The following is a 57,030-nucleotide window of genomic DNA, read 5'->3' on the forward strand; positions in this document are numbered from 1 at the left end:
GAGTTTTTCTGGCAAGGCGACAAGCTAATTGCCGAACACCATGCAGAACGCCATCGCAGCTACCTCTACGAACCCGGCAGCTTCCGCCCACTGGCACTGTTGGACGGTTTCGGCCCAAAAGAAACCAGGCCCTACCACTACCAACTCGACCACCTCGGCACCCCGCAGGAACTGACCAGCCCCGAGGGCGAAATCGTCTGGTCCGCCCACTACCGCGCCTACGGCCAGATCGCCCGGCTCGACGTGGGCAAAATCGACAACCCACTGCGGTTTCAAGGGCAGTATTTCGATGCGGAAAGCGGGCTGCATTACAACCGCCATCGCTACTACTATCCAGATATTGGTCGCTACCTGACGCCAGATCCGGTGAAGTTGGCGGGAGGGATCAATGGGTACCGGTATGTGCCCAATCCGACGGGATGGGTAGATCCCTTAGGGCTGAGCTGTAAGGTTGGAATTTGTCCTGGCTCAAAAATCGACGCTCCAGCAAAAAAAATACCCAGCGGCGTACTAGACGGGCATGAAAAAGCAGGCGGACATCTGATTAAGAAGCACGTAGAGCGGACTGACTATCAATTGGTAGAAAGGCTTGAGGTGGAGCCACATATACCTGCAGCGTCTACGTTCAAAACTTTAGAAGACGCAGAAGCACTTGTATCCAAAAGCTTGGCTTCGCACAGTCAGGAAATATCCAAATTCCTACAAGGAACGAAGGACAAGCATATTATCAGAGAGCATTCGAGCCAACCCGTAGGGTTGAGCGTTATAAGAGGCACCACAGAATCCATACCTGTTTATAAGTTTATGCTAGTTTTAATTCGAAAACCAAAAATGCCAGACGGCTACCTTTTACTGACAGGATACCCAATAGAAAAATGAACAACCAACTAACTGAACTTCAGCAATTCTTTGGAGCTTACTTCCATCAAGACTGGGTAGATGAGCACGCCACAGCTGACGAGGTCATTGATGCTTTTCTACTAGTCTCATCTACGGATGTAATCATCACCGTAAAAGAAGAAATTCTAGAACTGCTCAAATACTATACAAACGAATCAAATCTTTTGGAGAACCTGCTACACAAACAGTATTGCTATTATTATTATCCGCACGAGTGGGCATCAGGGCCGCTTTGGCTGAGCCACATCGTAAGAAAAATTGAGAACCACTTACTCCTCAAACAATAATCGATCGCCCCCCTAAACAAATCAGCACCGCCACTAAAGGAAAAATCCTATGCAGTTAAGTACGCAGTTTAAAAGTCATCGAGCGCAACTCGCTGTACTAAATGAGGTAACCACCAGAGCAGAACGCAACCTACCGCCTTTTACCGGGGAAGATTACTACGGCAACCCAGTTGTCCGAATCGAAATGCAGGGTTGCGGAAGAGGATACATACCAAACCCTTCTGACCGAAACAATCCAATACTTGATGAAAACATGGATGCAGCGATCGCAAAATTTGATCGCGAAACCAAAGAACTTTATACCGTATTCCCTGTGAGTAATGATCAATGCTGAAACACCCTTTTCTAGATATCCCGTACGCACCGAAACTTCGGCACTTACTCAGCCCGTTCGATATTTATGATCGCGAAGAGACTTTAGGTGAAGAGTTTGCACGTTACGACATCAACCTTGACACAGACAGAAGACGACTGATCGAAAAATACATAATTGAAAAATCTTCAGATCTAAGCTATCGACATCGCAAGGTTTTATGCGACAAATTGGGGGCTGCACTTAGCGACGAAACCTTTGATTTTTCGCACTTATTGAGACAGGCTCCCGGCTATTATTGCACCCTGCCGTGGGGATGGAGTGAAATGGACAATCCAAAAGGTTTTTTCGAAGAAATTTATAGATTAACTAATGAATGGTGGAAAGAAGACCTCCAAAAAGCCAGCCTCGAAGACCCTGCCACATGGTGACTTCCACATTGAATACACCGAGTACTCAATGTGGGACGGGGCAAGCCCTAATGCCAATCAGTCAAGCGAACACAACGCTCAAATCAACAAATACCAAATGTGGGAGCTGGCTTGCCTGCGAAAGCGGTACTGCAGTAACACATGCAGCGACTGACGCGCCGCCTTCGCGGGCAAGCCCGCTCCCACAGGGGGATCTGCGCTTACCTGGAACTCCTCCCACATTCAAACCCGCTTCGCTTTGCAATTCAATGATCTGTATGGAGAAGTTTATAGGTGAAGGGTATAAAAGGGATAAATCAGAATATGGAAAACAGAGATAAGCCTTTGCGCATTTGAATGAAGACAGAAACCTCTTTACTGCTTACATGGACTTTTAAACATGAAAAGTCAACCACAGCTATCAATACTTAAAGGATTATTATTTACCTACTGCATCGAAAACACCAGAGATGCGGACCGAGAAGAGCTAATTACCTCTATAAACGTGAACCATCACGAGGAACTCACATGGTTATTCAATCAGCTAACCAAGCCTGAATTCATCAAATATAAGCAAGATGAAAGAGAATGGCACATCAACACACTCCAGCATTTTCTCAGCACGGACGAAAATTTTGAGTCCGTATTTTATCTATTTGACACTTACTTCGAAGATGAAATCGTCGACAACAGAGCCTTTATGAAAACATTGCTTGAATGTCTAATTCGTTATCACGCTCAAGCGACAGCAGACGAATAATCCAACAAAACCAAGCGAACACGATCAAATGTGGGAGCTGGCTTGCCTGCGAAAGCGGTAGTGCAGTAACACATGCAGCGACTGACACACCGCCTTCGCGGGCAAGCCCGCTCCCACAGGGGATCTGCGTTTGCCTGAGGGGCATTCCTCCCCCATTCAAATCTGCTTCGTTCGATCATCCAGTGTTCTGATCAGCGCTTGGACAACTCCATAATCATCCGACTCAACAAATAAACCCGCGGCACCACACTCTCCACCTCGGCATATTCCTCCGCCGTGTGAATATTGCCCCCCACTATCCCAAACCCATCCAACGTCGGCGTGCCTACCCCGGCGGACAAGCTGGCATCCGCCGCGCCGCCGCTGCCTTCGATGGTCAACTTGCGTCCCAGTTCGCCATAAATCCCTTGGGCCATCGCCACCAACTTATCCGACTCGGCCGTCTGCGGCATCGGTGGCAGGCCGCGCTGCAGGCTGGTGTTCACTTCGGTTTCCGGGATCAATTTGTTGGCTGAAACCCGGGCCAGGTCTTTCTCGATCCGGTCGAACTCTTCCGGCAAGGCCGCACGCACGTCGGCCTTGGCGGTGGCTTGGTCAGGGATGACGTTGGTGCGGTCACCGGCCTTGAGCACGGTGAAGTTGATGGTGGTTTTCTTGTCTTCATCGCCAAGTTTGCCCAGTTGCAGGATCTGGTGTGCGGCTTCCATGGCGGCGTTGCGTCCCAGTTCCGGGGCGACGCCGGCGTGGGCGGCCTTGCCTTTGACTTCGACCACGGCGGTGGCGCTGCCTTTGCGCCACACCACCAGGCCGTCGGCGGGGCGGCCGGGTTCCAGGTTCAGGGTCACGTCGTGGCCCTTGGCAGTGTTGCGGATCAGTTCGGAGGCGGCGTCGGAGCCGGTTTCTTCGCTGGCGTCGAGCAGGAAGGTGATCTGCGCGTAGTCCTTGAAACCCTGGCTTTTGAGGACTTTGAGCGCATAGATGCCCGCGACGATGCCGCCCTTGTCATCCATCACGCCGGGGCCGTAGGCGCGGCCGTCCTTGATGTGGAAGGGGCGCTCGGCAGCCGAGCCTTCCTTGAATACGGTGTCCATATGGGCCATCAGCAGGATCTTGGCCTTGCCGGTGCCTTTGAGGGTGGCGACCACATGGCTGTTGTTGGCGGCTTTATCCGGCACCAATTCGATGGTGAAACCCAACTGTTTCAACTCGTCCACGGCGATATCGCGCACTTGGGTCAGGCCCGGCTCGTAGCCTGAGCCCGAGTCGATATTCACCAGGCGCTCCAGCAGCTTCAAGGCTTGGGCCTTGTATTGTTCGGCCTGTTGCTGGATCTGTTTATGAGGCTCGGCGCTGTAGGCCGGCAGGCTGAAAGACAAGGCCAGGGTAGCGGCCAACAGGGTACGCGGGAAGGTGAAGAACATGGACCGATCCTTGTTTTTTGTTGGAGGGTGCCCCGCCACCCTACCCCACTAAACTGACCGCAACCAACTGCCCTGTACCGAGCTGACCCGGTTGCGCCCGCTGCTCTTGGCTTCATACAGCGCCTGGTCGGCATCGTTGAGCCAACTGATGGAGTCGGCGTGGCTCGGCTGGTACGGCGCCAGGCCGATGCTCAGGCTCACTCGCAGTGTCGGGTCCTGGGCGTAGGCCAAGGCGTTGAAGCGACCGCGCAAGGCCTCCATCACCTCGGTGGCACGGTTGAGGGGCATATCGGGCAGGATCACGCAGAACTCATCACCGCCATAACGGCCGGCCAGGTCGGTGGTGCGCAGGTTCTGGCGCAGCACCTTGCTCAGTTGGCGCAGGACGATATCGCCGGTCACATGGCCGTAGGTGTCGTTGATGGTCTTGAAGTGGTCGATGTCGATCAACGCGATGGCGGCACCGGCCGGGCCACGGCGGCAACGTTGAAATTCGAGGTCCAGATGGTCCTTCCAGGCGCCGTGGTTGAGCAGGCCCGACAGGCTGTCGGTGCGGCTCAAGGCCAGCAGTTCACGTTTGTGCCGGGCCAAGGTGACGGCCTGGCGATAGCAGATCCATCCCAGGGCCAGGGGATACAGCATCAGGATCGGCAGGCAGGCATACAGCTGGGCCTGGGTGCTCAGGGCGACAAACCCAGGTGTGAACAGCAGCAACGCGGTGCCCAGTCCCAGTGCCTGCGCCACCCAACCCGCGAACAGGAAGCGCGGCCCGCCGATGGCGACGTTGTTCATGCTCATCATCGACAGGGTGGTGACGCTGGGCAGCGGGTTGAAGTGCATCGCGCCAACCCAGAACCCACCGCAAAAGGAATCGAACAGCAGGCTGCGGCGTTCGCTGCGCAAGGTATTGGCCGAGCGCAACGAGCATTGAAAAGCCAGGTGCGGCCACGCAAAGGCATTGACCAGCATCCAAGCCCATACCCACAGGGAGGGGTTCAACGGATACATGCCGAACGCCACGCACACAAAGCCGAGCGTCAGCCCCAGCAGGCGAGATTTGTACAAGCGCAAAGCGAGCGGAAGTCCTTTTCCTCCGACGGCTGGCATGGTGGGGGCGATCCTGGGTGAATGCCTGGAGTCTAACAGGGCGACGTCAAATCGCCACTACCGCTTATTGGCTAATACTTCAGTGCGAAAACCCGCGTGCCAGCATCAAGGCGACGCCCAACAGCAAGACGGCCGTGACCCGCTGCAACAACACCCGGCGCTTGGGGTTTTCCAGCACGTGCTTGATGCGCTGGCCGAAATAGCAATACAGGCAGCCGCTGGCAAATTGCAGCAGCAGGAAGGTCAGGCCAAGGATGGCGATGTCCGCCGCCGAACTGTGTTCACCGGCGCCGGCAAACTGCGGGAACACGGCGCTGAACATGATGATCGTCTTGGGGTTGGAAAACCCGGTCAACAGCCCTTTGCCAAACAGGCTGCGCGAGCCCTCCACGGCACCTGCGTTGTTGATCGACACGCCGCTGCTGGTCCACTGCTTGTAGGCCAGGTAGAGAATATAGGCCACACCGACAAACTGGATGGTCTGGGTAATGGCAAGGTTACCCTTGATCAGTTCCGAGAAGCCCACGGCAAAGATCAGGATGGAAATCAGGTAAGACACACTGGCGCCGATCTGCGCGGGGATCGAACTGCGCAGGCCGTCCTTCAGGCCCAGGCTCAACAACAACAAGGTCATGGGGCCGGGGCTGAAGGTCATGGTGGCGCAAAACAGCAAAAAGTAGAGAAACGACGACAGGGTTAACGCACTTGTCATGGCCAGGGACCTTGAATTAAGAGAACAACAGCAACGAGGCGAGCGCCTCAAGCGCCCGCCCCAGGCCGGTCAGGCGACGGCGATTTCAGTCGTCAGGGACTCGCGGTACATCACCGCAAGGTCAGCCAGCGCGGCCTTGGCGGTCTGGTTACGGGTTTCAAACGCCACCAGGCCCTTCCAGTTGGTCTCGACAATGGCCTGCACCACATCGGCGTAATCACAGTTACCGTCATGGATGCCGAAGTGCTGGTCTTGCACGCCGTTGTTATTGCTGAAAGAGATGCCCTTGATCAGGTGGTGATACTTGCGCACCACTTCTGCCGGCAGGCCGTTCTCGATGTTGGCATGGCCGGCGTCTAGGAAGAAGTACACATTGCTGTGGGCTTGCAGGCGCTCGAACACAAAAGCGTATTCGGCTTCATGGGTAAAGATGTAGTGGAACGGCCGATAGTTGACGTAGTTGGACAGGTTCTCCAGGTAGATATCCGTGCCCTTGGCCTCGGCGTAGCGCGCCAGTTCCTGCACCGACTTGAGGTAATGCTCCAGGGCGACCTTCTTGGCCATCAGCACCATTTTCGGCTCGACGATGCAACCGCCGTGAATGATCAACGGCGCGCCCAGGCGGCTGGCGATGTCGATTTCCTTTTTCACATACTCCACGGCAGCGCTGCGGAAGGCTTCTACATCACTGCCCAACGGTGCCTTGAAGTTGCCGTGGAAAACCGGCTTGACCCCAGTCGCCGTGATTTGCGCCTGCAGGCTTTCGATACGCGCCTCGGTCCAGTCATCGACCATTTCGCCGAACAGGCTGCCGTCGATGTACCAGTGGGTGCAGTCACCTTCGATGGCGGTTTGCAGGCCCTTTTCGGCGCCCAGGTATTTCTGGTGGGCCACACCGGTGCAGAACGGGACGGTGGCGTTGATCAGTTTGCTTTCCATGGAGCGATTCCTTTCGTTGATGGAGTGTCAGGCGAATTGACGTTCAGGAAGATTGATGGCCATGAAGTCGGCCTTGGTCACGCCGCAATCCGGGCATGTCCAGTCTTCAGGCACCTCTTCCCAAGGGGTGCCTGCGGGAATTCCGTCCTCCGGAATACCCAGTTCTTCTACGTACATAAAACCGCAGGGTGCGCACATATAAGTCTTCATGGAAATGCAGAATCCATTGCTCAGGTGTAGGAAATATCGCCATCTCCAGGCGAGATGCCGCGCAGTCTAGGGGAGTGGCATTGCGCAAGGCAGGTAAAGTGATGCCTAATCCGGCCTCACTTCACCGGTAAAATCACCTGCAAACACAAGGACGCGTCATGTTTGTATCCGCCATCGCTTTCGTAGAAGGCACGCCCAAGGTCCAGCAGATCGTCGAGGCGTTCAGCCACGCCATCGAAAATGGCGAATGGGCACCGGGCAGCAAACTGCCATCCGTGCGTGAGCTGACCCAGATCCTCGGTGTCAGCAAGTTCACCCTCAATGAGGCTCTGGACCGCCTGCGCGGTCGCCACCTGCTGACCTCGAGCCAGGGCCGCGGCTACTTCGTGGCGATGGACAGCACCCGCCCTGCCTCAGTGACCTGGGTGGACCTATTGCCCCAAGACCTGCTCAGCGTATTGCGCCGGCCCTTGGCCACCGCCAGTGGCGAACTGCGGCCCGGTGGCGGGCACCTGCCGGAGGACTGGCTCAATGGCGAAGCGATCCGCCAGGCCATGCGCAGCGTGGTGCGTGCGCCGTCGCTGCGCATCGCCGGGCTGGGCACGCCGGCGGGGCTGTTGCCGTTGCGCCAGGCGCTGCAACAGAAACTGCATGGCGAAGGCATGTCGGTGCCGGTGGAGCAAATCATCACCACCCCCAACACCGTGCAGGGCCTGGACATGCTCATGCGCCTGCTTGCACGCCCCGGCGACACGGTGTTGCTCGACGCGCCGTGCTATTTCAACTTCCACGCCAACCTGGCGCTGCATGGGGTCAAGGTCGTTACCATTGAGCGCCGCCCCGATGGGTTCGATTTCGCGGCCCTCGAACAGTTGCTGGCCGAACACCGCCCCAGCCTTTACCTGACCACTAGCGTTCTGCATAACCCCACCGGGCATTCCTTCAGCCCCAGCCAGGCGTTTCGGCTGCTGCAACTGACCCAGCACTATCACTGCCATATCGTCGAGGATGATCTTTATGGCGACCTGCATCCCAACCCTCCTCCACGCCTGGCCGCCGTCGCCGGGCTGGAGCAGGTCACCTACTTGTCGGGGTTCTCCAAGAGCCTCAGCGCCAACACCCGCGTCAGCTACGTCGTGGCCGCGCCGCAACTGGCCGCCAACCTCACCAATATGAAATTGATGAGCGGCGGCGTCACCTCCGAACTGTTCGAACAAATCGTCTACCGTATGCTCAGCGAAGGCAGCTATGCCAAGCATCGCAAGCGCATGGTGCAACGCCTGATGGAGGCCGGAGGGCGCGTCGAACAATGGCTCAAGCGCTGCGGGTGCGAACTGCCGATGGCGTATGAAGGCGGGATGTTCATCTGGGCACGCCTGCCGCCTGGCGTGAACGGCGAACTCCTGGCTCAGCAAGCCCTGAAACGCAGCATGGTGCTGGCGCCCGGTGCGCTGTTTGGCTATGACCCGGCCCATCGCGACTCGATGCGCTTCAATGTGGCCCACAGTGATGAGCCACGGGTGCAGCGGGTATTTGAGGCGCTGTTGTTGCATGGGGTGGCACACAAAAGCAAAAGCGGCCCAACGTAACCACGATGCGAAGCGAGTAGCTCTTGCTCTTGCTCTGATTTTGATCTCAGGCGCCCCGTTAAACCACGCTGGCCGGAATTCGACAGGGATTTGGGGGGTAAACCGGCAGGGATGCCGGTTTAGCCGCCCCGCGCCATGGATGGCGCGTGGCGGCGGCCCCCCAAATCACTGGCGGATTACGGGCACACCGAGCCTAAGCGAGGTGCCGAGTGGTGGGGCAAGAGCCCTTTGGTTACTTTGGGGCTTTTCCAAAGTGACCCGCCGTAAGGGCGGACCCCTAGGTGGCCGTTACCGCAGGAATGGATATGTACTCGGTATAACTGCGTCGGCTGTCAGGCCGCCTTCGCAGGCAAGCCAGCTCCCACAAATTGATCGCGGGGCGTCAGGTAGATAGGTGTCGGCTGGCAGGCCGCCATCGCAGGCAAGCCAGCTCCCACAGTTGGATCGCGGGGCGTCGGGTGGATACGCATCGGCTCGCGCCGTAAGCCTCCCGTCAACCCGGCAACGGAATCACCCGCAACGGCCGCACCGACTTGTAGGAAAAGCTCGAATAGATCTCCTTGACGCAGGGCAACGTCTGCAAAACCTCGCGGGCAAACTCGCCAAACGATTCCAGGTCTTTGGCCACCACTTCCAGCAAAAAGTCATAGCGCCCCGAGACGTTATGGCACGCCACAATCTCCGGAATCGCCAACAGGCGCTGCTCGAACGCGCGGGCGATTTCCTGGGTGTGGCTTTCCATCATGATGCTGACAAACGCGGTCACCCCATAACCCAGCGCCTTGGGAGAAAGGATCGCCTGGTAGCCACTGATCACCCCGCTCTCCTCCAGGGTGCGCACCCGGCGCCAGCACGGTGAGGTGGTGAGGGCCACCCGCTCTGCCAACTCGGCCACGGTCAGGCGGGCGTTGCCTTGCAACGCGTTTAAAAGGGCTTTGTCCGTACGGTCCAGCTTGATGGGCATAACGTGCCTCTAATCATTATTTTTATCGATGTTTGATGCACAAACGCGGGTTTTTGCAGGCTTTTTCGCAAAGTTCATCTGTGGTTATGAGCATAGCATTGTAGGAAATAAGGAGCGCCCGACATGCACACTCAACACACCAGCTTCGGCTTTTGCACCCGTGCCATTCACCATGGCTATGACCCTGTTGACCATCACGGCGCCCTCGTTCCGCCCATCTACTTGTCTGCCACCTTCGCCTTCCCCACCGTCGAATACGGCGCCGCCTGCTTTGCCGGCGAAGCCAGCGGCCACTTTTATACGCGCATTTCCAACCCCACCCTGGCCCTGCTGGAGTCACGCATGGCCAGCCTGGAAAACGGCGAGGCCGCCGTAGCATTCAGCTCCGGCATGGGCGCGATTGCCGCAACGTTCTGGACCCTGTTGCGCCCGGGCGACGAGATCATCGTCAGCCAGACCCTCTATGGCTGTACCTTCGCCCTGTTGCACCATGGCCTGGGCGAATTCGGTATCAAGGTGCGGCATGTCGACCTGACCGACCTGGCCGCCCTGCAAGCAGCATTCTCCCCGGCCACGCGCATGCTCTACTGCGAGACGCCGGCCAACCCCAACCTGCGCCTGATCGACATCGCCGCCGTGGCCGAGTTGGCCCATCAACAGCCGAATGTCACCGTGGTGGTCGATAACACTTATTGCACGCCCTATCTGCAACGCCCCCTGGAACTGGGTGCCGATGTGGTGGTGCACTCGGCCACCAAATACCTCAGCGGCCACGGCGACATCACCGCAGGTGTTGCGGTGAGCCACCAGGCGCTGGCACAGCGCATCCGCCTGCAAGGGCTCAAGGACCTGACCGGCGCAGTGATGTCACCCCAGGACGCGTCGTTGCTGATGCGCGGCCTCAAGACCCTGGCCCTGCGCATGGACCGTCATTGCAGCAATGCCCAGGCGCTGGCCGAAGCCTTGCAGGCGCACCCGGCCGTGGAGAGTGTGATCTACCCCGGGCTGCGTTCCTTCCCCCAGTACGAACTGGCGACCCGGCAAATGAAACTGCCCGGCGGCATGATTGCCTTTGAACTCAAGGGTGGGATCGAGACGGGCCGGCGCTTTATGAACGCACTGCAACTGTTCACCCGTGCGGTCAGCCTGGGAGATGCCGAATCACTGGCCCAACACCCGGCGAGCATGACCCACTCCACCTACACCCCCGAGCAACTTGCGCAGCACGGTATCAGCGAGGGCCTGGTGCGTTTGTCGGTGGGGCTTGAAGACGTTGCCGACCTGCTGACGGATATCCAACAGGCCCTGGCCAAGTGCAGCGGTGCCAACCTGCGGCCAGCCCCCACAGCGGTTTATGCCATGAAATAGCGCCTCAAGCCGTGCGTTTTGCGGTGCCTGGGCGGCGGTCGGAAGGATCCGACTGCCGTTCTACATGTTTAATGCTTTTTTTCGCAGATTGGATCCCCCTCCTTTAGCCAGCCTGTACTAGCATGTCCGCAGCGGGACGCACTATCACTGCAGGTTATTCACATTCGTTACCTTCTTAACCCCCGTCGCTATAAAACCGAACACCTGCACGAAACTCATGGACGAATTGATGAACTCACACCTGTTCCCACAGATAGGCAAGGTCATCGCCAGCACCGGCAGCCGCCATTTTCCACGCATGCTGCATGACCTGATCCTCACCCAACTGGCAGTGGACGCCACCCATATCACCCAATTGCACGTCAGCCGCGAAGGCCTTGGCCGCCGCAAGATCAGCCCGGTGTACACCGATTCGGTGGCGGCCCTGGGCAGCGAGCAACTCGCCGCACAACTGCACCTCACGGGCCGCAAGGACGATGTGCGCTATGTACTGTCGGTGTATCGCTCGCACCCGTCCGACAGCTTTTCCGCGCAAGAACGCAGCATGCTCCAAGACTTCTCCGCGCTGTTGCTGCCCATGGTGGAAAAACACATCACCGCGCTGCAGCCATCGCTCCCAGACAGCCCGTGCGCAGTGCCCCAACATCAGGGCATCGACACCTTGCACCGACGCATTCAGGAGCGCCTGGTGCAATCGGGGCTGACCCTGTCCAACCGTGAACTGCAAGTGTGCGTAGGCCTGCTGGCCGGGCGCACCGCGCCGGAGTTGGCCGAACAACTGGCGTTGAAGGTCAACACCATCGAGAGCTACCTCAAGCGTGCGGCGATCAAGTTGGGGATCAGCGGGCGGCATTCGTTGTTGCGGTGGATGTACTCGACCGAAGACGGCACCCGTTTCTGAGCTGACGCCAATCAAACTGTGGGAGCACGCTCGCTTCTACACGGGGTATTCGGGCAAGCCCAGCTTTCAGCAAAAAAAACCGCCCTTGCGGGCGGTTCAAGAAAACTCGGCCTTGATCAGAAACCGAGGGAGAAACTCACCGTCACGGCGTGGTCTTTGTCGTTGCGCGAGAGTTGGCCGGAATAGCCCAGGCCCAGTCTGCCGTTCTGGCTGATCTGGTAATCCAGGCCCGCTTCCACCACCGCGCTGTCCTTGGCAATCGGCACGCCCTGGGTGCTGAACGAGCCACCGCCATTGATAAAGCTCAGGTCGGCGTCGGGCTTGGTGTCACCGAAGGCATGGCGCCAGCCGATGCTGCCCCGTGGGGTGATTTTCGAGCCGTTGCCCAGGGTGATGGTCTGGCCAATGCGCACGCCCAAGGTCGAGTAGGTGATGTCCTGGTCGGCATCGCCATGCAGGGCTGCCGAGCCGCCTTTTTCCTTGATGGTGTCGCTGTCATAGTTGACGTAGGCCAGGCCGGCGAACGGTTCCAGGGCCACGGTAGGGGTTTGAATGGTGTAGCCGACTTCACCGAACACCTGCGCACTGCGTGCCTTGTAATCGGCTTTGAGGCGTTGGCCTTCGCCACCGACGGCCACGTTGCGTTTGCTTTCAACGTCATGCCAGCTGTACGCCACGCCCATGCGTGCGGCGAAGGCTTCTTGCTGGTAGGCGGTGTAGGCCATCAGGTGGTAGCTGTCCACATCGGCGCTCGAGTTGCGGCGCTTGGCGTCCAGGTCGCTACGGGTATAGCCGGCGGCCACGCCCACGCGCCAGGCGTCGTCCACTTGCTTGTCGGTACCGAGCAGGAAGCCGCTGAGGTTGCGGTCCAGCTTGGCGCTGTTGCTGTCACCGCCCATGTGGCCCCAGGTGCCGAGCACGCGCATCCAACCGACCATCTCGCCGTGGCAACCGGCGCTGCTCAGGTGGTTTTCGCTGGGTGCCAGGGCATTGCGCGGGTCGTCCTCGCGGTAGCAACCGGGTTGGCGCAGGCGCTCGTTGACCGCATCACGCACGTAACGCGAGTCTTCAAGCATGGCGCTGGCGGTGCTGGCGTGGATTTCGCCGGACAAGCTGTCGAAGGCCGCACGTGCCGCCGCTGCATCACCGTTAAGCAGTGCATTTTGCACCGCTGCGCCACCGACTGCGGTGCCTGTGCCCAACGCCGCCGCTACGCCGCGCTGGTTACCGGTGGCCGCCACGCTGGCGTAGCTGACGTCGTTGCGGCTGACCGCCAGGGCCACTTGGGTTGGGCTGTAGTTCAACGCGGTAGTGAGGAATGCCAGGTTCTCCAGGTTGGTGGTGGCAAAGGTGCCGTTGACCGCGCCCGCCGTCAGCAGGGTGTAGGTGGTGGCGCCGGCATAGGGTGCCAGGTTGACCACATTCAAGGTGCCGCCCAGGTTGGCGGTGCCGCCCACGGCCAGGGAGCCGGTGGTGGATGGGGTGATCACCAGGTTCAGCGCACCGGTGCTGGCGTTGGTGAAGTTGCCGGCCACGGTCAGCTTGCCACCGTCGGGCGTCACCGAGCCGTTGTTGACCAGCGAACCGACACTGCCGTTACCGGTCAGCCCCGCACCGTTGGCCACAGTGACTTGGCCGCCAAGCACCGCGCCTGGGTTGGCCGCGTTACCCACTTGCAGCACGCCCTCTTCCACCGCCACGGTGCCACTGAACGGCTGGTTGCCGGTCAGCAACAGCGCGCCTGCGCCTTGCTTGATCAGCGCACCGGTGCCGCTCAAGGTGCCGCTGAACTGGCCATTGGTGCGCTGGGTAAACAACAACCGCGCGTTGTTGAGGATCCTGCCACGCAGGCTGGTGGTGGTGCCCGCCAGCGTACCGCCACTGACGGTGGTGCCGCCGGTGTAGGTATTGGCGCCAGTCAGCAGCAAGGTGCCCGCATCCAGCTTGTTGATGCCGCCGGTTCCCACCAGCGGTGCATCAATCTGAGCGGTCACGCCGGAATTGACGCGCACTGGCGCCAGGCTGCCATCGGCCGCATTGGTCGGGCTCAAGCTACCGCCTGCGCCGGCGACCAGCGTGTAGCCGGCGTCCAGCACTTGCAGTCCAGTGAAGCCTTGGTTGCCAACTACGGTCACGGTGCCGCCCTGCCCGCCAAATACCGCGAACTGATTGGTGGACGCCTGCCCTTGAGTGCCGGTGGGGTCGGTCCAGTTGGTGCCTGGGCCCCAGGTACCACTGCCGCCGGTGATGCTGCCATCGGGGTTGGTGGTGCCGCCGTTCCAGAACTGGATCTGCCCTGGGGTGGTTTGCACCACCAGGTTGAGCTGGTTGGCCAGCGCCGTTTGCAGGCTCAGGTTGCCCAGTGCCACCGGCAAGGTGCCAAAGGTGAGGCCGTTATCGGTCAAGCTGCCGCCGTAGCGGAACAGCTGGTACACGCCGACACCGAAGCCGCCGGTATCGCTGACGTTGAGGGTGCCGTCCAGGGTCAGGTTGCCCGCCACGTTCACCGCTGTACTGGAGGCACCCGGCGCACCGAGGGCGAAGTCCAGGGTGGTGCCCGATGACAAGGCCAGCGAACCCACCGACAGCGGCGTCGCGGCACCGGCCTGGAGCACCGAGCCGTCAGCCATGTTCACCGCACCGCCCAGGGTACCGCTGCCGCCGAGGGTCGCGCCGCTGGCGACTTGCACTGCGGCGCTGTTCAAGGTGCCGTTGACCAGCAGGCTGCCGGTGTTGACGTTGGTGTTGCCGGTAAAGGTGTTGTTGCCGCTGAGCAACAACGCGCCGGTGCCGGTTTTGTTCAACACACCGGTACCGGTGAGGTTGCCGGTGTAGGTGCCGTCGATGGCTTGCTCAAAGGTCAACGCCGCGTTGTTGGCGATAGCGCCTTGCAGGCTGGTGGTGTTGCCCGTGGTGCTGCCGCCGTTGAGCGTGGTACCGCCGCTGTAGGTGTTGGCCGCGGTCAGCAACAAATCGCCGTTGCCATTTTTCACCAGGCCGCCGCTGCCGCTGACCACGCCGTTGAGGGCCAGATCGTGGCTGCCGGCCAGGGTCAGCGCGCCACCCAGGTTGAGGGTATTGGCCAGTTGCAGGTCGGTGCTGCCATCCAGTTGCGCCGCGCCGCCGACCGTCAAGGCACCACTGCCCAGGGCAGCATTATTGCCAAGGATCAATTGACCGGCGTTCAGGCCAGTGCCGCCGCTGTAGCTGTTGACGCCATTGAGTGTCAGCGCTGCCGCACCGTTTTTCACCAGGCTGCCGCTGCCGCTGACAACCCCATCAAGGGTCAGCGCGTTGCTGCCTGCCACCGCCAAGGCACCGTTAAGCACGGCCGCATTGGCCAGGCTGACCGCCGCGTTGCTGTCCAGGGTAGTACCACCGGCCGCCGTCAGAGCGCCTGTGCCCAGGGCACTGTTATTACCCACCACCAGGGTGCCGCCATTGAGCGCGGTACCGCCGGTGTAGCCATTATTGCCGTTGAGTACCAGGGTGCCGCTGTCGAGCTTGGCCAGGGTGCCAGCGCCGTTGAGGGTCACGCCCAGGGTCGCGGTGGCGTTGGGGTCGACGCGTACCGCGGTGTTGCCGGTGCCGCCATTGACCAGGTTGAGCACGCCCGCCGTGCCGGAGCCCAGGGTGTAGCCATCAGTGACGAACTGCATGCCGGTGATGTTTTGCGTACCGTCCACCGTCACGTTGCCCGCCGCGCCTTGGAACACCGCGAAGCTGTTGGCCCAGCCTTGGTTGAGGGTGCCGTCGACATTGGTCCAGTTGGTATTGCCGGCGTTCCAGGTGCCGTTGCCGCCGTCAATCGCACCGTTGCCGATCAGGCTGTTGCCATCCCAGAACTGCACGGTGGTGTTGGGCGCAGTCACCAGCAGGTTGACCTTGTTGGTGATCGCGGTCTGCACTTGCAGGTCGCCCGGCACCACGCTGCCTGGCAGTGTGCCAAGAGCCAGGCCGTTATCGGTCAAGGCCCCGGTGTAGTTGATAAGGTTGTAGACGCCGCTGCCAAAGCCGCCGATATCAGTGACATTGAGGTTGCCGTCCAGGGTCAGATTGCCGCCGACATTCAGCAGGCCTGTGCCGCCACCCAGCACCGGAGTGCCGAGACCGACATCCAGGTTCGAGTTGCCACCCAGCACCAACGAGCCCACCGACAGCGTGCTGCCGGTGGCCAAGCCGATGTGCCCACCGTCGGCCACGGTCACCGCGCCAGCCAATGAACCGCTGCCGGCCAGGGTTGCGCCGCTGTTTACCGCCACTGTGCCGCTGGCCAGTGAACCGGTGACATTCAAGGTGCCGCCGTTGACGTTGGCCGCGCCGCTGATGGCATTGGTGCCGCTCAGGTTGAGCACTCCGCTGCCGTTTTTATCCAGGTTGCCGGCACCGTTGAGCGCACCGCCAAAGCTGTTATCCAGGTTGCTGCCACCCACCGCCAGCGTGTTGCCGCCAGCCACCTGTACCACGCCGTTGCCGGCCAGGCTGTTGAGGTTGGCGTTGCCACCCAGGTTGAGGCTGGCGCCGCTGCCGACAGTGACGCTGGAGGTGGCGCCCAGCGCACCATTACCCGTCGTGGTCACGCTGCCCGCCGCCACGGTCAGTGGGCCGCTGAAGCTGTTGTTGCCGGTCAGCAGCAGGTCCGCCGCGCCATTCTTGATCAGCGCTGCATTGCCAGCGAGTACACCGGCCAGGGTCAGGTTGTTGCTGCCTGCGACAGTGAGGTCGCCATTGAGGTTGACCGCATTGGCCAACACCAACGGCGTGCTGTTGGCCAGGGTCGCCGTACCGCCGACGGTCAATGCGCCCGAGCCCAGGGCCGTGGTGCTGCCGACGGTCAGCGTGCCGGCATTGAGGGCCGTGCCGCCGCTGTAGGTATTGGTGCCGTTGAGGGTCAGGTTGGCGCCACCGGCCTTGGTCAACGAACCACTGCCGTCCACTACACCGTTGAGGCTCAGATCGTTGCTGCCGCCGACGGTGAGCGCGGCGTTCAGGCTGGTGTTATTGGCCAGGGCCAACGCCGTGTTGGTGTCCAGGGTGGTTGCCCCATTGACCGCCAAGGCACCGCTGCCCAGGGCTGACGCATTGCCTAGGGTCAAGGAACCGGCATTCAATTGCGTGCCACCCAGGTAGGCATTGGCACCGTTGAGCGTCAGGTTGCCCGCACCGGTTTTGGTCAGCCCACCGCTACCGCTGACCAAGCCGTTCAGGCTCAGGTCGGCGGTGCCCAGAATGCCCAGGTTGCCGGCCAGATTCACCGTGTTGGCCAGGGCGACCGCCGTGCTGCTGTCGAGGGTGGTGCCGGCGGCCGCGTTCAGGGCACCACTGCCCAGGGCCGAATTGGAGGCCAGGATCAGGCCGCCTGCGTTGAGTGCGGTTGGGCCAGCATAGGTGTTGTTGCCACTGAGGGTCAGGTTGGCGATGCCATTCTTGATCAGGCTGCCCGTGCCCGCCACCGTGCCGGCCAGGGTCAGGGCATTGCTGCCGCCGAGGGTGAGGCTGCCGTTGACGTTGAGTGCATTGGCCAGGCTGACCGCGGTGTTGCTGTCCAGGGTGGTGCCGTTGGCGGTGGTCAAGAGGCCGCTGCCCAGGGCACTGTTATTGCCGACCACCAGGGTGCCGCCATCCAGGGCAGTGCCGCCGGTGTAGCTGTTGGCGCCGTTGAGCACCAGGGTGCCGGTGTCGAGCTTGGCCAGGGTGCCGCCGCCGTTAAGCGCCACGCCCAAGGTGGCAGTGACGCCTGGATCGACACGTACGGCGGTGTTGCCGCCCACGCCATTGAACAGGGTCAGGGCGCCCGCTGCCCCGCCGGCCATGTTGTAGCCATCGGTGACGAACTGCAAACCAGTGATGGCTTGCGCGCCGTCAACCGTGACGGTGCCCGCCGTGCCTTGGAACACGGCAAAGCTGTTGGGCGTCCAGGCTGTATTGAATGCACCATTGACGCCGGTCCATTGGCTGCCGCCTGCACTCCAGGTGCCGCTGCCGCCTTCGATGGTGCCATTGCCCGTGGTTTGGCTGCCGTCCCAGAACTGCACGTTGGTGCTGCCGTTGACCAGCAGGTTGATCTGGTTGCCGATCGCGGTTTGCAGGTCCAGGTCGCTGGCCGGGATGTTCACCGGCAGGCTGCCCAGCAGCAGGCCGTTGTTGGTCAGGCCGCCGGTGTAGTCGATCAGGCGGTAGATACCCGCACCGAAGCCGCCGATATCCGTGACGTTAAGGGTGCCGTCCAGAGTCAGGTTGCCGTTGACCTGCACCAGCGCCGTACCGCCCGTCGCGGGCGCGCCGAGGCCCGCATCCAGGTTGGCGTTGGCATTGAGCAGCAGCGAACCGGTGGTCAGGGTCGCGCCGGAGTTGACGGCCAGGTGGCCGCCATCGGCGATGTTCACATTACCCAGCAAGGTGCCGGTACCGCCGAGGGTGGCGCCACTGCCCACCGCCACATTGGCGCTGGCCAGGGAGCCATTGACGAGCAAGCTGCCGGCGTTGACCTGGGCGTCCCCGGTCACCACGCTGAGGCCACCGAGGGTCAAGGCGCCCGTGCCGTCTTTGGCCAGGTTGCCGAGGCCTGCCACGACGCCGTTGAAGGTGCTGTCCAGATTATTGTTGCCGACGCTCAAGGTGCTGCCGGCCCCTACGGTTGCAAGCCCGGTACCCGTGAGTGCGCCCAGGCTGGCGCTGCCGCCCAGGTTGAGGGAAGTACCGCTCGCCAGGTTGACCCCGGCGCCGACACCCAGTGCTCCGTTGCCCAGCGTGGTGAGGCTGCCTGATTGCACATCGAACAGGCCGTTGAAGGTGTTAGTACCGGTCAGGCTCACATCCGCCGTGCCGGTTTTGACCAGGCTGCCGCTGCCGGCCAGCACGCCGGCCAGGGTCAGGTTGTTGTTGAGACCGCCCACGGTCAGCCCAGCGTTGAGGTTGACCGCATTGGCCAATACCAGCGGTGTGCTGTTGGCCAGAGTAGCTGCACCGTTTACGTTCAAGGCGCCGGTACCCAGGGCTGCTGCCGTGCCCAGGGTCAGCGTGCCGGCGTTGAGGCTGGTGCCGCCTTGGAAGGTGTTGACGCCATTGAGGGTCAGGTTGGCCGCGCCGTCTTTGCTCAGGCCAGCCGTGCCGGTGACCAGGCCACCCAGGGTCAGGTCGTTGCTGCCGGTGACGGCGAGGTTGGCGTCAAGCACGACGCCATTGCCCACACTCAGCGCTGCCGTGTTATCCAGGGTCGCCGCGCCGCCAACGGTGAGGTTGCCCAGGCCAAGGGCGGTGGCGCTGCCCAAGGTCAGCGTACCGGCGTTCAGGGTGGTGCCACCCAGGTAGGCGTTGGCGCCGCTGAGGATCAGATTGGCCGTGCCCTCCTTGGTCAGGCTGCCTGCACCGTTGATTGCGCCGCCGAGGGTCAGGTCAGCGGTGCCGCCGATGCCCAGGTTGCCCGCCAGATTGATCGCGTTGGTGGTGGCGACCGCCGTGCTCGCGTCCAAGGTGGTACCGCCTGCGGCATTCAACACGCCCGCGCCCAGCGCCGTATTGCTGGCCAGGATCAGCCCGCCTGCGTTCAAGGCCACAGGGCCCAGGAAGGTATTGGTGCCGCCGAGTGTCAGGCCTGCCGTGCCATTCTTGACCAGGCCACCGGTGCCGCTGATGGCGCCATTGAGCGCCAATGCGTTGCTGCCGCCGACCGTCAGGCTGCCGTTGAGTACCGCATCATTGCCCAGGGTTACAGAGGCGTTGCTGTCCAGGGTGGTGCCCGCCGCAGCGGTCAGCGTGCCAGTGCCCAGCGCGGTGTTGCTGCCGACCACCACCGTACCGCCATTGAGCAAGGTGCCGCCGGTGTAGCTGTTGGCGCCATTGAGCACCAGCGTGCCGGTATCGAGTTTGTTCAGCACGCCCGCGCCGGTGATATCGACGCCGAGGGTGGCAGTCGCCAGTGGGTCGACGCGCACGGCGAAGTTGCCGCTGCCGGTGCTCAACTGCCCACCGGTGCCATTGACCAGGCTGTAGCCATCGGTGACGAATTGCAGACCGGTGATGGTTTGTACGCCATCCACGCTGACAGTGCCCGCAGCACCTTGGAACACCGCAAAGCCACCGCCCCAGGTCTGGTTGGAAAGGCCGTCGGCCGAGGTCCAGTTGGTGCCCCCCGCTGTCCAGGTGCCGCTGCCACCGTCAACAGTGCCGTTGGCAAGGGTGTTGCTGCCGTCCCAGAAACGAATATTCGGCGCCGCTACCACCAGGTTGACCTGGCTGCCCACTGAGGTCTGTACCAGCAGATCACCCAGGCCATAACCCAGCGGCACCGTGTTGACGTTCAATGCGCCGGTCAAGCCGCCGGTGTAGTTGATCAAGCGATACACACCAGCGCCAAAGCCACCGGCATCGCTCACATTAAGGTCGCCGGCCAGATTCACGTTGCCACCGACATTCATCAGCGAGGTCAGCGACGGTGCGCCAAGCGCCACATCCAGACTGGCCCCGGCACTCATGTTCAGGCCAGCGGCCGACAAGGTCGTGCCACTGCCCAGCGCCAGGTGCCCGCCGTTGTTGATATTCGCCGTACCCAATAGCGAGCCACTGCCGGTGAGGGTGCCGCCGCTGTTCACGTTGACCGACGCGCTGCCCAGGGAACCATCGACATCCAGGGTGCCCGCGTTGATCGCTGTGTTACCCGTGATGCCATTGATTCCGTTGAGCGTGAGCGTGCCGGTACCCACTTTGATCAAGCTGCCCGCGCCGCTGAGGTCACCGTCAAAAGTACTGCTGGTGTTCACCCCTCCCACGGTGAGATTCAAACCGCCGCCGATTGCCACACCACCTGCACCGCTGAGGCCGGCCAGGCTAGAGTTCACGCCCAGGTTCAGTGCTGCGCCGGCGCTGACATCGACACCGGAGGTGTTGCCCAATGCACCGGCGCTGCCGGTGGTGACGCTGCCGGAGACAATATTCAATGGCCCGGTGAAAGTGTTGGTGCCGCTCAAGGTCAGGTCAGCCAAGCCATTTTTGATCAGCGCACTGGCGCCGCTGAGCACGCCGCTGAGGTTCAGGTCATTGTTGCCCGCGAGCGTCAGGTCGCCATTCAAGGCAATCCCGTTGCCCAGGGTAAGGGCCGCACTGTTATCCAGGGTTGCCGCACCGCCGACCGTCAAGGGGCCTGCGCCCAATGCGCCTGCCGTGCCCAAGGTCAACGTACCGGCGTTGAGGCTGGTGCCACCGGTGAACGTGTTGATGCCGTTAAGGGTCAGGTTGGCCAGGCCATCCTTGATCAGCGCACCCGCGCCGCTGACCACACCGCCCAGGGTCAGCCCATTGGTGCCGCCGACGGTCAGCCCGGCGTTGAGGGCGATGCCATTGCCCAACGCCACCGCCGAGGTGCTGTCCAGGGTGGCGGCGCCGCCGACGGTCAAGTTGCCCAGGCCAAGCGCCGTGTTGCTGCCGACGGTCAGCGTGCCGGCATTCAGCGTGGTGCCACCCAGGAAGTTATTGCTGCCGCTCAGTGTCAGGCCGGCTGTGCCGTTCTTGGTCAGGCTGCCTGCACCGTTGACTGTGCCGCCCAGGGTCAGGTTGGCGCTGCCACCGATTCCAAGGTTACCGGCCAGGTTGATCGCGTTAGTCAGCGTGGCACTGGTGCTGGCGTCCAGGGTCGTGCCTGCGGCTGCATTCAACGTACCCGCACCCAAGGCACCGGTAGCGCCAATCACCAGCTTGCCGCTGTTGAGTGCCGTGTTGCCCAGGTAAGTGTTCGCTTGATTGAGGAGCAGATCCGCCGGGCCGTTCTTGATCAACCCACCAAGGCCCGCCACCACACCGCCAAGGGTCAGCGCGTTGCTGCCGCCAAGGGTCAGGTTACCGCCCAGGTTGAGGTTATTGCCCAGGCTCACTGCTGCACTGGCATCCAACGTGGTACCCGCCGAGGCGTTCAACACACTGGCGCCGAGCGCAGTATTGGAGCCCACCACCAGCGAACCGGCGTTGAGGGCCGTGGCGCCGGTGTAAGTATTGTTGCCCGTAAGCGCCAGGCTCGATACGCCCTCCTTGATCAACCCGGAACCACCGCTGACAACCCCGCCAAGGGTCAGCGGGTTCACGCCGTCCACGGTCAGATTGGCGTTCAAGGCGATTGCATTGCTGGTGGTCAAGGCTGCATTGCTCTGCAACGTACTCGCACCCGCAACGGTCAAGGCACCGGTACCTAGCGCCGCGGCATTGCCCAATGTAAGCGTGCCGGCGTTCAAGGTGGTACCACCCTGGAAGGTGTTGGTGCCACTGAGGATCAATTCGCCGGTACCCGCTTTGCTCACACCCGCGGCGCCCGAGATCACACCACTCAGGGTCAACCCGGTCGAGGCGCCCTGTACCGTTAAACCACCGGTACCCAGGGTCATCAGGTTGGCCAGTGTCAGGCCGTTGCCGGTGGCCTCGATAGCGCCGCCGTTGGACGTGAGCACACCGCTGCCAAATGTCGCGTTGTTATTGAATTGCGCCACACCGCCATTGAGCGTAGTGCTGCCGCTGACCAACGGCCCCTGCAACGTCCAGGTGCCACTATTGATGGCCAGGTTGTTGAAGTTGACATAGTTGGCGCTTGAAGCCGTGCCGGTGCCTGTACTGCCACCACCGACGCCCGTCGTGTTTTCAAGGATCAGCGAGTTGCTGCCGCCTGCGCCGCCGTCCACCTGGCCGGTGGGGGCGAACGTCAGGTTCACGCCGATCAGTCCGCCAAGGCTTAAGCCGAGGCCGCCGCCGTTGGTCACTTGCGAGCCTGTGACTGCCGTAAAGGTGTTGGTACTGGCGGCCCCCATCGACACACCGCCAGAGATAGTGCCGGTGTTGCGGAACGTGTTCCCTGTAGTGGAGCTCTCGAACGCCACGCGCCCGGTCAGGGTGCCGTTATTCGTCATATTGACCTGCCCGCCACCCTGTACCGCCACCACCGGGGTGTCGGAGGAAAGCAGCGAAAGGCCGAGCAAGAAAGACGAACCAATGGTGCCGTCGTTGACAATCGTGGTGGTGCCGCCTACGCCGTTGGTGGCATTGAGTGCCATGCCGCCCAGCGAGGCCAGGTTCAACCCAAGCAGCGCGCCGGTACCGTTAATAACGCCGGTGGCCGCGTTGGTGATGTTCAGCGCATTGGCTGTCGAGTTGCCGATCACCACACCACCGCTCAGGGCTGAAACCAACCCAAGTACTGCCGGGTCAATGGTGCCGGCGTTGTTCAATGTCGTGTTGTTGCCCGTCAGGCTCAGCGCGACACCACCCACCAATGTATTGAGCTTCGTCCCGGCGGTGACGTTGACCGTGAGGGTGTTGACAGCGCTGTTGAAGGTGTTGGGAATCAGCAGCAATGTCGGCACACCCGTACAGGTCACCGTCGCTCCAGCGGTGGGACTCGCCGGGCTACAGGCGGCGAACACATCCGGGCTCGCCAGCCCCATCACCAGCCCGGCCACGCCCAGGCGGATCGCAAGAGAAAGCGCAGAAATACGAGGTAAAGCGGCAGTCGCAAGTCTTCTATCCACGTTCTACTCCTTGTGGTCCAAGCCTTTCATCCGTGACTGCGTGCACGCCTTGTTTCAACGATCCACACGCATCGAATTCGAAACACCTGACCGTGGTGACTACTGGTTCAGTTTTTCGAAACGTTAGTAGACCTGCGCGAAAGCCATTGAATTAAATGGTATTAATACTTTCGTAAAACCGGTGTAAGAATGGGATGAGCGCCAACATCCATTGACTGTCGCGTCAAAAATACAAGTTTCCAAATGTGAAAAAGCGCTCTAATAGCGCCCTATCCTCCCCACCGTAGGAGCGAGCCTGCTCGCGAAAATCCTCAACGATGACGCGACAAACCAGACACAACGCGGTGCCCTTGCGTTCTTCGCAAGCAAGCTCGCTCCTACCGTTGATCGATGCAAATGCTGGAGTTCGTAATGCCCCATGAAGGCAACCTGTTACAAGCAGCCGTGGTGTTCCTGTTCGCCGCCGTGCTGACCGTGCCCCTGGCCAAGCGCCTGCAATTGGGCGCGGTGCTGGGCTATCTGTTTGCCGGTGTGATCATCGGCCCGTCTGTTCTCGGCCTGATCGGCAACCCGCAAAGCGTGGCGCAGTTTTCTGAACTGGGCGTGGTGCTGTTGCTGTTCATCATCGGCCTGGAATTGTCACCCAAACGTTTATGGGTGATGCGCAAGGCGGTGTTCGGCGTCGGTCTGGCCCAGGTCCTGCTCACCGGTGTGGTGATGGGCGCGGTCGCGCTGTGGCTGTTTGGCCAGTCGTGGAACAGCGCCATCGTGCTGGGCCTTGGCCTGGCACTATCCTCCACGGCGTTTGGCCTGCAAAGCCTGGCCGAACGCAAGGAACTCAACCAACCCCACGGGCGCCTGGCCTTTGCCATCCTGTTGTTCCAGGACATCGCCGCCATCCCGCTGATCGCCATGGTGCCGTTGCTGGCCGGCAGCGATCATCCGACCACCGAGGCCCAAGGCCTGCAACATGTGCTGCAGATCCTGGGCAGCATCGCCGTGGTGATCATCGGCGGGCGCTACCTGTTGCGCCCGGTGTTTCGCATTGTCGCCAAGACCGGCCTGCGCGAAGTGTCCACCGCCACCGCGTTGCTGGTGGTGATCGGCACCGCCTGGCTGATGGAGTTGGTGGGCGTGTCCATGGCCTTGGGGGCCTTCCTCGCCGGCCTGCTGCTGGCGGATTCGGAATACCGCCACGAACTGGAGTCCCAGATCGAGCCGTTCAAGGGTCTGCTGCTGGGCCTGTTTTTTATCAGCGTGGGCATGGGCGCCAACCTCAGTCTGCTGCTCAGCACACCGCTGGTGGTGATCGGCCTGACCCTGCTGCTGATCGGCTTGAAGCTGCCGCTGCTGTACGCCGTCGGGCGGATGGTGGGCGACCTCAACCGCGAAAGCGCTTTACGCCTGGGCGTGGTGCTGGCGGCGGGGGGTGAGTTCGCCTTTGTGGTGTTCAAGATCGGCCGCGACCAGGGCCTGTTCGAACCGCAGTTGTACGACGTGCTGGTGCTCACCATCACGCTGTCCATGGCCGTGACCCCGCTGCTGTTGCTGGTGTGCCCGAAGCTGTTCAAGCCCAAGGTCAAGCCGGTGGAAGTACCCGAGGAATACCGCGCCATCGAAAGCGATGCGCCCCGCGTGGTCATCGCCGGCATGGGCCGTATGGGCCAGATCGTGGCGCGCATCCTGCGCGCGCAGAACATCTCGTTCATCGCCCTCGACACCTCGGTGGAAACCATCGAGCTGACCCGCAGTTTCGGCGGTATGCCGGTGTTCTACGGCGACCCCCAGCGCCCGGAAATCCTCCACGCGGCCAAAGTCGATCAGGCGGAATTCTTCGTGATCGCCATGGACGACCCAGAGATCAACATCAAGACCGCCGAGTTGGTGCGCAACCTCTACCCGCACATGAAGATCATCGCCCGTGCGCGTAACCGCCAGCACGTACACCGCCTGGTGGACCTGGACGCTTCACCGGTGCGCGAAACCTTCTACTCCAGCCTGGAAATGAGCCGCCGTACCCTGGTCGGCCTCGGTTTGAGCCAGGCCCAGGCCGATGCGCGCATCAACCGCTTCAAGACCCACGACCAGCAGGTACTCGCCGCCCAACACGCGGTGTACGACGACGCGGCCAAGGTCATGCAAACCGCCCAGGAAGCCCGTGCGGAACTGGCGCGCCTGTTTGAAATGGACAGGATTGAGGAAGAGTCTTCCGACAAAGTGTGACGGGGCCGATGAACGAGATTGCGAATTTTCTGACAGAATACGCCGCAATTTCGTTCATCCCCGGAGTGCTTCATGGCCACGTTCACCAAGACCGCAATGCTGCTGGCCCTCGCGCTCACCGCCGGCAGCGTATTCGCTGCTGCAAAGCCCACCACCCAGACCATCTCCACCTTGGGTGGCAAGTTCACCTTCAAACTGCCCAAGGCCTACAGCGCCGACACCCTGCCCTCCGGCACAGCGCAAGACGGCACCGCTGACACCCAAGGCACCCTGTACGCTAACTCGACGACGAAAAGTGTGGTGATCGTCGCCGAAACCGTGCGCAACGATGGGGCAACTATCCAGGATAACGACCCGCAGTTCCTAGACGGCGCCGTGGCCGATTTCGTCAAGGACCAGAGCGCTGCCCTGCCTGACTTCAAGAAACTGGGCGAGAAGAAACTCACCTACAAGGGCCTGGGCCTGCGCCAAGTGGACAGCAGCGCCACCCAAGGTGGTGGCAAGACCTTGAACTCCACATTCCTGGGTGGTTCGGGCAACCATTTGCTGGTGATTCAGGCCATTTCCCGGGCGGATGATGTGAAGGGGCATGCGCAGTTGGTGAAGCAGATTACAGGCGGCAAATGACCCTCCTCTTTACAGCCAACACAAAACCCATGTGGGAGCGGGCTTGCCCGCGATAGCGGTGTGTCAGTCACTCATTCTTTTACTGAGCCACCGCTATCGCAGGCAAGCCAGCTCCCACATTTTCAAGCGCATTTCACTTCAGGCTTTTTTCAAGCCAGGCTTTTAAGTCCTGGATTTCTGCTTCGCTGATGGTGTGATTCATCCCCGGGTATTCATGAAACTCCGGCTTGAGCCCCAACCCCGCCAGCACCTTGTTCGCTTGCGTGGCCGAGCTAAAGGGCAACGCCTGATCCAAAGTGCCATGGCCAATAAAGATCGCCAGCTTGCCCATCGCCGCATCCGGTTTCAGCGCAGACCTGAGCACTGGTAGCACGCTGCCACTGAGCGCGGCGATACCGCGTACCAATTCGGGTTCACGCAAGGCCACCTCGTAAGACATGATCGCGCCCTGGCTGAACCCCACCAGGAACACCCGATCACTTTGGGTGTGGTACTTGGCGGTGGCCTTGAGCACAAAGTCCTTGATCAGCCGGGCGCTGCTGAACAGTTCATCGGTCTCGCCGTTGTACTCAGGCTCATCGGTCTTGGTAAACCAACGATACCCCTGCGGCTCCACCGGCAGTGGCGCACGCACTGATAGGTAGGTCCAGGTAGACGGTAACGCGTCTTTGATGCCAAACAAATCTTCCTCGTTGCTGCCAAACCCATGCAGGAAGATCACCAGCGGCTGGTTGCGCGCATCGCCTTGGGTCTGTTCCAGGTAGGACAACGGCAAGTCGGTGTGCAAGCCGGTGTCGGCATGAGCGGCGCCGGCCACCAGGGCCAAGGCGAGGGCAAGCTGTTTGAGCATCGGGTTTACCTCAGGGTTTGCGCAGCAAATAGGTGTCCATGATCCAGCCGTTTTCCAGGCGCGCCGCCTTGCGTACCCGTTCGATCTCTTCTGCCACCTGCGCCACTTTACCGCTGATCAGGATCTCGTCCGGCGTGCCCAGGTAGGCGCCCCAGTAAATATCCAGGTCCTGATCCGCTACGCTGCGGTAGGAATCTTCGGCGTCGAGCATCACCACCAGGGTATCGGCATCACTCGCCTGTCCCGCCGCCAGCCGTCGCCCAGTGGTGATTTCGATGGACTTGCCGATACGGTTGAGCGGCACCTTATGCTGCGCCGCCAGGGCCTGCACACTGGTGATACCGGGGATCACTTCAAACTCGAACACACAGCGACCGCTGGCAAGAATCGCCTGCAAGATACGAATGGTGCTGTCGTACAGCGCCGGGTCGCCCCAGGCCAAAAACGCCCCGACTTCGCCGTCGGCCATTTCTTCGTTGATCATGCGTTCGAAGGTCTGCTGCTTATCGCGGTTGAGGTCTTGCACGGCGGTGGTGTAGTCGATTTCACCACGCACCCGCTCCGGGCAATCGGCCTCGACAAAACGGTAGCCGGGTTCGGTGATGTAGGTGTCGCAGATTTCCCGGCGCAGGTCGATCAGCTTGTCCTTGCTCTGGCCCTTGTCCATCAGGAAGAACACGTCGGTACGGTTCAGCGCCTTCACGGCCTGCATCGTGATGTAGTCAGGGTTGCCGGCGCCAATGCCGATGATCAGGATGCGTTTCATGGGGTGCTCTCAGTACAGGGCGTGAAATGTTGCCATGTTACTGGGTTGCCCTGCTGGGTCAAATCACCTTGAACTGCCGGGCGATGTCAAGTTTGAGCTTACCTGCGATCACATTTTTATAACTGTCGTTCGTTTCATCAAAGCCCAAGGGGTGTTTGTCAGAGAAATTCAACTTTGTCAGTATCTTGGTCAACATCCTATATCTGCCCCCCAGTCTGGAGCGTTTCGCCACTAATAGCGCATCGGGTACACAGACTTGATAACGAGGGACTAAGCGAAAGGTCGCAATTGAATTATCCACTTTCAGGCATGTGCCATTGGTTGCCATCACCTCAATTTCGTAGGACGTACTGTCAGCCTGAAGTCTCAATTTATTCAAGTCTAGCCCCCCGCCCTTATATGCAAGCCTGAAAGATATATTCTCCGCATCCACCAAGGGGTGCAGATGAGGTGTCAAGTCAAACCGGGTAGTGCCTTTCATTTGTGGCCCGTTACACTTTTCGCAGCAGGGGATGAAATTCCCCATGGTTAACGCTAGTAAAGGAAATTCGGCCTGCGGGTAATAATGATCAATATTTGGCCTGTACGCTTTCAACCCATCAGGACTTACATAAGTGTCAATGGGCGTTATATGGCAATAAGGGCAAATTTTCGATCGGATGGATGTACACAATGCATAGGCGTCCCATCTTTTTAACAGGACCACCCTCTCTTTAGCTGAAAACTCCTTATAGCACAGATACTTTTTGAAAAAACCATTCAAATAGTCAATATCAACAACACGGGCAAAAGTCTGACTAAAGGCAACAATCACACCCGGCAGCGCCAACGGGTCACACCCACATATGGCCTCCCTGTGTTTATCCAAGAACTCGACAAGACGATGCTGAGTCATGGCCGGCCCGACGAATCCTTTTAAGGCATCAGTCAGTCCTTGCAGCTTCCATAGCATGAATAATTTGTGCCTGACTGCGATGTCCTCCCACACCCGCGCGATGTTAACAATCATGAGTATCGCCTCTCCGGAGCACGATATAACGCTTCCTTGATGCCAATATCGCCAATGCTCTCAAGCAATAATTTATCCAAGGCCGAAGAAATGCCCTGTTCAAGACGCTGATGGAGTGCATTTATCTTTTCCGCCGCAAACTCACCAATGGCAGCAGTCCCAAAAGAGTTCAGGATAATGTCTTCCAATGGAGCTGCAAACGTATTCTGAGGTGTGACCCTGTCATCCAGGTTAGTTACCATGCACGCTGGAAAATCACCCGTTATCACAGGGGAGTGCGTGGCAACCACTACCTGCACAATCTTCATGTCAAACTCCGCTTTCACCCCTGCCAGGAATTTATTCAGCAAGGAAATATAACGGCGCTGCCACTCAAGATGAAGATAGGCATCGCCCTCATCGATAAGCACCATGACGTGCTTTAATTTCTTTCCCGCCATGGTTACAAAACCTTGGCGGAGCAAAAAAAACTGGTCAACCAGGGCCCTTACACCCGAGCTTTGATCTGTCCAACGCACTTCGACTGCAGCGGTCGACATTTTTATCTGCTTGATTTCCTCTGCCGAGCCTATAGCAAATGAATAGGACCGGGGGTGTTTGCGGATATCATCCTTCGCCCCAACCTTTATAAAATTGAGCGTGGCACGATAAGTCATCATCAGCAAATCGAACACTTCCTTATCTTCGTCGTAACGTCCATCGCTGGCGAGTTCAAAAAAATTAAAGAAAAATCGCCCAATACGATCATGATCAGGGATTTTTTTTGCCACCGACGTTAAGGCAGCGAGCATTACTAACTTATTGCTTTTACCACGGGGAAGTTTCGATAGAGCAAAACGCTCCAACCTGAGCACGCAGGTATCAAGCAAACGCTCAATCTGGATGTTCAAACGTTCATTCTCATAGTAATCCGAGCTTACAAACTGGCGCTTTTTTTGAATTTTCGCGTATTCAGATAAAAATGTAATCACCGGCTTGTGCGCCGTTTGAAACCCGGCAAGATTGCTCATGACGACAAGCGCAGGCGCCAACACGGTCTTGAACAGCTCAAATTCATAACATACTTCTGCCCTCAAACTTGCGTTCAATTCCAGATCGCTGGCCACTTGGTAGAACTGCTCGGCTCGCGCAGAATTCTCTACCTTTCCAAACCGAGGAGAAGCATCGACGAATCGGTTACGAAAAGGTAGCCGGCGCCGGTAGGGAACGGGAGAGAAGTAAATTACACCAATACGTTCAAGCTCTTCGTCAGACAGTTTCTCCGAAGATGTTTCGCGATCATCATAAACGGCTCTTCGAGGGGTAGAGACAGGCGATGAAATATACGCTGCCATGTCACACAACAAGGCAGTTTTACCAGAACCGTTATTACCCAGAATCAAACGAATCGTGTCCACATCAAAAAAGCCATTCCATTTCAGGCTCTCTTGATTTTCGAATTCAAATTTATTCGTACCTGTCTTGACCGCAATCAACTTGTTCATCTGCATAGAATCCCTTACGCAGCCCGTCAATCATTAGGGCAATTCAAAAAGTCGTGTGTCGTGGGCCAGACAATGGCACCAACAAGTGATGCCATTTTGCCACATGTCTGTGCCCTGCGGTAAGGCATGCGTACTTCACGCCATTAACCGCAACCGCCAATACCCATTGAACCGCAACTCCACCGACGATAATGGCTCAACATCAATCCGGTAGAACATCAAGACAGGCAACTGCATGACGTACAGCATCGCCGCGCGGATGACGAACGGGTGGGTCACGGCGATGACATGGCCGGGTTGGGTTTCGAGGGATTTAAGCCATTGGCCGACCCGCATGCACAACTGACCCACCGACTCGCCGCCGTGGGCTGCGCTGGTGCTGTCGGTGGCCCAGGTGTTCAAGGTTTCGCTGTCGAGCTGGCCGATAGCCTGGCCTTTCCATATGCCGACATCCAGGTCGCGTAAGGCGGGTTCGACCTGGGCGTTATTGCCGAACAAGCCCGCGGTTTGACGGGCTCTCACTTCAGGGCCGCACACCAGGCGTGCCTGTTGTTTGTAGCGCCCGGCCAGGGACAGGGCCGCGCCCTGCCAGTCCATCGTGACGGATTCGTCATCAGAGAAACGCCCCTGCTTTTGCAGGGGCGTGATGGCGTGGCAGATCAGGGTCAAGCGGGTGGCCGGCATGGCAATTCTCTGTACCTGTAGGAGCGAGGGGGACGCATAGTTCTTGCTCGCGAAAAGCGTCAACGATAACGCGTGCTGCCTGAATAAGCGCGGCGCCTATGAGTTTTTCGCGAGCAAGCTCGCTCCTACGGGGTGTTCGTGCTTCAAGCCAGCGCAGCGCTGGCGGGCACGGCCGTGGAGTGACCGCTGGCGACAAAATCCTCCTTGCGCAACACCACCAACGCCAGCAACGACACCACCCCGGTCGCCACGTAGAAATACCACGGCGAGGTAATGTCGCCTGTCACCTTGATCAGCCAGGTGGAAATCAACGGTGCGCTGCCGCCAAATACCGCCACCGGCACGTTATAGGCCACCGCAATCCCGGTGGAACGAATGCGCGTGGGCAGCAGTTCACTCATCAGCGCATAGGTTGACGACGCGTACAGCCCGAACAAAATCGCCACCGCCATCAACGGCGCGAAGAAGGTCGCCGGGGTGGCGGTGGGGGCGGATTTGAACAGCCAGAACATCGCCAGGGTCGCCAAGGTGCCGATCACCATCAGGAACGGCTTGCGCCCGTATTTATCGGTAAAGGCCCCGCCAAATGGCATCACGAAAGCCGCCGAGAAGCTGGCGACGAACACGTACAGCAAGGTGGTGCCGCTGTCGAACTTGAGGATCTTGGCCATGTAGGTCGAGGCAAAGGTCAGCACCAGGTAGAAAATCGAGCTGTGCAAGGTGATGATAAAGAACACCAGGGCAATCGCACGCTTCCACTGCCAGACCTCGCGCAGCGGCGCCCGCGACGTTTGCCCGGCGCGTTGCAGGGCCAGGAACTCGGGGCTGTCTTCGAGCTTGAGGCGGATGTACATGGAGATAAAGCCCAGGGGCGCGGCGATCAGGAACGGTACGCGCCAGGCCCATTCCTGCATGACCTCGGCGCCCAGCCCCCAGGTCATGCCGTTGGCCACAGCGCCGCCGAGCAGCAGGCCGAGTACGGCGGTAACCATCAGCCAGCAGGTGGCAAAGCCGCGGCGACCGGGGCCGGCGTATTCAGAGATAAAGCTGGTGACGGTGCCGATTTCGCCGCCCGCCGAGAAGCCCTGTACGCAGCGCACCAGAATCAACAGGATCGGTGCGGCGATGCCCAGGCTGGCGTAGGTCGGCAACAGGCCCAGCATCACCGTGGAGCCGGTCATCATCACCAGCGCCATGATCAGGGTTTTGCGCCGGCCGATCTTGTCCGCCAGCGGGCCAAAGAACAGCCCACCCAGAGGGCGGATAAAGAAGCTCAGCGCAAACGCGGCAAAGCTGGCCAACAGGCTGGTGGTGGGGTCATCGGAGACGAAGAACGCCTGGCCGATATAGACCGCGAGAAAGCCATACACGCCGTAGTCGTACCACTCGATCAAGTGGCCGGAGGTGGCGCCCAGAAACGCACGGCGGCGCTTGCGGACGGTGTCTTGTGCGGGATTGCCCATCGTCGGGACTCCTTGTCTGATTATCGATCCATGTTAAAGCGCGGCGATACTCGCGGTTTGCAGCCAATGCCGCAAGTCGGTCTTGAGAATCTTGCCGTAGCTGTTCTTCGGCAAATCGCTGCGCCACACATATTTTTTCGGCTTTTTGAACGAGGCCATGCGCGCCAGGAACCAGGCCGTCAGCTCGCTTTCGTCCAGCGGCTGGCCGCTGCGCGTCACGACAAAGGCCACCACCGACTCACCCCATTGCGCGTCCGGCTCGCCCACCACGCACACTTCGAACACCTCGGGATGCTGGGCCAGCACTTCCTCGACTTCACGCGGGTACACGTTGCTGCCGCCACTGATGATCACGTCCTTGGAGCGATCCGTCAGGGTCAGGTAGCCGGCCGGGTCGAGGTAGCCGATGTCGCCGGTCAGCAGCCAGCCGTCCACCAGCGTCTGGCGCGTGGCCTGCGGGTTGCGCCAATAGCCTTGCATCACCGTGGCGCCACGCACCGCGATTTCACCGCGCTCGCCGGTGGGCAGTGGCTGGTGCTCGGCATCAAGAATGCGGATCTCGACACAGGCTTGCGCGTGGCCCACCGAGGCGGCCAAGGTGGCCCAGTCGGGAAGCTGGCGCTCGGCGATCAAGGCGCGTGGCAAGACGCTGATGGTCATCGGGCTCTCGCCCTGGCCGTAGATCTGCACCAGGCGCGGGCCGAAGGTGTCGACTGCTTCGCGCAGGTCGGCCAGGTACATGGGGCCGCCGCCGTAGACGATAGTCTTGATGCCGGCGCCGTTATAATCCTGGCGCCGCGCCTGCTCGACCATGCGTTTGACCATGGTCGGCGCAGCAAACAACGACACATCGCCCATGTGCTCGGCCAGCCCGAACAGCTCGGCGGCATCGAAGCCATGGGAAGCCGGCACCACATGCCGGGCGCCGCAGCGCACATGGATAAAGTTGTACAGGCCGGCGCCGTGGGACATGGGCGCGGCATACAGCGCCGCATCGTCGGCACTCACTTGATCGACATCCGTGGCGTAGCACAGCGACATGGCGATCAAGTTGCCGTGGGACAGCATCACGCCCTTGGAACGCCCGGTGGTGCCGGAGGTGTAGAACAGCCAGGCGAGGTCGTGATCCTGGCGGGGCACCGGCTGCTCCAGGCCGGGCCAACCATGGCTGGGGGGCAGCGGGTGGCCGTCCAGTTCCGTGCAATGCACGGGCAAATCCCGCGATGAAAATACCTGGCCGCCGTCGGTAAAGATCAGCCGCGCCTCGGCATTATCGGTAATCCACGCCGCTTCGCTGGGGTGCAGCTTGGCGTTGATCGGCACCGCCACCCCGCCCATCCACCAGATGGCGTAGAGCAGTTCCAGGTAGTCGCAGCTGTTTTTCATCAGCAGCGCCACCGCGTCTCCCGGCACCAGGCCATGCTGCTCCACCAGGTGCGCGGCGCGTTGGCGCACGTGGGCGGCGAAGGTGGCGTAGTCGGCCACTTGCACGCTGCCGTCGAACAAGGCCGGGCGTTGCGGGGCCCGGCGCTGGGTGTCGTGCAGCCAGTTGGCAATGTTCATGGCTCAGCTCCGGCGTGCCTGCAGGACCGAGGCGTAGTTGGCCACCGCCATGCCGCCCATATTGAACACCAGGCCAAACTCCGGGTTGGGCACCGCCAGGCCAATCGGTTCGCCGGTCAATTGCCGGAACGCCAAGGCATGCATGGACACCCCCGTGGCACCGACGGGGTGCCCCTTGGCCTTGAGCCCGCCGGAAAGGTTCACCGGCAAGCGCCCGCCGGCGCGCACCACGCCGCTGTCGAGCACGCGATGGCCTTCGCCCTTGGGCGCCAGGCCCATGGCTTCGTAGATCAGCAACTCGGCAATGGTGAAGCAGTCGTGCACTTCGGCGAAGCTCAGGTCGGCCAGGGTCACATTTGCGCCGCGCAATGCTGAGTGAATCGCCCGCTGCGGGCCCTCGAAGGCGAGGATGTCGCGTTGGGCGATGGGCAGCGTGTCGTTGACCTGGGTCATTGCACGTATCTGCACCTCGCGACGAAACGCACGCGCACGTTTGGGCGAGGCGAGGATGATGGCGGCGGCGCCATCGCTGATCAACGAGCAATCGGTCAGGCGCAGGGACTCGGCCACGAACGGGTTGCTTTGGGAGACGTTATTGCAGTGCTCGAAATTCATCTCCCGATGCATCTGCGCCAAGGGGTTGGCCATGGCATTGGAGTGGTTTTTGGTGGCGATGGCCGCCATCGAGCCCAGCGGGCAGTGGTAACGCTCGGCGTATTGGCGGGCGGCGCGGCCGAACAACTGCGGGAAACTCAGGCCGGCTTCGGCCGGGTCGTTCTGGTAACCGGCCCCGGCCAAGGCTTGGGTGACTGCGGCGGTGCTGGTGTGGGTCATCTTCTCGGCGCCCACTACCAATACCAGCTCGGCGCTGCCGGAGAGAATCGCATTGACCCCCGCCTGGATCGCTGCCGAGCCGGACGCACAGGCGTTTTCACAGCGGGTGGCAGGTTTGAAGCGCAGACCGGGGTCGGCTTGCAATAGCAATGAGGCGGCAAACCCGTCGGGCACCAGCCCCGAGTTGAAATGACCGAGGAACAACGCATCGATTTGCGACGCGTCAATCTCGGCGTCGCTCAGGGCTTCCCGGGTCACCTGGACGATCAGGTCTTCCAGCGTCGTGCCTTCCAGGCGACCAAAGCGGGAGTGACCAGCGGCAACAATGGAGACGCAATCAGCAGGCATAATCAATTTCTTCTGTTCTTGATTCGGACTTTACTTACAATGACCCACCCCTGATCGTGCGCCAATTCGTGTAACTACTTACACGGGTAAGTAGCGCCCCAGGGCATTGAACAACGAGGCAGGATGCCCCATGACCGCGCTAGCCCAGCAATTTCCCGACCTCGAACGCCTGGCGTTCAAGCTGTCCCCTGCCCCGCAGATCGTCACCAGCGACCGCGTGATTCTCGACTGCAACGACGCTTTTCTGAAGCTGTTCGGCTACGCGCGCGACGCACTGGTCAACCAGCTGACCCTGCTGATCTACCCGTCCCAGGCCGACTACCACGCCATCGGCAAGCGCAGCCATGACTGGCTGCTCGACAGCGACAACGGCTTTTATTCCGATGAACGCTTCATGCAGCACCACAACGGCGAAGTGTTCTGGGCCAAGTCCCACGGTTACACCCTCACCCCCAAAGACCCATTCAAACTGATGATCTGGCACTTCGAACGCCTGGACCGCATGCACCAGGGCACCGGCGACCTCACGCCCCGTGAGCGGGAAATTGCCATGCACATCGTCAACGGCTTCAAATCCAAGGAAATCGCCCTGCGCCTGGCGATCTCCCACCGCACCGTTGAGGTGCACCGGGCGCGGTTGATGAAGAAACTGCAGGCCAAGACGGTGGTGGAATTGGTATCGAAGATCATCATGGTGGCCTGACCGCAATGCCCAAAGCAGCGAAGATCAAATGTGGGAGCTGGCTTGCCTGCGAAAGCGGTCGTGCAGTCATAGATGCAGTGACTGACACGCCGTCATCGCAGGCAAGCCAGCTCCCACATTTAAATTGAGGGGCGTCAGGTAGCTGAAACGTTCAACCGAGCACGTCCATACAATTCCCCACCGCCCTGCCCCCCTAACCTCACGGCTTTCGAACCCTCAGAAGCGCTGGAGAACGGGCATGGGTAACACAACAACCAAGGTATCGCTGGCATTGACGCTGCTGGCAAGCGCGATGATGAACAGCGCGTTCGCCGCCACCCCAAGCGTGGCCGTGGCGCCGCAATACGACACCAGCCATGTGTATGTGGCACCGGCCGATGTGGACCGTTTTGCCCAGAGTTTCCTCGCCACCTTCGGCGGCAAAAGCACGCCCCAGGTCGTGGTCAATGTGCTGCCGGTGCCGAGCAGCACCACCTCGCAATTGCTCCAGACCCCGGCGGGCACCGTGTCGTTGTTCGGCTTTACCACCCCCGTACCCCACCCGTTCGGCCAGGAACGCAACGGCTATCTGGTCAAGGACATGGACGTGGCCCTCAAGGCCGCGCGGGAAAATGGCGCCGATGTGATCGTCAGCGATTTCCCCGACCCCATCGGCCGTGATGCCGTGGTGCAGTGGCCGGGTGGTGTGAACATGCAGCTCTACTGGCACACCAAGACCCCGGATTACACCGCCTTCGACACCGTGCCGGAAAACCGTGTGTATGTATCTCACGACAGCGCCGAGCGGTTTATCAAGGCGTTCCTGGGGTTCTCCCACGGCAAGGTAGTGAGCGACGACAAGCACGCCCCAGGGGTTGATGTCGGCCAGGCCGGCGGCCACTACCGCCGCGTGGATATCGAATCGCCGTTCGGGCGCATGGCGGTGCTGGTCACCAACGGCCAACTGCCCTACCCGTTCGGCCACGACACCACCGGTTATCAGGTCAACGACCTCGCCGCCACCCTGGGCAAGGCCACCGGGTCTGGTGCCACCGTGCTGGTGCCGGCGTTCGACAGCAAAGGTCGGCGCAGTGCGTTGGTGGAGTTCCCCGGCGGTTATGTCGCAGAAATCCACCAACTCAGCGCGGCAAAATGATTCGTCACGCAGGCTGGAGCCTGGCGGTGCTGTGGCCGTTGCTTGCTGGCAGCGTGCAGGCCGACGACCCGCCGGTACGCCCGGTGATCAAGGCCAACCGCTGGCAGGAGGACTGGTCTGTGCTCAAGGACCCGGCGTTGCGCACGCAACCGCTGGACAACCTCAAGTACATCCCACTGTCCGCCGCCAACCCGTTCACCTACTTGTCGTTGGGCGCAACCTTGCGTGAACGCTTCGAGATGAACGACGCCAGCGGGTTCGGCGTGCGGGATGTACCGCGTGACCGCTACCTGATCCAGCGCTTTCAGGTGCACGCCGACTTGCACCTGAACGAACACTGGCGGCTGTTCACCCAGCTGGAAGATGTGCGGGCCTATGACAAGACCACGATTGGCGGTGCCGACCAGAACCGCGTCGACCTGCGCCTGGCCTTTGCCGAATACGTGAAGACCTTCAGCGCCGGCACCTTCAAGGCACGGGCTGGCCGCCAGGATTTCGCCTTCGACTTGCAGCGCTTCATCTCGTCACGGGACGGCCCGAATGTGCGGCAGTCCTTCGATGCGTTGTGGGCGGACTGGGAAACGCCGCAATGGCGCTTTATCGGGATCGCCAGCCAACCGGTGCAGTATCAGGATGGCCGGCATTTCGACGACAAGTCCAACAGCGACGCGCGCTTCCACATGCTGCGGGTCGAGCGGCTGGTGGGCGGCACCAATGAGCTGTCGGCCTATTACGGCGTGTACGAGCGCAGCGCCGCTCATTACCTGGACGCCGACGGCGAAGAGACGCGCCAGTTGCTGGACGCCCGCCTCGGTGGCGCAGCCCAGGGTTTCGACTGGGACGTCGAAGCCATGCTGCAACGGGGCTCGGTGGGTAGCAAGACGATTCGCGCCTGGGCCGGTGGCAGCCGCACCGGCTACACCTTTGACACGCTGGCCTGGAAGCCGCGTATCGGCCTGCAACTGGATATCGCTTCCGGTGACCGCCAGGCCGGTGACGGCCGGGTCGGCACCTTCAACCCGCTGTTCCCCAATGGCTATTACTTTTCCCTGGCGGGCTATACCGGCTACAGCAACCTGATCCACGTCAAGCCGTCGATTACCGTCAAGCCCCTCGCCAAGCTCAGCGTGCAAACCGCCGTCGGCCTGCTGTGGCGGCAGACCACCGCAGACGCCGTCTACACCCAGCCCAACCTGCCCGTGGCTGGCACGGCGGGCCAAGGTGAGCGCTGGACCGGCGCCTACGGTCAACTGCGCACCGACTACGCCTTTACGCCCAACCTCAGCGGTGCGGTCGAGGCCGTGCACTACGCGGTCGGCCAGACCCTGCGTGATGCCGGTGGACACGACAGCAATTACCTGGGCATGGAGCTCAAGTTCAGTTGGTGAGACAAGCACACCCATACAAGCCTCGGCTCAGGTTTACGGCAATAGTGATGCGGTTTTTTCACCGCCCTTTTTCAGCCCTGCAAGGAGTTTCAGATGAGCACATTCGTTGCCAAAGACGGTACCCAGATCTACTTCAAGGACTGGGGCAGCGGTAAGCCCGTGCTGTTCAGCCACGGCTGGCCGCTGGATGCGGACATGTGGGAATACCAGATGGAATACCTGAGCAGCCGTGGCTTTCGCACCATTGCCTTTGACCGTCGTGGTTTTGGCCGCTCGGACCAGCCCTGGACCGGTAACGACTACGACACCTTCGCTGACGATATCGCCCAGTTGATCGAACACTTGGACCTGCAGGACGTGACCCTGGTGGGCTTCTCCATGGGTGGCGGTGACGTGGCGCGCTACATCGCCCGCCACGGCAGTGCCCGTGTCGCCGGCCTGGTGTTGTTGGGCGCGGTCACGCCGATCTTCGGCCAGCAAGCCGACTACCCCCAAGGCGTGCCTGGTGAGGTGTTCGATGGCATCAAGGCAGGCCTGTTGAAGGATCGTGCGCAGTTCATCAGCGACTTCAACACGCCGTTCTTCGGTCTCAATAAAGGCCAGCACGTTTCAGAGGGTGTGCTCAGCCAGACCCTGCAGATCGCCATGCTTGCCTCGCTCAAGTCGACCGTGGATTGCGTCACCGCGTTCTCGCAAACCGACTTCCGCCCGGACATGGCCAAGATCGACGTACCGACCCTGGTGATCCATGGCGACGGCGACCAGATCGTGCCGTTCGACACCACCGGCAAAGTCGCGGCGCAGATGATCGAGGGCGCACAACTGAAAGTGTACAAGGATGCGCCGCACGGGTTTGCCGTGACCCACGCTCAACAGCTCAATGAAGACCTGTTGGGGTTCCTGAACCGCTGAACCTTGAAACATCCTCTCCTTGTTTGGCCGGGCTCGCCCGGCCTTTTTTTGTTCAAGCAAAGCGCTGAGCCAATACCAGCCGGCCCGGCCCGGCAATGAGGATGCTGGTAAAGATGATCAACAGCAGCCAGCCGAACTGACCTTCGAACAGCGTCCACTCCGGGTGCACCACCAGCAACGCGATGACCAGCACCGCCAGGATCGGCAGGCACGCCAGGCGCACCAGCACGCCCGCGATGATCAGCAGCGGGCACAGCACCTCGGCAAAGATCGCCAGCAGCAACGTGACATGGGCGCCCAGGTGAAACGGGTCCTCGATCAGCTTCAATTGCTCGCTGTAGTGGAACAACTTGGGCAACCCATGCACCCACAGCAGGAACAACGCCCCGCTGACCCGCAGAAACAACAGCCCGATATCCTGATTTCTTGCTTGGTTCATATGCCACCTGTTTGCGTCGAAAATGACCGGCAGTCAGTGTGTCCAACGTCGCGTCGCCGCACTTGCAGGCTTGTGCTGAAATCCTGCGTTTGCATTGCCCAAAGAACCCGGCATGATCTTGCTGAACTGCCGACCCCGCGCTACGGTCCCAACCCATACGCTCATCGCTACAGGAATTTTTCCATGACGCTTCCCCAAGAAATGACCCTGATCGAAATCACCACCCCTGGCGGGCCCGAGGTCTTGCAGCCGTGCAGCGCCGACGTGCCAGTGGCCGGGCCAGGCGAGATTCTGATTCGCGTGCACGCCGCCGGGGTCAACCGCCCAGACGCCTTGCAGCGCGCGGGCAAATACCCGATGAAGCCCGGCATGAGCCCGATTCCGGGGTTGGAAGTGGCCGGTGAAGTGGTGGCGCTGGGCACTGGCGTGAACGAATACAGCGTGGGCGACAAGGTTTGCGCCCTGACCAATGGCGGCGGCTATGCGCAGTATTGCGCGGTGCCGGCCAGCCAGGCGCTGCCGATCCCTGCGGGCATGGACTGGATTCAGGCCGCTGCCGTGCCAGAAACGTTCTTCACGGTCTGGGCCAACCTGTTCGGCCTCGGCGGTGCCCATAAGGGCCAGCGCGCATTGATCCACGGCGGCACCAGTGGCATCGGTACCACCGCGTTGATGCTCTGCCAGGAGTTCGGCATCCAGGCATTCGCCACGGCGGGCAGCGCCGACAAATGCGCGGCGATTGCCAAGCTCGGTGCCGAGCCGATCAACTACCGCGAACAGGACTTTGCCGAGGTCATCGCCAAACAGACCGACGGCAAAGGCGTCAACGTGATCCTCGATATCATGGGCGCCTCGTACCTGAACAATAACCTCAAGGCCCTGGGCATGGACGGCCACCTGGTGATCCTCGGCTTCCTCGGTGGCGGCAAGGCCAACGACGTCGACCTGCTGACCATCCTCGGCAAGCGCGCGGTGATCACCGGCTCACTGCTGCGCGCCCGCACCCGGGAAGAAAAGGCCGAGATTGCCCAGCAACTGCGCGAACACGTGTGGCCGGTACTCAGTGCCGGGCGCTGCCTACCGATGATCGACCAGGTCTACGCCTACACCGACGCCGCCCAGGCCCATGCGCGGATGGAAGGTGGGGACCATATCGGCAAGATTGTGTTGCGGGTGAAGTGAGGCGATTCGACTTGCTCGCGAAGGTGGTGTGTCAGTCACTGTATCTGTTACTGCACGACCGCTTTCGCAGGCAAGCCAGCTCCCACATTTGATCTTCATTGCTTCGAGCATAGCGTTCGTTTAACTGACCGGCGTTAGGGCAAGCCTCCTCCCACACTGGATAAAACACAGGCCATCATGGGCTATCACGGCTGTTGGGCATACACCGGATAGTCCACATACCCCGCCTCTGTCCCGCCATACAAGCCTTCGGCCTTCAACGCATTCAATGGCCAGCCATTGAACAGCCGCTGGGGCAAGTCCGGGTTGGCAATGAAGGGCCGTCCAAAGGCGATCAGGTCCGCCAACCCGGCCTCTACCAGCCGTGCGCCGCGCTCGGCGGTGTAGCGGCCGGCGTAGATGATCCTGCCGCTGAAGGTGCGGCGCACGGCCTGGCGGAAAGTCTCGGGCAGGTCGGGCGCGTTGTCCCAGTCGGCTTCGGCGATGGACACATAGGCGATGCCCGACGCTTCCAGCACTTTGATCGCTTCGATATAGGTAAGGTGCGGGTCTTCTTCCACCAGGCCGATGTAGACCCGGTCCTGGTCGGTGCCACTGAACAGCGGCGAAAAGCGCACGCCCAGGCGCTCCGGCCCCACCACCTTGCACACCGCTTCGACAATCTCGCGCAGCAAGCGCAGGCGATTGTCCAGCGAGCCGCCGTACTCATCCTCACGCAGGTTGGAATGGGCCGAGATGAACTGGTTGACCAGGTAGCCGTTGGCCGCGTGGATTTCCACACCGTCGAACCCGGCGTCCAGGGCATTGCGTGCAGCCTGGGCGTAGTGCCCCACCAGCTCTTCGATTTCCAGCGCGGTCAAGGCGCGGGGTACCGGTGGCTGCACCAGTTCACCCACACCCGGCCCGGTTTCAATGAAGGCTTTGGCTTGCAACGCCGCCAGTGCAGACGGCCCCACCGGTGCACCACCGTCAGGTTGCAGCGCGTGATGGGACACCCGCCCCACATGCCATAGCTGGGCGAAGATCACACCGCCCTCGGCATGCACCGCTGCAGTGACTTTGCGCCAACCCTGGATTTGCGCCGGTGTATGGATACCCGGCGTCCACGCGTAGCCCTGGCCCCGGGGTTCGATCTGCGTCCCCTCGCTGACCATGAACCCGGCACTGGCCCGTTGACGGTAATACTCGGCCATCAGGTCGGTGGCGATATTACCCGGCTGGGCGCTGCGCTGGCGGGTCAGCGGCGGCAGTACGACACGGTTGTTCAAGCGGTGATTCCCCAGCTTGATCGGGGTGTTCAGGATGCAGTCAGGCACGGCGATATTCCAAATTCAGGACGAACGAAAACCGTGGCAACTCCTGGGAGTCGCCACCGTGTAGATCGGTTGATTAACTTAAGCGCAGAGTGTCAGCAGGGCCTTGGCCACTTCGCTGGAGCTGCCTGGGTTTTGCCCAGTCACCAGCAAGCCATCGACGAGGACGAAGGATTGCCAGTCAGCGCCCTTCTCATACTGGCCGCCCAGTTTTTTGAATTCATCTTCAATCAGGAACGGCACGACTTCAGTCAACTGCACAGCGGCCTCTTCCGAGTTGGAGAACCCGGTGACGCGGCGGCCCTTGATCAACGGCTCACCGTTAACCGCCTTGACGTGACGCAAGGCACCCGGTGCATGGCAGACAAAGCCGATGGGCTTGCCGGCCCGCTCGAAGGCTTCGATCAGCGCGATGGACACCGGCGACTCCGCCAGGTCCCACAGCGGGCCGTGGCCGCCTGGGTAGAACACGGTGTCGAAGTCGGCGGCGTTGACCGAGTCCAGCTTCACGGTGGTCGCCAAGGCTTGCTGCGCAGCCGAGTCTTTACCGAAGCGCTCGGTCTGCTCGGTTTGCGCATCCGGTTCATCGCTCTTGGGGTCCAGCGGCGGCTGGCCGCCGGCCGGGGAAGCCAACACCACTTCGGCGCCAGCGTCCTTGAACGCGTAATAAGGTGCGGCGAATTCTTCGAGCCAGAAGCCGGTCTTGCGCCCGGTATCGCCAAGCTGGTCGTGAGAGGTCAGTACCATTAATACTTTCATTTTCCAGTGCCTCGGTCGGTGTGAATAACAGTTGTCTCATGTTAGGCAGCGAGGCAGTGGCTCACAATGTCATATCCGCAAGGATTGCGGACATGCACCAAAGTCGGTTGCCGTTTGCCGGGCACGCGCCGACAATCGCCTCTCCCCCGCCCCTTGGAGAGATGTAATGCACAGCGTTGCGCTGATGGTTTACCCGAATTTCCAGTCGTTGAGCCTCAGCCTGGGCTCGGTGTTCGAGTGCGCCAACCTGCTGCGCGGCGAGCCGGCCTATGAGTTTCACCTGGTGTCGGAAAGCGGCGGCGCCGTGATGACCTCCCAGGGTTTTTCGGTGAACACCAGCGCGCTGCGCCCAGAGGGCTATGACACCTTGATTGTCAGCGGCTACCTGGAGTTTCGCCTGCCGGAAGCCAACCTGCTGGAGCTGGTCAAGGCCGCGTCCGCGCAGTCGCGCCGGGTGGCGTCCTTATGCATGGGCATATTTGTACTGGCCGAGGCAGGCCTGCTGGCGGGCAAGCGCACCACCACCCACTGGATCCATACGCCGGCATTTCGCAAACGCTATCCGGATATCCACCTGGAAGAAGACAAGTTGTTCATTGTCGACGGCCAGGTGTGGACCGGTGCGGGCATGAGCGCCGGGGTCGACCTGGCGCTGGCGATGGTGGAGGACGACCTGGGCAGCGGCCTGGCCCGGCGCATTGCACGCAAGCTGGTGATTGCCCAGCGCCGCGGCAGCGAGCAGTCGCAACTGTCGGCCTTGCTGGAACTGGACCCAAAGTCCGACCGCGTGCAGTTGGCCCTGGCCTATGCCCGTGAAAACCTCACCCATGATTTGTCGGTGGACGCCCTGGCCGACGTTGCCCGGCTCAGCCCCCGCCAGTTCAGCCGGGTGTTTCGCGAAGAAACCGGTCAAACCCCAGCCAAAGCCATCGAAGCCCTGCGGGTGGAAGCTGCGCGGGCGATGATGGAAATCAGCCGTCACCCGGTAGAGGTGGTGGCCCGCGAAACCGGGTTTGGTGATCGCGAACGCATGCGCCAGGCGTTCCTCAGGGCCTTCGGGCAGCCGCCCCAGGCGATGCAGCAGGCTTTTAATGCAGCGATGCCCGGGTAATCAGGTAGTTCACCAACTGCGGGTCATCGTCCAATTCAATGCTCTGCACCGGGCGCGGCAGGTTATCCAGCACGGTGCGCCAGAACGCCTGGGACACCTCGTCCTGATCATAGAATCGCACCAGCCAATTAGCCGCGCCGCTGCACAGCACCTGGCTGGCGATGGCGCGGCCGATGCCCTTGCGGCGGTAGCGCTTGAGGATGAACAGGTCGGCCAGTTCCAGGGCGTCGATGCCCGGCAGTTCGCTGCCTTCGATCAACAGGAAGCCGGCGATGTAGCCGTCTACCAGCAGCAGGTTGGCGCTCCATTGCGGGTCGCTCCAGTAGCGGGCCAAGTGTTCGTCGTGGATGTAGAAACGCCCATCGGCCTCGACATCTTCCTGTTCCCAGTCCGAAGACTCGTAGGCGTAGTACTGGTAAAGATTGCGGATCAGTTCGGCTTCTTCGGGGCCGGTCTGGATCAATTCGACGGTGGTTTCAGGCATGGGGCTCTCGGTGGAAAAACGCAGGGCGCCATTGTTCACAAAAGTGCTGCCCACGCCAATGGCCTGGCGAATCCTTTCTATTGGCTGAACCGATTGCAAATAGCGGTTGCCCTGGCCGAAATCCTGAAACATTTAGAATAAACTTCGCCGGTTCCCCCTTTTGCTCAAGGACACGTATTTTGACCAACGTCTGTACCGCCGGCCTGGATGTGGGCTTTGCCTCCCTGGATTACCTGCAAATCTTCATCCTTGGGGTGATCCAGGGCATTACTGAATTGCTGCCGGTGTCATCCACCGCCCATATGCGCGTGGTACCCGCCCTGCTCGGCTGGCAAGACCCTGGCTCGGCGTTTTCCGCAGCCATGCAATTGGCGGCGTTGGCAGCAGTGGTCAGTTACTTCTGGCGCGATGTGCGCCAGGTCACCACGGGCAGCATCAGTGCGGTACGCCGGGGCGACTACAACGACCGCTGGTTCAAGCTCGCCGTGGCAATTGTGCTGGCAACCGTCCCGATTGGCATCGCCGGGCTGGCGTTGTCGTCGACCTTGAATGCCTGCAACTCGCCATTGCGCGGGCTGATGGTGATCGGCATTTCCTGCGTGGTGATGGCGGTGCTGCTGGCAGTGGCCGAACTGCGTGCCCGGCATACACGCGACGTGAGCCAAATGCGCCTGCGCGATGCCCTGATCGTGGGGGTTGCACAGATTGGCGCGTTGATACCGGGCGTATCGCGTTCGGGCTCCACGTTGACCGCGGCGCTGTTCCTGAATTTCAAACGCGAAGAAGCGGCGCGGTTTTCCTTCCTGTTAGGCTTGCCGGCCATCGCCCTGGCCGGTTTGAAAGAGTTGTGGGTGCTGCTGCGCGCCGACCTACCCGCCCACGCCTGGCCGCACTTGATCTTTGGCCTGGTGGTGGCCAGCATCTCGGCGTTCTTTGCCATCTGGGGCCTGATGAAATTTCTGGAGCGTTTCTCCACCTGGCCGTTCGTGATCTACCGTGCGCTGCTGGGGATCTTCCTGATTGTGGCGGTCAGCACCGGGTTGTTGAGTTAAGCCACCGGTTCGCGGTCGGCCAGCTCTTCGAGCAAGTCGGCCGAGGGCACGAAGAACAGGCCGCCGGTCACGGCCGTGCTGAAGTCGAGCAAGCGGTCGTAGTTGCCGGCCGGGCGGCCGATGAACATGTTCTCCAGCATCTGCTCCAACGGCTGCGGCGAGCGTGCATAGCCGATGAAGTAGGTGCCGAACTCCCCGGCACCAGGGCGGCCGAAGGGCATGTTGTCGCGCAGGATCTTCACCTCCTCGCCGTCCTCGTCAGTGATCACTGTCAGGGCGCTGTGGGAGTTGCTCGGCTTGGCGTCGTCGTCCAGTTCGATGTCCGACAATTTGGTGCGCCCGATCACCTTCTCTTGAGCCTCCACCGTCAAGCCATTCCACGCGGTCATGTTGTGCAGGTATTTCTGCACCAGCACATAGCTGCCGCCTTCGAACTCAGGGTCTTCATCGCCCACCAGGGTAAACGCCTCGGCCTTGCGCCCCACCGGGTTCTCGGTGCCGTCGACGAAACCGATGATGCTGCGCATATCGAAGTAGCGAAAGCCCTGGACCTCATCCACCACCTTCACGCTATCACCCAGGGCGGCCATCAGTTGGGTTGCCAGCTCGAAACACAGGTCCATCTGCTCGGCACGGATGTGCAGCAGGATGTCACCTGGGGTCGACACCGCCTTGCGCCCTTGCACACCGAACTCGCGAAACGGATGCAAGGCCGCCGGGCGCGGCGCGCCGAACAGGCGGTCCCAGGCATCCGAGCCAAACCCGCAAACGCACGTCAGGTTGCCCGAGGGCACGCGCTTGCCTACCGAGCGCACCAGGCCTGCGATGTCGGCGCACCAGGCCCGCACGTTTTCAACCGCATCAGGCGCCAGGGTGGCGACCATGAAGATCGCGCTGCTGGTGATCGGGTGACACACCGATTGCGGTTCGAGCGGGGGACGGACGGGGCAGGTTTTCATGGGCATTCCACAGGCTGAGGGCGGTTTGAACCCGCGCAGATTAGCAGATCATCGATGGCAACTGGCCCACACCTGGCGAATCAGGGCTTTGAGCTTGAGCGCCTCGGCCCAGCGATCGGTGAGTTCGCGCCCCTGTGCGTCGGTAATCGCATAGGGTGGCGGGCCCAACTCGCAAGTGAAGGACAGGCTCTGCGGGGTGTCAGCGCGGCCCAGCCAGTGTTCGACCCCATAGCGCCACCAGCCGGTAAATCGCTCGACCCACGGTTGGTGCTGGGAAAAATCCAGGCCAACCTGCACCTGTTCGCTGCTGGCGATGCGGCCATGAAAGCCCCAGCTGTGACGCAGGATGGTGCGTACCTGTTCGTCGTCTTCCACACTGCCGGGCTCGGGCAACTCGCGGCCAACCACGTAGTGGGACAGGTCAGCGAGCAGTTTCAGATCGGGCATCTGTGCCAGCAGGTCGAGGGTGAACAACAGGTCGTTGGTGAGCCGATAACGGTGGGTTTCCAGCAAAATCTGGAAGTCCACCTGTTCGGCCAGGCGTTGCCAGCCGTCGATCAGCCTGGCCGCCTCGGCCTGGGTACGTGGGCGCACGTCGGCTTGCAAGGTGAGGTGGTGACAGCCGTAACGGCTGATCACCTCCAATGCCCTGGCCAGATCATCCACCGATTGCGGGAACAGTTGCCCTTCAATCTGCAGGCCACTGGCCGTGGCCGCCGCGTGCAGGCGCTGCACCGATGCCGGCGCCCAGTAATGGTCGGTGATGCCGTCGTAACCGGCGGCGGCGATGCGGTCCAGTTGCGCTTCGAGGCTGCCGGGCTCGGTTTGCATGGCCCACATCGATTGGAATACTAACAACTGGCGCATGGTCAGCCTCGCAATAACAGCTTCAGGGATACCTCGGGGTCGGCCAGGCTGGCCGGGTTAAGCGGGATGTGGGCGGTGATCAAGTGCTCGCACAGCTTGATGTCCTTGGCTGCGCGGTTACCCAAGGCCCAACCGCAGGCACCCTGCAAATGCTGACGGTCGTCAAGGTAGAACAGCAGCAGGCCACCGTCGGGCAATTCCCGGCGAACCATCAGCGCAGTCATCACCCCGACGGTGTGCAAGCCCCACGCGTATTGATCGGACCAGAAACCCGGGATCATCTCGAACGCCAACGCCTGCCCCAGCAGGTTCAACGCCGCGAGACGGCCCTGGGCTTCGGCGTTGCGCCAGGTTTCCTGGCGCTGATAAAGGCCCGCCAGGCGAAACTCGCACACATCCCCCGCCGCGTAGATATCCGCCACACTGGTTCGCAACTGCGCGTCGACACGAATGCCCTGCCCGACGTCCAAGCCCGCCGCCGCGGCCAACTCGATGTTGGGCTGCATGCCAATGCCGACCACCACCAGGTCGCAGGGCAGCCGCTGCCCGTCGACCAGTTGCACGGCGTCGGCGTGGATGCACTCCAGGGCGACGTTCAAACGCACGTCCACACCCTGCTCACGGTGCAAGGCCAGCAACGCGTCACTGATCACCGGCGGCAACACCCGCCCTGCCAGCCGTGGCCCGGCTTCCAGTAGCGTCACCTCGCAGCCCAGGCCCCGCGCCGTCGCTGCCACCTCCAGGCCGATAAAACCACCGCCAACCACCACCAGCCTGGCGCCTGGCTTTAATTCATTGCGCAAGACCAACGCGTCATCATGGGTGCGCAGGTAAAACACGTTGGCCTGCTCCTGGGGCAAACGCCGCGCCCGGCCTCCGGTGGCCAGCAGCAGGCCGGCATAGCTCAACCACTGGCCGTCGGCCAATTGCAACCGGTGGTGCTGCGGCTCCAGGCGGCTGACCGGGTTGGCGGCGATATGCTCTACCTCGAGCGCCGCCAACTGCTGGCTGTCGCACAGGCTGCATTGCGCCAAGTCGGTCGAGCCTTGCAGCAAGCCCTTGGACAACGGTGGCCGCTCGTAGGGCAAGTGCGCTTCATCGCCAATCAGGATCAGGCGCCCGCTGTAACCTTCGTCACGCAGGGTCAGTGCCGCACGGCCACCAGCATGGCCGGCGCCGACGATGATCAGGGGAGCGTTCATTCTTCGGCCGTGACGGCGAGCAGTACCCGCCCCGCATCTACCCGCACGGGGTAGGTCTTGAGGTTGACGCACACCGGCGCGCCCAGGGCCTTGCCGGTGCGGTAATCAAAGCGTCCGTTGTGCTTGGGGCATTCGATCACATGGTCCATCACCAGGCCGTCGGCCAGGTGGATTTTCTCGTGGGTGCACAGGCCGGCGGTGGCGAAGAATTCGTTATCGGCGGAACGGAACACCGCGTAGGTCTGCGCGCCGTGGTCGAAGCGCAGCACGTCTTCTGCTTCTATTTCGCCCACGGCGCAGACGTCGATCCATTGATCGTTCATGCATTTATCTCCAATGACTGGCTTTCAGTCTGTGGCGAGCGAGCTTGCTCGCCACGGGTGGGGCGCTGGACGAAATAGCTGGGGTCTCTGCGCTGGCGCCAGATCGTCGGAATGATTTCCTGGTAGGCCTGCCACAGGTTGGCATACGGCGGCGGGCAGTCGCTGCGGATCTCTTCGTGCAGTTGACTGAGCGCGTGGTAAGGCACCATCGGGTACATGTGGTGTTCGAGGTGGTAGTTCATGTTCATGTAGATAAAGCGCAACACGCGGTTCATGTAGATGGTGCGGCAATTGCTACGGTGGTCGAGCACATCTTCGGCCAGGCCCACGTGTTGGCTGAGACCAAACAGGTAGCCGAGCCACGCGCCGTAGAGGCTGGGCAGGCCCACCAGCATCAGCGGCAACGCGCTGTGCAGGTACAGCGCGGTGCCGATGATCAGGGCGTAGATGCCGACCCAGATACGCGCATCTCGGTACACCTTGGGCCACTCGGATTCGGGGATGAAGTCCTGCTCCTGGGCACTCATTCGCCCGAACGTATGGCGGGCCACGCCGCTGAAGGTCTTCCAGGCCAGGGGTAGGTTGAACAGACTGAGGGCCATCATCCATAAGCTCGGCGGGCGCGGTTCAACGATCTCCGGGTCGCGACCGACGACGATGGTGTCGGTGTGATGGCGGGCATGGCTCCAGCGCCACACGTGGGGTTCGAAGAGGCACATGAAGCTCGCCACCTGATACAGCGCATCGTTCATCCAGCGGGTCTTGAACGCCGTGCCGTGGCCGGTTTCGTGCCAGCGCGGGTTGGAGGCCGTGCCGTAGAGCACACCGTAGGCGATGAAGAATGGCACGCAGGCCCAACTGCCCCAGAACCAGTAGCCGCCGACACCGGTGGCCAACAACGCTGAGAACCACAGGGCGGTGTCGAGCAACGCCGGAGCGTCGCGGCGTTGCATCAGGGCTTTCATGCGATTGCGCGGGATGGGCGACTGGTACCAACGGGCCGAGACCAGGCCCTTGTCGGCGGCCCGGGCGGCTTCGGGGCCGGTGAGGCTGTAATCGCGCCGAGCGCGGTGAGCGGTGTGTCCAGGCATTGTTATTGTTCTCCGCAAGCGTGGGTTTCAGGTGCTTTGCGAAACCAACGATAGAGTGCGGCTAAATCACCCTCAAGGCCTTGAATCCATTCCCTATCAAGCTATCATCCAGGCCCAGCGGGGCTTGATAGTTTTCTATCAAGACGCTCAAGGGGCCTGCCATGCACAACAACAAACGCCCAACCATCGCCACCGTCGCCGCCCATGCGGGGCTCAGCGTAGCCACCGTCGACCGCGTATTGAACGCCCGCGCGCCGGTCAACCCCGGCACCGCCGAACAGGTGTTCCAGGCCGCCGAAGCGGTGGGCTATTTCGCCGCACGGCTGATCGGCCAGCGCATTCGCGAACGTCGGCCCACCTACCGTTTCGGCGTGCTGTTGCTGGGGACCGCCCAAGCCTTCTATGCGCAGTTGGCCCACGCCATTAGCGAGGCAGCGCAGCATCACGCCACCGCTAACCTGAGCTGCCAGTTCGACTACATCAACGACCGCACGCCCGGCGTCATCGTCGCGCAAATCGAACAACTGGCCGTGCAGTGCGACGCCCTCGCGGTGGTCAGCTTCGCCCATCCGTTGATCAACGCCTGCCTGGCGCAGATCCGTGAAGCAGGCGTGCCGGTGGTTGCCCTGCTTTCGGATATCCATGAACACGCTGGCGAACCCTATGTAGGCCAGAACAACCACGTGGTCGGGCGCACCATGGGCTGGCTGCTGGCGCGCACCTGCGGCGCACGCAAAGGCAGCGTGGGCATCCTGTTGGGCGGCCATCGTTTCCTCGGCCATCAGGCACGGGTCGAGGGCTTGCACAGCTACCTGGCCGAACACGCGCCGGGGCTCAAACCGTTGGAGCCGCTGATCAACCTGGACAACTGCGACATCACCGAAGAAGCCACCCTCGATCTGCTCAGCCGCCATACCGATTTGCGTGGGTTATGTGTGGTCGGCGGTGGTGGCGACGGCGTGATCAACGCCCTGGCGCAACTGCCCAAGCGCCCGGCGCTGTGCTGCATCCTGCAAGAGTCCACGCCGTTGTCGCGTCAGGCATTGAGCAACGGCTTGATTGATGTGGTGATGGACTCGCAGCCACGGCAAACGGCCGTGGCGCTGGTGGAGTTGCTGGTGCGCTTGCAGAGTGATGAGGGGTTTGACCCATTGAGGCACCGCGTGCATATACCGCCGCAGATAGTGACCCCGGAAAACCTGTGCAGCTGATCGGTTTGGCTTGAGGTTTCAGCGCTCACGGAAATCAGCGGCGCTCAAGCCAAACCGGCTCATCTTGTTGTACAGCCCGCCCCGCGACACATCCAGTTGCTGTGCGGCCAGGCGAATGTTGCCGCGGGTGCTGGTGAGCGCGGCAACGATGGCGTGCCTTTCATGGCTGCTCAAATCCTGCGCGGGCTGGGGCTGGTAGGCGCGCAACGTCGGGCGTTGCTGGGTTTCCAACGGCAAGTCGGCCGATTGAATCAGCTCGCCCATCGCCAGGTTGGTCGCTCGTTCGATAACGTTCTCCAGTTCCCGCACGTTGCCCGGCCAGCCATGGGCTGACAGCAACGCCAACGCATCCGGCGCGAAACCTTGCACCGCTTTACGTAGCGAGCGGGCACAGCGCTGCAGGAAGTGCCGCGCCAGCAATGGGATATCGTCACGGCGCATACGCAGTGGCGGCACGCTCAGGTTCAGCACGTTGAGTCGGTAGTAAAGGTCTTCACGAAACGCGCCCTCGGCCACCGCCTGGCTCAGGTTGCGATGGGTGGCGGCGATGATGCGCACGTCGACTTGCCGCGATTGCTTGGCCCCGACGCGGGTGATCTCACCCTCCTGCAAAACCCGTAGCAGACTGACCTGGGCATCGAAGGACATGTCGCCGATTTCATCCAGGAAGATGGTGCCGCCATCCGCCAGTTCGAACTTGCCTGCCGCCCCACCCCGCGCCGAGCCGGTGAACGCGCCTTCGACGTGGCCAAACAGTTCACTCTGCACCAGGTCCCGTGGGATCGCGCCGCAGTTGACCGCCACAAACGGGCCGTTGCAACGCTCGCTGCCGTTATGAATGGCCTGGGCAAACAGCTCCTTGCCGGTGCCGCTTTCGCCGAGGATCAAGGTGGTGGACTCGCTGCGACTGGCAATGCGCCCCAGGTGCAGTGCATCTTGTATGGCCCGCGAGGTGCCCAGGATGGTCTCGAAGGTATAGCGGGCCTGGGTGCCGATAATGCGCCGGGTAATCTCGCGGATACGGCGGTTTTCGCGCACCGACACAATCACCCCACCCTGCTCCAGTGGGCATACCGAAACCAGGCAGGCGAGTTGGCTGGCGTCGTGCAAGTGGAAGGTGCAATCGCGGTCGCGCACCGGCTCACCCAGCGCGTCGCTCAGTTCACTGCGGCCCAGGCGCTGGAAAGGACTGCCGATCAACTCGCGCCCCACCCCGAACAGTTGCCGCGCATAACGGTTGAGTGCCTTGATGCAGCCACGCTGATCGAGCACCACCAAACCTTCGTTGAGCACTTCGAGCACGGCCTGTTGTTCTTCCAGCAACACCTGCAGCGCCATCTGCCGCGACACCGCCTCGGCCGCCGCTTGAACGGTGCCCAGGGTATGGAAATGAAACCAGCCGGGCTCGGCGGTCAGGGTGAGCATGGCCAGGGTCTGGCCTTGGGCATCCTTGATCGGCGCGGCGGCGCAGTGCATGTGGCGCTGGCGCAGGCCGCTGGCGAAATTTTCTTCAGCCAGCACATACACCAGGCGATCTTCGGCCAGGGCCAGGCCGGTGCAGTTGGTGCCTTGCACCGATTCGAGCAAGCGACTGCCCACCGGGGTGATGTCCACCCCGCAAAAATACAGCGTCGTGCCCTCGGCATCCGTGAGGTTGATATGCCCGCGCGGGTTGTAAGCCAGCAATCCATGCATGACTTGCGCGGCAGCGGCGATCAGGGCGCGATGGTGGGCCAGGGTCGCCGCCAGCGCATGAGGCGCAACAAAGCGGTAGTCGCTGTTACCGGGCTCGATACCCGCCTCGACACTGCGTCGCCAGGAATCCCAGATGACCTGGCGCACCCCGTCCGGACGCACGACTTTGCCAGCCAGGCACTCTCGCCACGCCTGTTCCAACGCGGCGATGGGCCCATCGTTCAGCGCGGCAGGCCCCAGGTTCGTGAGGTATTCGAGGTCTTGCACACTGAACGCCTGGGTCATTGCGGTTATCCATGTTCACATTTCCGACATGTCAGTATAGACATGTCATGAAAATGAACACTTTTAGTTTGATTAAAATAATAAGCCTTTATAAATCAGCTATTTATAAATTGGCATAGGCCTTGCTCCCGCCCCTGTGTCACCCAGGACGGTCCTGGGGGCCCACAACAACAAAAGGGGTCGTTTCATGAGCACACACAACATCCGCCTGGGTTTGATCGGTGCCGGTCGCATGGGCAGCTTCCATGGCCTTACCGCTGCACGCCATATCCCCGGTGCCTGCCTCGCCGCCATCGCCGATCCGGTTCCAGGCCAGGCCGCTCGCCTGGCAGCAGAACTGGGGGTGGACAAGGCCTACACCGACCCGCAACAGCTGCTGGACGACCCGGACATCGACGGCGTACTCATCGCCGCACCTGCCCGTAGCCATGCCGAGCTAGTGATCAAGGCCGCACGTGCCGGCAAGGGCATCTTCTGCGAAAAGCCCATGGCGATCACGCTGGACGAAGCCGACCGCGCCATCGCCGCCGCTGTCGATGCACGGGTGCCGTTGCAGGTCGGCTTCAATCGGCGCTTCGCCAGAAGCTTTCGTACAGCGCACCTCGACGTCGTCGCCGGACGTATTGGCACGCCGCAGCTGCTACGCTCGCTGACCCGCGACCCGGCGCTGAACAACCCGGCCAACTCGCCGCAATGGGTGATCTTCCTCGAAACCCTGATCCACGACTTCGACACCCTGCGCTACCTCAACCCTGGGGCCGAAGTGGTACAGGTGCAGGTGATGGCCGACGCGCTGATTGCCCCGCAATTCAAAAGCCAAGGTTTGCTCGATACCGCCGTGGTCACCCTGCGCTTTGACAACGGCGCCATTGCCACCGCCGAAGCCAGCTTCCAGGCCGTGTATGGCTACGACGTGCGCGGCGAAGTGTTCGGCAGCAAGGGCATGCTGAGCATGGGCAGCCTTAACGACTGCGACCTGGTGCGCTACCTGGCCGAGGGCATCCAGGCAGACACCCAGCGGATGGACACCGACCTGCTGCGCGACGCATACATTGCCGAGCTCAACCACTTTGTCGACTGCCTGCGCAGCGGCGCCAAGCCCCTGGCCAGCGGTGAAGATGCGCGTGCAGCCCTGGCAATTGCCCGTGCCTGCATTGAGTCGTACCAAACCGGCAAGGCCGTGGCCGTTCAAGGAGCCCGCTGATGATGCCGTTCAAATTGGCCGTCAGTGCCGAAATGGTGTTTCTCGAACTGCCCTTCATCGAACGGGTCAAACGTATTCATGCCTTGGGCTTCAGCGCCGAAATCTGGAGTTGGGCCGACAAGGACATCAATGCCTTGGCGGCGACAGGCGCGGACTTCACCTCGATGACCGGCTACCTCACCGGCACCCTCACCGACCCCGACGGCATCCGCCAATTGCTCGACAGCGCCCGTGAGTCCCTGGGCATTGCCGAGCGCCTCAATTGCCCCAGCCTCAATCTGCATGGCACGGGCCTGGGTGAAGGCGGCCTGCCCGTGCAGGCCGTCAGCCACACCAACGGGCGCATGTGGCTGAGCGCTTGCAAGAGCCTGGAGAAAATCGCGCGCCTGGGGGAAGACGCCGGCCGCGTGTTCCTGCTGGAAAACCTCAACACCGCCGTCGACCACCCAGGTACACCGTTCGCACGTGCCGACGACACCCTGGCCCTGATCGAAGCCGTCGGCAGCCCGCATCTGAAAATGAACCTGGACCTGTACCACGCGCAGATTGGCGAAGGTAACCTCATCGAATTGATCCAGCGCGCTGGCAGCGCCATCGGCGAAATCCAGGTCGCTGATGTGCCTGGGCGCAAAGAGCCCGGCACGGGCGAAATCCACTACCCGGCCATTGCCCGGGTCTTGCACGCCATGGGTTACACCGGTGTGGTCGGCCTGGAGGGCTGGGCCAGCGGCGACAGCGAGTCGGCTCTGGAGCGTTTCCGCCAGGCATTCACCCTATAACAATAAAAGGAACAGCCTCATGCACCGTTATTCATTACTAGTGGCCGCGCTGTTGTTGATGTTCAGCCAGTGGTCCTTCGCCGCCTATCGCATCGGCGTGAGCATTGCCCGGGTGGACGATAACTTCATGACCTACGTGCGCACCGGCCTGGAGGCAGCAGCCAAACACCAGGACGTGCAGATCCAATTTGAAGACGCCCAGGGCGATGTGGTGCGCCAGCTCAATCAAGTAGAAGGTTTTCTCAACCAGAAGGTCGATGCGGTGATCGTGCTGCCGGTCGACACCGCCGCCACTGCCAACATCACCCGCGCCGCCGTGGCGGCGAAGACACCGCTGGTGTACGTCAACCGCCACCCGGATGAGCGTACGCTGCCTGCGGGCGTGGTCACGGTGGCCTCCAACGACATCGAAGCGGGGCAATTGCAGATGCGCTACCTCGCCCAAAAACTGGGCGGCAAGGGCAATGTGGCGATCATCATGGGCGACCTTGCACAGAACGCCACCCATGACCGTACCGAAGGCGCCAGGCAGGTGCTCAAGGACTTTCCCGGTATCAAGATCGTCGAGCAGCAAAGCGCCGAGTGGCAACGCAACAAAGGCATGGACCTCACCAGCAACTGGCTGCTGGCAGGTACACAGTTCGATGCCATTGTCGCCAACAATGATGAAATGGCAATCGGTGCGGCCATGGCGTTGCAGCAAGCCGGCAAGGCCAAGGGCGAGATTGCGATCGTCGGCATCGACGGCTTGCCCGACGGTTTGGCAGCGATCAAGCGTGGGCTGCTTGCTGCCTCAGTGTTCCAGGACCCCAAGGCCCAGGCGACCCAGGCGGTGCAAGCGGCGATCAAGATGATCAAGGGCGAGCCGATTGAAGCCCAAGTGTGGGTGCCGTTTGAACTGATCAAGCCCGAACAGGTGGCGGTATTCGAACAACGCTACAAATAAATCGAAGCGAAGGAAAACTAAATGTGGGAGGGGGCTTGCTCCCGATGAGGGTGGATCAGTTGTTACATCTGTGACTGATTCACCGCCATCGGGGGCAAGCCCCCTCCCACACTGGATCTGAATCAATCCAGGTCACTTGCATCATGCCGTTCTGGCAACTGCTCCTCACCCGACACCCGGTTCACCCGCCGCCCGCGCTGCACCGCCGGCCGGGCGTCAATTGCGTCGGCCCAGCGCAGCACGTGCTTGTATTCATGCACAGAGAGAAACTCCGCCGAGTCGCCATACAAGCGGCCTTTGACCAACCCACCGTACCAAGGCCATATCGCGATGTCGGCAATGGTGTATTCATCCCCGGCGATGTATTGGCTGACCGCCAGGCGCTTATCCAGCACATCCAGTTGGCGCTTGGTCTCCATGGCGAAGCGGTTGATCGGGTATTCCATCTTGCTCGGCGCATAGGCATAGAAATGCCCGAAGCCACCCCCCAGGTAAGGCGCGCTGCCCATCTGCCAGAACAGCCACGACAGGCATTCAGCCCGGGCCGCAGGCTCCGTGGGCAGGAACGCACCGAACTTCTCGGCCAGGTACTGCAGAATCGCGCCCGATTCGAACACGCGAATCGGCGTGGCGCCGCTGTGGTCCATCAGCGCCGGAATCTTCGAGTTCGGGTTCACCGCCACAAAGCCACTGCCGAACTGGTCGCCGTCGCCGATCTTGATCAGCCAGGCATCGTATTCGGCGCCGCTGTGCC

Annotated in this window: 47 protein-coding genes and 1 pseudogene (1 of these 48 only partly in view); 22 read left to right on the forward strand and 26 right to left on the reverse strand. The window is 61.2% G+C overall.

Going from position 1 to position 57,030, the window contains the following annotated elements:
* From JMV15_RS25865 to JMV15_RS25885, 5 genes are all read left to right on the forward strand, one after another.
* Nucleotides 1-879 (forward strand): RHS repeat-associated core domain-containing protein (locus JMV15_RS25865; RefSeq protein ID WP_201491957.1); only part of this gene is annotated, 879 nt, incomplete at its 5' end.
* On the forward strand, nt 876-1,187 hold the full coding sequence (locus JMV15_RS25870; RefSeq protein ID WP_014718121.1) for a contact-dependent growth inhibition system immunity protein: 312 nt from the start codon (nt 876-878) through the stop codon (nt 1,185-1,187). The genes JMV15_RS25865 and JMV15_RS25870, both read left to right, overlap by 4 nt.
* A gap of 49 nt (nt 1,188-1,236) precedes the next feature.
* Complete coding sequence (locus JMV15_RS25875) at nt 1,237-1,521, forward strand: hypothetical protein (protein ID WP_080643481.1); 285 nt, start codon at nt 1,237-1,239, stop codon at nt 1,519-1,521.
* Nucleotides 1,515-1,931: a hypothetical protein gene (locus JMV15_RS25880; RefSeq protein ID WP_014718120.1), complete on the forward strand. Its 417-nt coding sequence runs from the start codon at nt 1,515-1,517 to the stop codon at nt 1,929-1,931. The genes JMV15_RS25875 and JMV15_RS25880 overlap by 7 nt, the downstream gene beginning before the upstream one ends.
* Before the next feature lie 379 nt (nt 1,932-2,310).
* Nucleotides 2,311-2,670, forward strand: a complete 360-nt coding sequence (locus JMV15_RS25885; protein ID WP_032903701.1) for a hypothetical protein — start codon at nt 2,311-2,313, stop codon at nt 2,668-2,670.
* 191 nt (nt 2,671-2,861) lie between these two features.
* Here the strand turns inward: JMV15_RS25885 and JMV15_RS25890 are convergent, their stop codons facing one another.
* The 5 genes from JMV15_RS25890 to JMV15_RS25910 form a co-directional block, all read right to left on the reverse strand.
* Nucleotides 2,862-4,091, reverse strand: a complete 1,230-nt coding sequence (locus tag JMV15_RS25890; protein ID WP_020303175.1) for a M20/M25/M40 family metallo-hydrolase — start codon at nt 4,089-4,091, stop codon at nt 2,862-2,864.
* Nucleotides 4,092-4,139: 48 nt separating this feature from the next.
* On the reverse strand, nt 4,140-5,198 hold the full coding sequence (locus JMV15_RS25895) for a diguanylate cyclase (protein WP_038449855.1): 1,059 nt from the start codon (nt 5,196-5,198) through the stop codon (nt 4,140-4,142).
* A gap of 79 nt (nt 5,199-5,277) precedes the next feature.
* Complete coding sequence (locus JMV15_RS25900; protein ID WP_014718117.1) at nt 5,278-5,910, reverse strand: LysE family translocator; 633 nt, start codon at nt 5,908-5,910, stop codon at nt 5,278-5,280.
* 69 nt (nt 5,911-5,979) lie between these two features.
* On the reverse strand, nt 5,980-6,849 hold the full coding sequence (locus JMV15_RS25905; RefSeq protein WP_014718116.1) for a sugar phosphate isomerase/epimerase family protein: 870 nt from the start codon (nt 6,847-6,849) through the stop codon (nt 5,980-5,982).
* A 27-nt stretch (nt 6,850-6,876) separates the two neighbouring features.
* Nucleotides 6,877-7,059, reverse strand: coding sequence for a rubredoxin (locus JMV15_RS25910; protein WP_014718115.1), 183 nt, complete (start codon nt 7,057-7,059; stop codon nt 6,877-6,879).
* A 158-nt stretch (nt 7,060-7,217) separates the two neighbouring features.
* Between JMV15_RS25910 and JMV15_RS25915 the strand changes: the two genes are divergently transcribed.
* Nucleotides 7,218-8,648 carry an aminotransferase-like domain-containing protein gene (locus tag JMV15_RS25915; protein WP_038449853.1) on the forward strand — a complete coding sequence of 477 codons (1,431 nt, stop codon included), beginning with the start codon at nt 7,218-7,220 and terminating at the stop codon, nt 8,646-8,648.
* A 493-nt stretch (nt 8,649-9,141) separates the two neighbouring features.
* Here the strand turns inward: JMV15_RS25915 and JMV15_RS25920 are convergent, their stop codons facing one another.
* Nucleotides 9,142-9,612 carry an Lrp/AsnC family transcriptional regulator gene (locus tag JMV15_RS25920; RefSeq protein WP_014718112.1) on the reverse strand — a complete coding sequence of 157 codons (471 nt, stop codon included), beginning with the start codon at nt 9,610-9,612 and terminating at the stop codon, nt 9,142-9,144.
* Between the two features lie 123 nt (nt 9,613-9,735).
* Between JMV15_RS25920 and JMV15_RS25925 the strand changes: the two genes are divergently transcribed.
* Nucleotides 9,736-10,980 (forward strand): methionine gamma-lyase, encoded by a 1,245-nt coding sequence (locus JMV15_RS25925; RefSeq protein ID WP_014718111.1) that lies wholly within the window; start codon nt 9,736-9,738, stop codon nt 10,978-10,980.
* 229 nt (nt 10,981-11,209) lie between these two features.
* Nucleotides 11,210-11,881: a helix-turn-helix domain-containing protein gene (locus tag JMV15_RS25930; RefSeq protein WP_072435738.1), complete on the forward strand. Its 672-nt coding sequence runs from the start codon at nt 11,210-11,212 to the stop codon at nt 11,879-11,881.
* A 116-nt stretch (nt 11,882-11,997) separates the two neighbouring features.
* On the opposite strand, the gene JMV15_RS25935 is transcribed toward JMV15_RS25930, so the two are convergent.
* Entirely contained in the window at nt 11,998-23,385 is an 11,388-nt protein-coding gene (locus JMV15_RS25935) for an autotransporter-associated beta strand repeat-containing protein (protein ID WP_201491958.1), read from the reverse strand.
* A 271-nt stretch (nt 23,386-23,656) separates the two neighbouring features.
* Here JMV15_RS25935 and JMV15_RS28835 point away from each other — a divergent pair.
* The 3 genes and pseudogenes from JMV15_RS28835 to JMV15_RS25945 form a co-directional block, all read left to right on the forward strand.
* A pseudogene (locus JMV15_RS28835) lies at nt 23,657-23,770 on the forward strand (outer membrane lipoprotein carrier protein LolA); the annotation flags it as partial.
* Nucleotides 23,771-23,796: 26 nt separating this feature from the next.
* Nucleotides 23,797-25,608 (forward strand): monovalent cation:proton antiporter-2 (CPA2) family protein, encoded by a 1,812-nt coding sequence (locus JMV15_RS25940; RefSeq protein ID WP_038449849.1) that lies wholly within the window; start codon nt 23,797-23,799, stop codon nt 25,606-25,608.
* A gap of 72 nt (nt 25,609-25,680) precedes the next feature.
* The gene (locus JMV15_RS25945) at nt 25,681-26,235 is read left to right on the forward strand and encodes a DcrB/PsbP domain-containing protein (protein WP_014718107.1); all 555 of its coding nucleotides are present in this window, start codon (nt 25,681-25,683) and stop codon (nt 26,233-26,235) included.
* Nucleotides 26,236-26,368: 133 nt separating this feature from the next.
* Here the strand turns inward: JMV15_RS25945 and JMV15_RS25950 are convergent, their stop codons facing one another.
* From JMV15_RS25950 to JMV15_RS25985, 8 genes are all read right to left on the reverse strand, one after another.
* Complete coding sequence (locus JMV15_RS25950; protein WP_038449847.1) at nt 26,369-27,085, reverse strand: alpha/beta hydrolase; 717 nt, start codon at nt 27,083-27,085, stop codon at nt 26,369-26,371.
* A gap of 10 nt (nt 27,086-27,095) precedes the next feature.
* Nucleotides 27,096-27,851, reverse strand: a complete 756-nt coding sequence (gene cobF, locus JMV15_RS25955; protein WP_034133834.1) for a precorrin-6A synthase (deacetylating) — start codon at nt 27,849-27,851, stop codon at nt 27,096-27,098.
* A gap of 58 nt (nt 27,852-27,909) precedes the next feature.
* Nucleotides 27,910-28,860, reverse strand: a complete 951-nt coding sequence (locus JMV15_RS25960; RefSeq protein ID WP_019817302.1) for a hypothetical protein — start codon at nt 28,858-28,860, stop codon at nt 27,910-27,912.
* Entirely contained in the window at nt 28,857-30,344 is a 1,488-nt protein-coding gene (locus JMV15_RS25965) for an AAA family ATPase (RefSeq protein ID WP_130175625.1), read from the reverse strand. Before JMV15_RS25965 ends, JMV15_RS25960 begins: the two co-directional genes overlap by 4 nt.
* Before the next feature lie 135 nt (nt 30,345-30,479).
* A complete protein-coding gene (locus tag JMV15_RS25970) occupies nt 30,480-31,028 on the reverse strand; it encodes a histidine phosphatase family protein (protein ID WP_019817304.1) in 549 nt (182 codons plus the stop codon).
* 143 nt (nt 31,029-31,171) lie between these two features.
* Nucleotides 31,172-32,491, reverse strand: a complete 1,320-nt coding sequence (locus JMV15_RS25975) for an MFS transporter (protein WP_014718103.1) — start codon at nt 32,489-32,491, stop codon at nt 31,172-31,174.
* 33 nt (nt 32,492-32,524) lie between these two features.
* Entirely contained in the window at nt 32,525-34,054 is a 1,530-nt protein-coding gene (locus tag JMV15_RS25980) for a class I adenylate-forming enzyme family protein (protein WP_038449843.1), read from the reverse strand.
* 3 nt (nt 34,055-34,057) lie between these two features.
* Nucleotides 34,058-35,236, reverse strand: a complete 1,179-nt coding sequence (locus tag JMV15_RS25985; RefSeq protein ID WP_014718101.1) for an acetyl-CoA acetyltransferase — start codon at nt 35,234-35,236, stop codon at nt 34,058-34,060.
* A 130-nt stretch (nt 35,237-35,366) separates the two neighbouring features.
* Between JMV15_RS25985 and JMV15_RS25990 the strand changes: the two genes are divergently transcribed.
* From JMV15_RS25990 to JMV15_RS26005, 4 genes are all read left to right on the forward strand, one after another.
* Nucleotides 35,367-35,939: a LuxR C-terminal-related transcriptional regulator gene (locus JMV15_RS25990; RefSeq protein ID WP_019817306.1), complete on the forward strand. Its 573-nt coding sequence runs from the start codon at nt 35,367-35,369 to the stop codon at nt 35,937-35,939.
* A gap of 238 nt (nt 35,940-36,177) precedes the next feature.
* A complete protein-coding gene (locus JMV15_RS25995; RefSeq protein WP_019817307.1) occupies nt 36,178-37,074 on the forward strand; it encodes a VOC family protein in 897 nt (298 codons plus the stop codon).
* Nucleotides 37,071-38,462 (forward strand): alginate export family protein, encoded by a 1,392-nt coding sequence (locus tag JMV15_RS26000; RefSeq protein WP_014718099.1) that lies wholly within the window; start codon nt 37,071-37,073, stop codon nt 38,460-38,462. The genes JMV15_RS25995 and JMV15_RS26000 overlap by 4 nt, the downstream gene beginning before the upstream one ends.
* Before the next feature lie 93 nt (nt 38,463-38,555).
* Nucleotides 38,556-39,374 (forward strand): alpha/beta fold hydrolase, encoded by an 819-nt coding sequence (locus JMV15_RS26005; protein ID WP_014718098.1) that lies wholly within the window; start codon nt 38,556-38,558, stop codon nt 39,372-39,374.
* A gap of 52 nt (nt 39,375-39,426) precedes the next feature.
* On the opposite strand, the gene JMV15_RS26010 is transcribed toward JMV15_RS26005, so the two are convergent.
* On the reverse strand, nt 39,427-39,813 hold the full coding sequence (locus tag JMV15_RS26010; RefSeq protein WP_014718097.1) for a DoxX family protein: 387 nt from the start codon (nt 39,811-39,813) through the stop codon (nt 39,427-39,429).
* Nucleotides 39,814-39,996: 183 nt separating this feature from the next.
* Between JMV15_RS26010 and JMV15_RS26015 the strand changes: the two genes are divergently transcribed.
* Entirely contained in the window at nt 39,997-40,995 is a 999-nt protein-coding gene (locus JMV15_RS26015; protein ID WP_038449840.1) for an NAD(P)H-quinone oxidoreductase, read from the forward strand.
* Between the two features lie 185 nt (nt 40,996-41,180).
* Here JMV15_RS26015 and JMV15_RS26020 read toward each other — a convergent pair whose 3' ends face one another.
* Nucleotides 41,181-42,311, reverse strand: a complete 1,131-nt coding sequence (locus JMV15_RS26020; protein WP_038449838.1) for an alkene reductase — start codon at nt 42,309-42,311, stop codon at nt 41,181-41,183.
* Nucleotides 42,312-42,389: 78 nt separating this feature from the next.
* The gene (locus tag JMV15_RS26025; protein ID WP_019817311.1) at nt 42,390-43,067 is read right to left on the reverse strand and encodes a type 1 glutamine amidotransferase domain-containing protein; all 678 of its coding nucleotides are present in this window, start codon (nt 43,065-43,067) and stop codon (nt 42,390-42,392) included.
* Nucleotides 43,068-43,233: 166 nt separating this feature from the next.
* Between JMV15_RS26025 and JMV15_RS26030 the strand changes: the two genes are divergently transcribed.
* On the forward strand, nt 43,234-44,178 hold the full coding sequence (locus tag JMV15_RS26030; protein WP_038449836.1) for a GlxA family transcriptional regulator: 945 nt from the start codon (nt 43,234-43,236) through the stop codon (nt 44,176-44,178).
* On the opposite strand, the gene JMV15_RS26035 is transcribed toward JMV15_RS26030, so the two are convergent.
* Nucleotides 44,156-44,794, reverse strand: coding sequence for a GNAT family N-acetyltransferase (locus tag JMV15_RS26035; RefSeq protein WP_014718092.1), 639 nt, complete (start codon nt 44,792-44,794; stop codon nt 44,156-44,158). The two genes, JMV15_RS26030 and JMV15_RS26035, sit on opposite strands and share 23 nt — an antisense overlap.
* 47 nt (nt 44,795-44,841) lie before the next feature.
* Here JMV15_RS26035 and JMV15_RS26040 point away from each other — a divergent pair, with 47 nt between their 5' ends.
* Entirely contained in the window at nt 44,842-45,714 is an 873-nt protein-coding gene (locus JMV15_RS26040; protein WP_038449834.1) for an undecaprenyl-diphosphate phosphatase, read from the forward strand.
* On the opposite strand, the gene JMV15_RS26045 is transcribed toward JMV15_RS26040, so the two are convergent.
* Genes JMV15_RS26045 through JMV15_RS26065 form a run of 5 tightly spaced genes read right to left on the reverse strand, consistent with a single transcriptional unit; the run spans nt 45,711 to nt 50,156 of the window.
* Nucleotides 45,711-46,673, reverse strand: coding sequence for a Dyp-type peroxidase (locus JMV15_RS26045; protein ID WP_038449832.1), 963 nt, complete (start codon nt 46,671-46,673; stop codon nt 45,711-45,713). The two genes, JMV15_RS26040 and JMV15_RS26045, sit on opposite strands and share 4 nt — an antisense overlap.
* 48 nt (nt 46,674-46,721) lie before the next feature.
* Complete coding sequence (locus JMV15_RS26050; RefSeq protein WP_038449830.1) at nt 46,722-47,540, reverse strand: sugar phosphate isomerase/epimerase family protein; 819 nt, start codon at nt 47,538-47,540, stop codon at nt 46,722-46,724.
* 2 nt (nt 47,541-47,542) lie between these two features.
* Nucleotides 47,543-48,742: an NAD(P)/FAD-dependent oxidoreductase gene (locus JMV15_RS26055; protein WP_038449828.1), complete on the reverse strand. Its 1,200-nt coding sequence runs from the start codon at nt 48,740-48,742 to the stop codon at nt 47,543-47,545.
* Entirely contained in the window at nt 48,739-49,065 is a 327-nt protein-coding gene (locus JMV15_RS26060) for a MocE family 2Fe-2S type ferredoxin (RefSeq protein WP_019817317.1), read from the reverse strand. Before JMV15_RS26060 ends, JMV15_RS26055 begins: the two co-directional genes overlap by 4 nt.
* The gene (locus JMV15_RS26065; protein ID WP_038449826.1) at nt 49,062-50,156 is read right to left on the reverse strand and encodes a fatty acid desaturase family protein; all 1,095 of its coding nucleotides are present in this window, start codon (nt 50,154-50,156) and stop codon (nt 49,062-49,064) included. The genes JMV15_RS26060 and JMV15_RS26065 overlap by 4 nt, the downstream gene beginning before the upstream one ends.
* A gap of 161 nt (nt 50,157-50,317) precedes the next feature.
* Here JMV15_RS26065 and JMV15_RS26070 point away from each other — a divergent pair, with 161 nt between their 5' ends.
* Nucleotides 50,318-51,367 (forward strand): LacI family DNA-binding transcriptional regulator, encoded by a 1,050-nt coding sequence (locus tag JMV15_RS26070; protein ID WP_038449824.1) that lies wholly within the window; start codon nt 50,318-50,320, stop codon nt 51,365-51,367.
* Between the two features lie 18 nt (nt 51,368-51,385).
* On the opposite strand, the gene JMV15_RS26075 is transcribed toward JMV15_RS26070, so the two are convergent.
* Nucleotides 51,386-53,347, reverse strand: a complete 1,962-nt coding sequence (locus tag JMV15_RS26075) for a sigma-54 interaction domain-containing protein (RefSeq protein WP_038449823.1) — start codon at nt 53,345-53,347, stop codon at nt 51,386-51,388.
* Nucleotides 53,348-53,534: 187 nt separating this feature from the next.
* Between JMV15_RS26075 and JMV15_RS26080 the strand changes: the two genes are divergently transcribed.
* Genes JMV15_RS26080 through JMV15_RS26090 form a run of 3 tightly spaced genes read left to right on the forward strand, consistent with a single transcriptional unit; the run spans nt 53,535 to nt 56,276 of the window.
* Nucleotides 53,535-54,551 carry a Gfo/Idh/MocA family oxidoreductase gene (locus tag JMV15_RS26080; RefSeq protein ID WP_032904124.1) on the forward strand — a complete coding sequence of 339 codons (1,017 nt, stop codon included), beginning with the start codon at nt 53,535-53,537 and terminating at the stop codon, nt 54,549-54,551.
* Nucleotides 54,551-55,330: a TIM barrel protein gene (locus JMV15_RS26085; RefSeq protein ID WP_038449819.1), complete on the forward strand. Its 780-nt coding sequence runs from the start codon at nt 54,551-54,553 to the stop codon at nt 55,328-55,330. Before JMV15_RS26080 ends, JMV15_RS26085 begins: the two co-directional genes overlap by 1 nt.
* 19 nt (nt 55,331-55,349) lie before the next feature.
* Nucleotides 55,350-56,276: a sugar ABC transporter substrate-binding protein gene (locus JMV15_RS26090; protein WP_019817323.1), complete on the forward strand. Its 927-nt coding sequence runs from the start codon at nt 55,350-55,352 to the stop codon at nt 56,274-56,276.
* 122 nt (nt 56,277-56,398) lie between these two features.
* Here the strand turns inward: JMV15_RS26090 and yghU are convergent, their stop codons facing one another.
* Nucleotides 56,399-57,030: the 3' portion of a glutathione-dependent disulfide-bond oxidoreductase gene (gene yghU, locus JMV15_RS26095; RefSeq protein WP_020303155.1), read on the reverse strand. Its footprint extends 199 nt past the window's final position; the window shows 632 of its 831 coding nt (coding positions 200-831); its start codon lies beyond the right edge, outside the window — the gene reads right to left on this strand; the stop codon is at nt 56,399-56,401.

Origin of the sequence: Pseudomonas paracarnis, from assembly GCF_904063055.1 — a bacterium.
Classification (GTDB): domain Bacteria; phylum Pseudomonadota; class Gammaproteobacteria; order Pseudomonadales; family Pseudomonadaceae; genus Aquipseudomonas; species Aquipseudomonas paracarnis.

Excerpts from the sequence above, each read along its gene's own strand:
- JMV15_RS25870 (WP_014718121.1), top strand. The coding sequence starts at position 876 with ATGAACAACCAACTAACTGAACTTCAGCAATTCTTTGGAGCTTACTTC.
- JMV15_RS25875 (WP_080643481.1), top strand. The coding sequence starts at position 1,237 with ATGCAGTTAAGTACGCAGTTTAAAAGTCATCGAGCGCAACTCGCTGTA.
- JMV15_RS25880 (WP_014718120.1), top strand. The coding sequence starts at position 1,515 with ATGCTGAAACACCCTTTTCTAGATATCCCGTACGCACCGAAACTTCGG.
- JMV15_RS25885 (WP_032903701.1), top strand. The coding sequence starts at position 2,311 with ATGAAAAGTCAACCACAGCTATCAATACTTAAAGGATTATTATTTACC.
- JMV15_RS25890 (WP_020303175.1), bottom strand. The coding sequence starts at position 4,091 with ATGTTCTTCACCTTCCCGCGTACCCTGTTGGCCGCTACCCTGGCCTTG.
- JMV15_RS25895 (WP_038449855.1), bottom strand. The coding sequence starts at position 5,198 with ATGCCAGCCGTCGGAGGAAAAGGACTTCCGCTCGCTTTGCGCTTGTAC.
- JMV15_RS25900 (WP_014718117.1), bottom strand. The coding sequence starts at position 5,910 with ATGACAAGTGCGTTAACCCTGTCGTCGTTTCTCTACTTTTTGCTGTTT.
- JMV15_RS25905 (WP_014718116.1), bottom strand. The coding sequence starts at position 6,849 with ATGGAAAGCAAACTGATCAACGCCACCGTCCCGTTCTGCACCGGTGTG.
- JMV15_RS25910 (WP_014718115.1), bottom strand. The coding sequence starts at position 7,059 with ATGAAGACTTATATGTGCGCACCCTGCGGTTTTATGTACGTAGAAGAA.
- JMV15_RS25915 (WP_038449853.1), top strand. The coding sequence starts at position 7,218 with ATGTTTGTATCCGCCATCGCTTTCGTAGAAGGCACGCCCAAGGTCCAG.
- JMV15_RS25920 (WP_014718112.1), bottom strand. The coding sequence starts at position 9,612 with ATGCCCATCAAGCTGGACCGTACGGACAAAGCCCTTTTAAACGCGTTG.
- JMV15_RS25925 (WP_014718111.1), top strand. The coding sequence starts at position 9,736 with ATGCACACTCAACACACCAGCTTCGGCTTTTGCACCCGTGCCATTCAC.
- JMV15_RS25930 (WP_072435738.1), top strand. The coding sequence starts at position 11,210 with ATGAACTCACACCTGTTCCCACAGATAGGCAAGGTCATCGCCAGCACC.
- JMV15_RS25940 (WP_038449849.1), top strand. The coding sequence starts at position 23,797 with ATGCCCCATGAAGGCAACCTGTTACAAGCAGCCGTGGTGTTCCTGTTC.
- JMV15_RS25945 (WP_014718107.1), top strand. The coding sequence starts at position 25,681 with ATGGCCACGTTCACCAAGACCGCAATGCTGCTGGCCCTCGCGCTCACC.
- JMV15_RS25950 (WP_038449847.1), bottom strand. The coding sequence starts at position 27,085 with ATGCTCAAACAGCTTGCCCTCGCCTTGGCCCTGGTGGCCGGCGCCGCT.
- cobF (WP_034133834.1), bottom strand. The coding sequence starts at position 27,851 with ATGAAACGCATCCTGATCATCGGCATTGGCGCCGGCAACCCTGACTAC.
- JMV15_RS25960 (WP_019817302.1), bottom strand. The coding sequence starts at position 28,860 with ATGATTGTTAACATCGCGCGGGTGTGGGAGGACATCGCAGTCAGGCAC.
- JMV15_RS25965 (WP_130175625.1), bottom strand. The coding sequence starts at position 30,344 with ATGAACAAGTTGATTGCGGTCAAGACAGGTACGAATAAATTTGAATTC.
- JMV15_RS25970 (WP_019817304.1), bottom strand. The coding sequence starts at position 31,028 with ATGCCGGCCACCCGCTTGACCCTGATCTGCCACGCCATCACGCCCCTG.
- JMV15_RS25975 (WP_014718103.1), bottom strand. The coding sequence starts at position 32,491 with ATGGGCAATCCCGCACAAGACACCGTCCGCAAGCGCCGCCGTGCGTTT.
- JMV15_RS25980 (WP_038449843.1), bottom strand. The coding sequence starts at position 34,054 with ATGAACATTGCCAACTGGCTGCACGACACCCAGCGCCGGGCCCCGCAA.
- JMV15_RS25985 (WP_014718101.1), bottom strand. The coding sequence starts at position 35,236 with ATGCCTGCTGATTGCGTCTCCATTGTTGCCGCTGGTCACTCCCGCTTT.
- JMV15_RS25990 (WP_019817306.1), top strand. The coding sequence starts at position 35,367 with ATGACCGCGCTAGCCCAGCAATTTCCCGACCTCGAACGCCTGGCGTTC.
- JMV15_RS25995 (WP_019817307.1), top strand. The coding sequence starts at position 36,178 with ATGGGTAACACAACAACCAAGGTATCGCTGGCATTGACGCTGCTGGCA.
- JMV15_RS26000 (WP_014718099.1), top strand. The coding sequence starts at position 37,071 with ATGATTCGTCACGCAGGCTGGAGCCTGGCGGTGCTGTGGCCGTTGCTT.
- JMV15_RS26005 (WP_014718098.1), top strand. The coding sequence starts at position 38,556 with ATGAGCACATTCGTTGCCAAAGACGGTACCCAGATCTACTTCAAGGAC.
- JMV15_RS26010 (WP_014718097.1), bottom strand. The coding sequence starts at position 39,813 with ATGAACCAAGCAAGAAATCAGGATATCGGGCTGTTGTTTCTGCGGGTC.
- JMV15_RS26015 (WP_038449840.1), top strand. The coding sequence starts at position 39,997 with ATGACGCTTCCCCAAGAAATGACCCTGATCGAAATCACCACCCCTGGC.
- JMV15_RS26025 (WP_019817311.1), bottom strand. The coding sequence starts at position 43,067 with ATGAAAGTATTAATGGTACTGACCTCTCACGACCAGCTTGGCGATACC.
- JMV15_RS26030 (WP_038449836.1), top strand. The coding sequence starts at position 43,234 with ATGCACAGCGTTGCGCTGATGGTTTACCCGAATTTCCAGTCGTTGAGC.
- JMV15_RS26035 (WP_014718092.1), bottom strand. The coding sequence starts at position 44,794 with ATGTTTCAGGATTTCGGCCAGGGCAACCGCTATTTGCAATCGGTTCAG.
- JMV15_RS26045 (WP_038449832.1), bottom strand. The coding sequence starts at position 46,673 with ATGAAAACCTGCCCCGTCCGTCCCCCGCTCGAACCGCAATCGGTGTGT.
- JMV15_RS26050 (WP_038449830.1), bottom strand. The coding sequence starts at position 47,540 with ATGCGCCAGTTGTTAGTATTCCAATCGATGTGGGCCATGCAAACCGAG.
- JMV15_RS26055 (WP_038449828.1), bottom strand. The coding sequence starts at position 48,742 with ATGAACGCTCCCCTGATCATCGTCGGCGCCGGCCATGCTGGTGGCCGT.
- JMV15_RS26060 (WP_019817317.1), bottom strand. The coding sequence starts at position 49,065 with ATGAACGATCAATGGATCGACGTCTGCGCCGTGGGCGAAATAGAAGCA.
- JMV15_RS26065 (WP_038449826.1), bottom strand. The coding sequence starts at position 50,156 with ATGCCTGGACACACCGCTCACCGCGCTCGGCGCGATTACAGCCTCACC.
- JMV15_RS26070 (WP_038449824.1), top strand. The coding sequence starts at position 50,318 with ATGCACAACAACAAACGCCCAACCATCGCCACCGTCGCCGCCCATGCG.
- JMV15_RS26075 (WP_038449823.1), bottom strand. The coding sequence starts at position 53,347 with ATGACCCAGGCGTTCAGTGTGCAAGACCTCGAATACCTCACGAACCTG.
- JMV15_RS26080 (WP_032904124.1), top strand. The coding sequence starts at position 53,535 with ATGAGCACACACAACATCCGCCTGGGTTTGATCGGTGCCGGTCGCATG.
- JMV15_RS26085 (WP_038449819.1), top strand. The coding sequence starts at position 54,551 with ATGATGCCGTTCAAATTGGCCGTCAGTGCCGAAATGGTGTTTCTCGAA.
- JMV15_RS26090 (WP_019817323.1), top strand. The coding sequence starts at position 55,350 with ATGCACCGTTATTCATTACTAGTGGCCGCGCTGTTGTTGATGTTCAGC.